The following is a 57,157-nucleotide window of genomic DNA, read 5'->3' on the forward strand; positions in this document are numbered from 1 at the left end:
CCTGGCTGACCGGTGGCAGTTACCTGATCACCCGGCGCATCCGGATGCGCATCGAGAACTGGGATCGCACCACCCTGCTCGAGCAGGAGCGCGTGATCGGGCGGCAGAAGGGCAGTGGCGCGCCCAACGGCCTCAACGAAGAGTTCGACGAGCTCGACTTCGACCTCACCGACGACAAGGGCAACCCGCGGATCGACGTCGACGCGCACGTGCGGCTGGTGTCGCCGGAGCATCTTGGTGGCATCGAGATCCTGCGCCGCGGTTACAACTTCACCGACGGTTCGGACGGGTTCGGCCATCTCGACGCAGGCTTGTTCTTCATCGCGTTCGTGCGTAGCCCCGAGAAACAGTTCATCCCGATGCTGGGCGAGATGTCCCGCAAGGACGCGATGAACGAGTACATCACTCACACGGGAACGGCCATCTTCGCGTGCCCGCCCGGTATCCGCGAAGGCGATACGTCCGCCTATTGGGGTTCTACGCTGTTCGCCTGACTCACCGGCAACAGTTGGGGTCGAGCACGGTGCACAGGGCCTGCATGGCAGTAGGCCGCACGCGGTGGAAGACGTTCATGCCACGCCGCTCCGATTCCAGCAGGCCCGCCTTGCGGAGTTGACCAAGGTGATGGCTCACGGTCGACTCGGTGACGCCCAGAACCGCGGCCAGGTCACCGCTGACCTGCTCCCCCGCGTCGAACAGGTGCGACATGATCTTGACGCGCACCGGATCGGCAAGTGCCTTGAGCCGCATGGCGATCTGCAGCGCGTCATCGTCACTGAGCGGCCCGGCCGCAACGGGCGCGCAACACACCGGGGTGGACATGTCGATCACCGGCAACGACTTCGGCATGTGTCCATGGTGCCACCTTATTGACATATATCAAAAAAGGTGGCAAGTTGAGGGCACCTACTAATTCGATATATGTCGAATCAGATTCAGGAGGTCTCACATGTCCCGCGTCCAGCTCGCACTCAACGTCGATGACCTCGACGAGGCGATCACGTTCTACTCCAAGCTGTTCAACACCACCCCCGCCAAGGTCAAGCCGGGCTATGCGAACTTCGTGGTCACCGAGCCACCGCTGAAGCTCGTGCTGCTGGAGAACCCGGGACAGGGCGGCAGCCTCAACCACCTCGGCGTCGAAGTCGCATCGAGCTCGCAGGTGCATGCCGAGATCGCGCGGCTGACGGGCGAAGGGCTGTTCACCGAAGAAGAGCTCGCCACGACGTGCTGCTTCGCCACGCAGGACAAAGTCTGGGTGACCGGTCCGGGCGGCGAGAAGTGGGAGGTCTACACCGTGCTGGCCGATTCCGAGACGTTCGGGCCCGCGCAGGATCAGCTCGACGTTTCGGCCGGCAAGGGGGCGTGCTGCGGCTGAGCCGGCACTTTTTGAACCGCGCCGCACTTGCCTCGTGGATTCGATAGATGTCAATATCGACAGGTGTCGAAGTCACCACAGACCAACACCGACTGCTGCCCGCCGGGCGCGTTGTTGCGTGAACCGCTGTCCGCCGAGGCTGCCACGAGGATCGCGACCAAACTCAAGGCACTGGGCGATCCGGTGCGGCTGCAGTTGTTCAGCCGGATCGCCAGTCACGCCGGCGGCGAGGCGTGCGTATGCGACATCTCCACGGGCGTCGACGTCAGCCAGCCCACCGTTTCTCATCACCTCAAGGTGCTGCGCGACGCCGGGCTGCTGACATCGGAGCGCCGGGCGTCGTGGGTGTATTACGCGGTGGCGCCGGAAGCACTTTCGCAGGTCTCGGCCGTGTTCGAAATCCTCGACGGGGCGCGCACATGACCGACACCGTTGCCGCCGCACCGCACGCACCGGGCAAGCTCTCCACGCTGGACCGGCTGCTGCCCGTGTGGATCGGATTGGCGATGGCCGTGGGACTCGCGCTGGGCCGCCTTGTCCCCGGACTGAACACGGCGCTGGAAAAGGTTCAGATCGACGGCATTTCACTGCCGATCGCACTGGGACTGCTGATCATGATGTACCCGGTGCTGGCCAAGGTGCGTTACGACCGCCTCGACGCCGTGGCGGGCGACCGCAAGCTGCTCATCTCCTCGCTACTGCTGAACTGGGTGCTCGGGCCCGCGCTGATGTTCGCGTTGGCCTGGCTGCTGCTGCCCGACCTCCCCGAATACCGCACGGGACTCATCATCGTCGGGTTGGCCCGCTGCATCGCGATGGTCGTGATCTGGAACGACCTCGCGTGCGGCGATCGCGAAGCCGCCGCGGTGCTGGTGGCGCTGAACTCCCTGTTCCAGGTGGCGATGTTCGCCGTGCTCGGCTGGTTCTACCTGAGCGTGGTACCCGGCTGGCTCGGCCTGGAACAGACCACCATCAATGCCTCACCGGGGCAGATCGCACAGTCGGTGCTCATCTTCCTCGGCATCCCGTTGCTGGCCGGCTACTACTCGCGCCGCGTCGGGGAGAAGACCTTGGGCCGGGACTGGTACGAGAGCAGGTTCCTGCCTGCCGTGGGCCCGTGGGCGCTGTACGGACTCTTGTTCACCATCGTGATTCTCTTTGCGTTACAAGGTGATCAGATCACCAGCCGCCCACTGGACGTCGTCCGCATCGCGGTGCCGCTGCTGGCCTACTTCGCCATCATGTGGGGCGGCGGCTACGCCCTCGGCGCCGCACTCGGGCTGGGCTATCGACGCACCACGACACTGGCATTCACGGCCGCGGGCAACAACTTCGAGCTGGCCATCGCGGTCGCGATCGCGACCTTCGGCGCCACATCGGGCCAAGCCCTGGCCGGTGTGGTCGGACCGCTCATCGAGGTGCCCGTCCTCGTCGCGCTGGTCTACGTATCCCTGGCGCTACGCAGCCGATTTCAGGAGCGAGCATGAAGAAACCGACCGTGCTGTTCCTGTGCACGCACAACGCCGGGCGCTCCCAGATGGCGCTCGGGTTTTTCAATCATCTCGCCCGAGGTCACGCGCTCGGCTGGTCAGGCGGTTCGGAACCGGCTGATCAGATCAACCCCGCCGCGGTCGCCGCGATGGCCGAGGTCGGAATCGACATCACGCGTGAGTATCCCAAGCCGTGGACCGACACCGTGGTGCGCTCGGCCGATGTCGTGGTGACGATGGGCTGCGGCGACACCTGCCCGTATTTTCCCGGAAAGCGTTACGAGAACTGGGAATTGCCCGATCCGGCGGGCCAGCCCGTCGACATCGTCCGCGGCATTCGCGACGACATCGAGCAACGCGTGCGGGGCCTGCTGACGGACCTGGGGGTGACCGTCACCCAGTAGGGAATCCGCAGCCGGCGCGGATCAGTCGCCTGCCTCGGCGACCGGATCCTCGGAATCGGTCTGCGCCTCGTCCGGCTCGTCGGCGGGTTGCTCGTCGGCAGCGTCAGGCTCGGACTCGGGCTCGAGCTCCGCGGGCCAGTATGCGCGCCACTCCTCTTCGGTGATGGTGCCCAGCGGCGTGACGTCGAGTTCCTCGGGGACATCTTCACCGCGACGGCCCGCAGCGACGTCGATCTCGACCTGGCGCACGGTGTCCATGAACTCCAACACCGCTGTGCGCAGTTCGTTCTCGGCATCGGTGTCGGCCGACACCGTCACGGACGTGAGACCCGCGGGGACCAGATCCGGTGGCAGGCCTGCCTGTGCGACCCGGGCGAGCACTTTCTGCGCCAACGCCAGAGCGGGCTGTCCCGTGGGCACATCGTCCATCGACGAGACGAATGCCTTCTTCCGCAGCTTTTCTTCAGCCTTGCGCTCTTCCCACTGGGCCAGCTGCTCGTCCAGCGAAATCGATTCGCCCGCAAGCACAGCGGGCACGCGGTTGCCGAGCTTGCGGACCAGGGAATCGGCCACGTCGTCGATGCTGAACGGATGCTGCGGCGCGTCCTCGGCGATGCGGGCGTGGAACAGCACCTGCAGCAGCACGTCGCCGAGCTCTTCCCGCAGCTCGTCGGCGTTGCCGCCCCGCACGGCGTCGAACAGTTCGTAGGTCTCCTCGAGCAGGTAGCGGCGCAGCGAGTCGTGAGTCTGCTCGCTCTCCCACGGCCCGGCGGTACGCAGCTTGTCCATCATGGTCACCGCGTCGACCAGCCGCTCGCCGGGCTGCGCCTCGGGCGCGGCGATCAACCGCGCGCCTGCGGCCAGCCGGGCCTTCACGGCAGGATGTTCGGGATCCGAGGACAGCAGCACGGGCGCGTCGTCACCGTCGTATGCGGGCCGTGCCGCGGGCAACGACCACGGCACCTTGACCGGCATCTCCTCGGTGTACTGCACATCACCCGTGAGCAGATCGATCGCGTCGACGGGGACCAATGACGGGCGGCGGGGGTCGACCAGTACGACGGTCATCGGGCTACACCCCCTCACGCATTTCGACGAGACCGCTGATCTCGGTTATACCAACGTTGCCGGGCCTCGACACGCCTGGTGAGCACCGGCAACGCTGCATTTCGCTGTCGCCGGGGTCGCCCCATGCGGGATGGCCGCCCTGCCCGGAGGCAAGGCGGCCATCATGTCATATTCGCCGACTCAGGATTCCGGCGGGAACTGGCCGTCCGGGACCACCCAGTGGCCCGGTGTCTGCTCGTAGAACGGGTTGGCCACGCCGTTCACCGTGGCCTGCGTCTTGAGCTGGCCAGGCGGCACGCCGTAGAACGGGTTCTCGACACCGTTGATCACCGGCGAACTGGTCAGCTGCCCGGGCGGAATGTGTGCGCCCGGAACCCGGAAGTAGTTGTCCACCTCGGGGAACTGGACGGTGGGCAGGTTCACATCGGGCGCGTTAACACTGGGCAGGTTAACGCTCGGCACGTTCACGTCGGGAACGTTCACACTAGGCACGTTCACGTCGGGAACGTTCACACTAGGCACGTTCACGTCGGGAACGTTCACACTAGGCACGTTCACGTCGGGCACGTTCACACTCGGCACGGTCACCCCCGGTGCCGGCGGTGGCGGCGGCACGGTCGGATCGGCTTGCGCCAGGCCTGTGCCCAGGCCAAATGCGCCGAGTCCCAGTGCACCCGCCATCGTCGTGGTTACGGCAAACTTCTTGAAGTTCATGTTCACTCCTTCGCCTTGCGTCACCGCGATCGCCCCACAAACAGGTGGCAATCGCGTGATGTTCGGTTTGGGAAATTGCATGACCGCCCTATGGCCGACGATCTTGCCGCCTCTCATCTGGACGACAACGCAACACCATTCGCCCCCCCGCTGCGTATGTCGGATGCCCGCGACGGCGCGTTAACAGCGGTTCGGGAATTCGTGTCGGACGCACGCGTAAAAACCGCGCACTACCAGGCGATCAGGACGAGGAATTGAATTTCGCGGCGATGTCGAAGTCGGCGGGCGACTTGCCGTTGAGCACCAGCACCAGACCCGCAACCATCTGCACCAGCTCGAGATCGCGGATGCGGGGTGATCCGACGCCGTCACCGGCCCGCGGGATGGGCACCTGCACGGTCGAGGTCGTCGCGCGGTAGTGTCCACCCGGATACACGCGTTTGAGCCGCAATTGCGCGGAATCCGGCAGTACCACCGGGGAGAGCTTGATGGTCGACGCCGATACCGCTCCGACGTCGGTGATGCCGTATTCGCGGCACAACAGCCGCAGCCGCGCGACCGCGACCAGGCGCTGCGCCGGCTCGGGCAGCGGACCGTACCGGTCGACGAGCTCGTCCACCACGGCAGCCACGGCGGTCTCGTCGGACGCGGCGGCCAGGCGCCGGTAGCCCTCGAGGCGCAACCGGTCGCTGCCGATGTACTCGGGCGGCAGGTGCGCGTCGACGGGCAGATCGACCCGCACCTCCTTCGGCTCTTCCGGTGCCGCAACGGTTTTCCCGTCCGCGGCGGCACGGTAGGCCTCGACGGCCTCACCGACCAGCCGCACGTACAGGTCGAAGCCAACGCCCGCAACGTGACCGGACTGCTCGACACCCAAAACGTTGCCCGCGCCGCGGATTTCGAGATCCTTCATGGCGACCGCCATGCCCGCGCCGAGCTCGTTGTTCTGCGCGATGGTGGCCAGCCGGTCATAGGCCGTCTCGGTCAGCGGCACCTCGGGCGGATAGAGGAAGTAGGCATACCCGCGCTCCCGGCTGCGGCCCACCCGGCCCCGCAACTGATGCAGCTGCGACAAGCCGAACGTGTCCGCGCGCTCGACGATCAGCGTGTTGGCATTCGAGATGTCCAGTCCCGTCTCGACGATCGTCGTGCACACCAGGATGTCGTACTCCCGGTTCCAGAACCCCTCGACCGTCTTCTCCAGGGTTTCCTCGTTCATCTGCCCGTGCGCGACGACGACGCGTGCTTCGGGGACGAGCTGACGAATCCTGGCTGCGGCCTGGTCGATCGACCGCACACGGTTGTGGATGTAGAACGCCTGGCCGTCCCGCAGCAGCTCACGGCGCAACGCGGCCGCCACCTGCTTCTCGTCGTGCGGACCCACGTAGGTCAGCACGGGATAACGCTCTTCGGGTGGCGTGAGGATCGTCGACATCTCCCGAATGCCGGCCAGGCTCATCTCCAACGTGCGTGGGATCGGCGTTGCGCTCATGGTCAGCACGTCGACGTGCGTGCGCATCGACTTGATGTGCTCCTTGTGCTCGACGCCGAACCGCTGTTCCTCGTCGACGATGATGAGCCCCAGGTCTTTCCACGTCACGCCGGTCTGCAACAGCCGGTGGGTGCCGATCACGATGTCGACCGAGCCGTCCTTCATGCCCTCCATCACGGCGCGCGATTCGGCGGGATCGGTGAACCGCGACAAACCCTTGACCGTCACGGGGAAACCGGCCATCCGGGTGGTGAACGTCTGCAGGTGCTGATCGGCCAGCAGCGTCGTCGGCACCAGCACGGCCACCTGCTTGCCGTCCTGCACGGCCTTGAACGCCGCGCGCACCGCGATCTCGGTCTTGCCATACCCGACGTCGCCGCAGATCACGCGGTCCATCGGAACGGGCTTCTCCATGTCGGCCTTGACCTCGGTGATGGCCGTCAACTGATCGATGGTCTCGGTGAACCCGAACGCATCCTCCATCTCGTTCTGCCACGGCGTGTCCGGGCCGAACGCATGCCCTGGCGCGGACTGACGCTTGGCATAGAGCGCCACGAGTTCGCTGGCGATCTCCCGAACCGCCCGGCGCGCTTTGGTTTTGGTGTTGGCCCAATCGCTGCCGCCGAGCCGCGACAGGGACGGCGCCTCCCCGCCGACATAACGCGACAGCTGGTCGAGCGAATCCATGGGCACATACAGCCGGTCCGACCCACCACCGCGTTTGGCCGACGCGTACTCGAGCACCAGGTACTCGCGGCGGGCACCGCCGACGACGCGCTCGGTCATCTCGACGAACTTGCCGATGCCGTGCTGATCGTGCACGACGAGGTCGCCGGCGGTCAGCGCGAGCGGGTCGACGACGTTACGCCGTTTGGCCGCAAGCTTTTTGCCTTCACTCGCGGTGACCCGGTTGCCGGTCAGATCCGTCTCGGTGATGATCACGAGGTTCGCGCCCGGCAGGATCACGCCGTCGTGCAGCGGTCCCTTGAGCACGCCGACCACACCGGCCTTTGGCGCCTCGCCGGACTCCAAGATCGCTGCGGGAGTGTCGGATTCACCGAGCTGCTCGACCACGCGGTGCGCGGTACCGGTACCCGGCGTGACGATGGCCGCGAACCCGCCGGTGGCGACGTGTGCGCGCAGCATCGCGAAGATCTCTTCGAGGCTCTGCTGGCTGCGCGCCGACGGGGCCGGGCGCAGGTCGAGCTCGGTGGCGTCGCCGTCGGACAACTGGCTGAGCGTCCACCACGGGTGTCCGCCGGCGCGCGCCGCGTCGCGGGCCTCGGCAAACGGGACGAACCCGGATGCACCGAGCGACTCGATGTCGATCGGGACGTCCCCGCCGACCGCAGCCGTCGACCACGACGCCTCCAGGAACTCACGGCCGGTCTTGATCAGATCGGCAGCGCGGGTCCGGACCTTCTCCGGGTCGCACACGAGCACCGGGGCGCCGTCGGGCAGATGGGTCGTCAGCGTCGTCGGCTCGACCGGATGCAGCAGGGGCAGCAGTGCCTCCATACCGTCCACCGGGATGCCCTCGGCGAGCTTGGCGAGCATGTCCGGCACGCTGCCCGGCACGCTGTTGTCGTTGGTCGGGTGCTCGGCGGACAGAGCCGCGGCCCGCTCCTGTACATCGGCCGTCATCAGCAGCTCGCGGCACGGCACGGCCACCACGGACTCGACCGGGATCTCCGGGATCGAGCGCTGGTCGGCGATGGAGAACATGCGCATCTCCGAGACCTCGTCGCCCCAGAACTCGACGCGCACGGGATGCTCGGCGGTCGGCGGGAAGAGGTCGAGGATGCCGCCGCGGACCGCGAACTCGCCGCGTTTGCCGACCATGTCGACACGCGTGTAGGCGAGACCGACGAGCCGGGCGATGACGTCGTCGAACTCGGCCTCGGCGCCCAGCGTCAGCGTCACGGGCTCGATGTCGATCACGTCGGGTGACATCGGTTGCAGCAACGAGCGGGCCGTGGTCACGATGACCCGCAACGGCGGCCCGAGCCGCGCGTCGTCGGGATGGGCCAGCCGGCGCAGCAACAGCAACCGGGCCCCGACCGTCTCCACCCCGGGTGACAGCCGCTCGTGCGGCAGGGTCTCCCAGGACGGGAACAGCGCGACGGCGTCGCCGAGGACACCGCGCAGCTCGGCGGTGAGGTCGTCGGCCTCCCGGCCGGTCGCGGCGACCACCAGCAGCGGGCCGGTCTTGGCCAACGCGGAGGCCACCAGCACGCGGGAACTGGCCGGGCCGACCAGCGCGAGATCGGCGGGCCGATCGGCGGCGCGCGCGATGAGTTCGGTGAAGGTCGGTGCGGTCAGTGCCAGCTCGACCAGCCCCGCAATCGGGGTCTGGACATGGTTGTGCCCCGGTGCGGTCATGATGTGCCCATTCTACGGGGCCGAAAATCGGTGCCTCTGGCCCACCACCGCGGGGTCGATCATTGATTGATGAAGCGTTTCGCGGTGGGGCTCGTCGCGATGACGACGGCGGTGCTCGCGGCACTGTGGCTCGTCACCCGCCCCGCGCCTGCCCCGTCGGCGCCCGTGCCGACCCACCTCACGGCGGACGGCGTCCCCGATTTCGCGGCGTACCCGGTGGCCGCCCCCGAGCGGTACCGGCTCAACGACGAATTCCCGACGCAGGGCTTTCGGACCTCCACCGGCTTCGTCTGCGTGACCCTGCAGCACCGGGCGATGTTCGCGCTCGACTGCCAGGGTCCGTTCGCCGGCGCCCCGGGCGGGGCCAACCACGTGCACCTGTTCAGCTACGGCCCGGGCAACGCGTCGCTGCCGATCCAGTTCAGCCACAACGATCAGGTGGTGTCGGACTTCTACGACGTCGACCAGGACCACCTGCCCGTGCTTCCGGCAGGCGAGGTCTACGGCGAGGGCTACACGGCCTGCGTCCACACCGACGAGATCCTGCTCGCGTGCCGGATCTCGGATCCTGTGAAGGGCAACGGGTTCATCGCAACCGCGACCACCACCACGACGTTCGGGCAGCGATGAAGTTCACGTCAGGATCTGCCGCAACGCCGTAAAGGGACCGTCAAGTCCGGTGACGGCGGGCCCGCCGACGCCCACCGTGAAGACATGACATTGCTGGAGATCCTGCCTTCCCTGCGCGACGCCGCGATACCGCGAATCGATCCGGCGATCTGGCCGCTGACCACGCGGGTCGACGAGCAGGGCCGCATCACGATCGGCCGGCTGGCCTTGACCGAGATCGCCGACGAGTTCCGAACCCCGGCCTATGTGCTCGACGAGGCGGATTTCCGCAGTCGCGCGCGGCACTATCGCAGCGCGCTGCGCGGCACCGAGGTGGTGTACGCCGGTAAAGCGTTACTGACCACGCGGGTGGCCCGGTGGGCCGCAGAGGAGGGGCTCGGGGTCGACGTGTCGTCGGCGGCCGAGCTGGCGACCGCGCTGGCCGGTGGCGTCGCCCCGGACCGCATCGTGCTGCACGGCAACGCCAAGTCCTGCGACGAGTTGCGGGACGCGGTCGACGTCGGGGTCGGTCGCGTCGTGGTCGACTCCCTGATGGAGATCGCCTACCTCGCCGGGTTGGCGCGTCGCCGCCAGCGGGTGCTGATCCGGGTGACACCGGGCATCGACATCGGTGGGCACCGGGCCGTCGCGACCGGGGTGTGCGACCAGAAGTTCGGCTTCGCTCTAACGGGTGAGCATGCCTTCGAGGCCGTGGCGCGCGTATTGGCAAGTCCCCAGCTCGAATTGGTGGGCCTGCACTGCCACATCGGATCGCTGGTCACCGACCCGGAACCCTACGGCGAGGCGATCCGCCGGCTGATCGCCGCGATGGCCGATGTCCGCCGCACCCATGGCGTGACGCTGACCGAGTTGAACATCGGTGGCGGACACGGTGTTCCGTATGTTCCCGGCGACAAGGCGCTGGACCTGTCCGCATTGGCCGAGGTCATCGACGAAGCCCTCGACGCCGCGTGTGCCACCGAACGGTTCCCGCGGCCCCGCGTGGTCGTCGAACCGGGCCGGGCCATCAGTGCGCGGGCCGGAGTCACCCTGTACCGCGTGTGCGCGGTCAAGTCCCAGCCGGGCGGGCGGACGTTCGTCGCGGTGGACGGCGGCATGAGCGACAACCCGCGCGTCGCCCTGTACGGCGCGAAATACACTGTCGCGCTGGCCAACCGGCATCCGCTCGGACCGAGCATGAAGGTGACCGTGGCAGGCAGGCACTGCGAGTCGGGCGACGAGATCATCCGCGACGTCGACCTGCCCGCCGACATCCGGCCCGGCGACCTGCTGGCCGTGGCGTGCACGGGCGCCTACCACCACAGCATGGCCTCGACGTACAACATGGTGGGCCGCCCACCGGTGGTGTCGGTGCGCGACGGGCGGGCCGAGCTCTTGGTGCGGCGCGAGACGACGGCCGATCTGCTGGCGCGCGACCTGGGGTGAGGGCTACTCCTCGTGCAACACCGGATCGGGCTCGAGATGGGTCAGCCCGTTCCACATCAGGTTGACCACGTGAGCGGCCACCACTTCTTTCTTCGGCTCGCGCACGTCGAGCCACCATTGGGCGGTCATCGACACTGAACCGACGAGTGCCTGCGCATACAACGGAGCCAACTCGGGATCCAGTCCGCGCCGGGAGAAGTCTCCTGCCAGGATCGAGGACACCTGGTTGACCGCGTCGTTGAGCAACGTCGAGTACGTGCCCGAGGTAATCGCCGCCGGCGAGTCGCGGATCAGGATGCGGAAACCGTCGGTGCGTTCCTCGACGTAGGTCAGCAGGGCCAAGGCGACCCGCTCGACGCGTACCCGGGACCGGTTGTTGGTCAGTGACGACGTGATGCCGTCCAGCAGCGCCGACATCTCGCGGTCCACCACCACCGCGTAGAGCCCCTCCTTGCCACCGAAGTGCTCGTAGACCACGGGTTTGGAGACGTTGGCGCGCAGTGCGATCTCCTCGATCGAGGTGCCCTCGTAGCCACGTTCGGCGAAGAGCGACTTGGCGATCTCGATGAGCTGCTGCCGCCGCTCACTGCCCGTCATCCTGGCGCGGGGCGCACGCACTTCCTTGTCGGGTGCTGCCACGCGCCCCAGCCTATCGGCTTGCACTAGAGTCTCGGAGTGATCAGTCCGTCGTGGTGTAATCGGCAGCACCTCTGATTTTGGTTCAGATAGTTCAGGTTCGAGTCCTGGCGACGGAGCAAGGCTTGCCGAGGCTTGCGTAGCGACCACGTGCAGGCGCACTCGCGGCAATCTCGGGCAGTGAGGAGATCATGACCGCATCGACCGAAGCCGCAGTCATCGTATTGGCCGCAGGGGCCGGTACGCGCATGCGTTCGGACACCCCCAAGGTGCTGCACACCCTCGCCGGGCGCAGCATGCTCAGCCACGCGGTGCACACCGCGGCCAAGGCCGCCGCCCAGCATCTGGTCGTGGTGCTCGGCCACGACCGCGAGCGCATCACCCCCGCGGTCGGCGAGCTCGCCGACAAGCTGGGACGCACCATCGACATCGCGATCCAGGACGAGCAGCTCGGCACCGGGCATGCCGTCGGCTGCGGCCTGGCCGCGCTGCCCACGGATTTCGCCGGCACCGTCGTGGTGACCTCAGGTGACGTCCCGCTGCTCGACGCCGAGACCCTGGCCGGCCTCATCGCAGGCCACAGCGCCGAAACCGCCGCGGTCACCGTGGTGACCACCACCGTGCCCGACCCCACGGGCTACGGCCGCGTGCTCCGCACGCAGGACAACGAGGTCATCGGCATCGTCGAGCAGGCCGACGCGAGCCCGTCGCAACGCGCGATCCGCGAGATCAACGCGGGCGTGTACGCGTTCGACATCGCCGACCTGCGCTCGGCGCTGAGCCGGCTGCGCTTCGACAACGCGCAGCACGAGCTGTACCTCACCGACGTCATCGCGATCGTCCGGCAGGACGGCCGCACCGTGCGCGCCATGCATGTCGACGACAGCGCGCTGGTCGCCGGCGTCAACGACCGGGTTCAGCTCGCCGACCTTGGCGCCGAACTGAACCGCCGCATCATCGCCGGGCACCAGCGCGCGGGCGTGACGATCATCGACCCGGCCACCACGTGGATCGACATCGACGTGACCATCGGCCGTGACACCGTCGTCCGGCCCGGCACACAGCTGCTCGGCACCACCGAGATCGGTGCGCGTTGCGAGATCGGCCCCGACTCGACCCTGACCGACGTCGAGGTGGGCGACGGCGCATCGGTGGTGCGCACCCACGGTGAGCTCGCGGTGATCGGCGCGGACGCGACCGTCGGGCCGTTCACCTACCTGCGGCCCGGCACGATGCTCGGTGCCGCCGCCAAGCTCGGCGCCTTCGTCGAGACCAAGAACTCGACGATCGGCACCGGCACCAAGGTGCCGCACCTGACGTACGTGGGCGACGCCGACATCGGCGACCACAGCAACATCGGTGCGTCGAGCGTATTCGTCAACTACGACGGCGAGAGCAAACACCGCACCACGGTCGGCAACCATGTGCGTACCGGCTCGGACACCATGTTCATCGCGCCGGTCAACGTCGGCGACGGCGCCTACACCGGGGCCGGAACCGTGCTGCGCGACGACGTCCCTCCGGGTGCGCTGGCGGTGTCCGACAACGCTCAGCGCAACTTCGAGGGTTGGGTCGAACGCAAACGTCCGGGCTCGGCGGCCGCCGAAGCGGCGCGCAAAGCCCGCGAAGCACAGGACGACTAGGCGGCAACCGGTTGTGCGGCGGATTGCGGTCAGCATTGAGCAGTAATCCGCCGCGCTGATGGATACCGGCCGCGAGCGTGCGGTCGTGCCGGAAACCGGCGTGAACGCGCACCGTCGGCAGCGGATTCGACGCTTTGTGTTCGCATTCTGGCAACCCGCCAACGCGCACCCGGAAACGCTACGTACGATTGGCCCGTATCGATCCCCGACCGCGAAGGCAGCCACAGTGGCCACGGACTGGACCGACAATCGAAAAAACCTGATGTTGTTCTCAGGCCGGGCGCACCCCGAACTGGCTGATCAGGTTGCCAAGGAACTAGACGTTCACGTCACCGCGCAGACCGCCCGGGACTTCGCCAACGGCGAGATCTTCGTGCGGTTCGACGAGTCGGTGCGCGGCTGCGACGCGTTCGTGCTGCAGTCGCACCCCGCGCCGCTCAACCAGTGGCTCATGGAACAGCTGATCATGATCGACGCGCTCAAGCGCGGCAGCGCCAAGCGGATCACGGCGATCTTGCCGTTCTATCCCTATGCCCGCCAGGACAAGAAGCACCGCGGCCGCGAGCCCATCTCGGCCCGGCTGGTCGCCGATCTGCTCAAGACCGCGGGCGCCGACCGCATCGTGTCGGTCGATCTGCACACCGACCAGATCCAGGGCTTCTTCGACGGCCCGGTGGACCACATGCGCGGCCAGTCGCTGCTGTGTGGCTACATCGCCGAGAACTACGCCGACCACGACATGGTCGTGGTCTCCCCCGACTCCGGCCGCGTCCGCGTCGCCGAGAAGTGGGCCGACTCGCTGGGTGGCGTGCCGCTGGCGTTCATCCACAAGACCCGCGACCCGCTGGTGCCCAACCAGGTGAAGTCCAACCGCGTCGTCGGCGAGGTCAAGGGCAAGACCTGCATCCTCACCGACGACATGATCGACACCGGCGGCACCATCGCCGGTGCGGTCAAGCTGCTCAAGGAGGACGGCGCCAAGGACGTGATCATCGCCGCGACCCACGGCGTGCTGAGCGATCCCGCCCCGCAGCGTCTCGCCGAGTGCGGCGCGCGCGAGGTGATCGTGACCAACACCCTGCCGATCACCGAGGAAAAGCAGTTCCCGCAGCTGACCGTGCTGTCGATCGCACCGCTGCTGGCCAGCACCATCCGCGCGGTGTTCGAGAACGGTTCGGTGACCGGGCTGTTCGACGGGTCCGCCTAGATGGCTGGATCCGATGGGCGGCCCGCCGCCGTCATCTACCACAACCCTAAGTGCTCGACCTCCCGCAAGACACTGGATCTGTTGCGGGAGAACGGGATCGAGCCGGAGATTGTGCAATACCTGAAGACGCCGCCGACGCGCGCGGAGTTGAAGCAGATGATCGCCGACGCAGGTATCGACGTGCGCACCGCGGTGCGCAAACGCGAATCGCTGTACACCGAACTGGGTTTGGCCGATGCTTCCGGCGACGAACTGCTCGACGCGATGGCTGAGCATCCGATCCTGATCGAGCGCCCGTTCGTCGTGACGTCCAAGGGCACCCGGCTGGCCCGGCCGATCGACGCGGTGCGCGAGATTCTGTGAGCCGGGCGGTTGCGGTCGTAACGACCGTGCTGGCGCTGCTGCTCGCCGGCTGCGGCGCGAAGACGCCTGACTACCAGTCGATCTGGACGACGAGCGCAACCACGACCGCGCCGACCAGCACCGAGGCGCCCGTGCCCATCTCGGTCTTCCTGGAGAGCATCGGCGTGGTGGGTGAACCGGTCGCGCCCGAGAAGATCCCCGACCTGACGGTCACGATGCCCACGCCGCCGGGCTGGCACCCGTACTCGAATCCGAACCTCACCCCGGGAACGCGGATGATCGCCAAGGGCGACACCTACCCGACCGCGATGCTGCTGGCGTTCAGCCTGCACGGCGACTTCGACGTGGCAAAGGCCCTCAAGGAACACGGCTACGCCGATGCGCAGCTGTCGGAGAACTTCAAGCAGCTCAACGCCTCTCTGGACGATTGGCGCGGTTTCCCGTCGGCGATGATCGAGGGCTCCTACGACCTCAACGGACGGCGCATGCAGAGCTACAACCGCCTGGTCATCCCCACGGGCGCGGTGGCTCCCCCGCAGCGTTACCTGGTCCAGCTCACCATCACGACGTACGCCGACCAGGCCGAAGCCCAGGCCAAGGACATCGAGTCGATCATCACGGGCTTCAACATCGCCAAGAAGTGACCGTCGGGCCCGCCTAGGCTGTCCCCCATGAGCGAATGGACTGCCGCGGATCTGCCGTCATTCACCGGGCGCACGGTCGTCGTCACCGGCGCCAACAGTGGACTCGGCCTGATCACCGCGCGCGAGCTCGCCCGCGTGGGCGCCAAGGTCATCGTGGCCGTACGCAACCTCGACAAGGGCACCGCCGCGGCCGCGACCATGACGGGTGGGCCGGTCGAGGTTCGCAAGCTGGACCTGCAGAGCCTGGATTCGGTGCGCGAGTTCGCAGGCGCCGTCGAGACGGTCGACGTGCTGATCAACAACGCGGGCATCATGGCGGTGCCGCTGGCCAGGACCGCCGAGGGCTTCGAGAGCCAGATCGGCACCAATCACCTCGGCCATTTCGCGCTGACCAACCTGCTGCTGCCCAAGATCTCCGATCGCGTGGTCACGGTGTCGTCGCTGATGCACCTGATCGGTTGGATCAGCCTCAAGGATCTGAACTGGAAGTCGCGGCCGTACCTGGCCTGGCCGGCCTACGGGCAGTCCAAGCTGGCCAACCTGCTGTTCACGTCGGAGCTGCAGCGCCGGCTGTCCGCGTCGGGCTCGTCGGTGCGGGCCGTTGCGGCCCACCCCGGCTATTCGGCCACCAACCTGCAGGGCCACACGGGCCGCCCACTGAGCGACAAGGTCTACACGGCGGCCAACAGGATCGCGACGTCCGCCGACTTCGGTGCCCGTCAGACGTTGTATGCCGCGTCGCAGGACGTGCCCGGCGACAGCTTCATCGGCCCGCGATTCGGCATGCGTGGGCCCACCGGCCTGAGCCCCCGCAGCCCGCTGGCTCGCCGGACCGACACCCAGCAGGCCCTGTGGGAGCTTTCCGAGCAGCTCACCGACACCGCCTACCCTCTGTAGATTTTTGTCCCGGGTGCTGCTCTTGCTACCCTGACCAGGCGTCACGGCGAGGGTGGACCTATCGGACCACCGTTATCGACGGGAACTTGGTGTTGCAACCCTGGCCGTGCTGACGAATCCGGACCAGGAAAGAGGAGCACCACCATGGCCAAGACTTCGGCCCCCAACAAGCTGACCGCATCCGTGCGTACCCGCACGGGCAAGGGCGCATCGCGCCAGGCCCGTCGCGCCGGCAAGGTGCCCGCCGTGCTGTACGGCCACGGCACCGACCCGCAGCACCTGGAGCTCAACGCGCACGACTTCGCCGCTGTGCTGCGTAACTCGGGCACCAACGCCGTGCTCACGCTCGACATCGACGGCACGGAACAGCTCGCGCTGACCAAGGCACTGGAGATCCACCCGATCCGCCGCAACATCCAGCACGCCGACCTGCTCGTCGTGAAGCGTGGCGAGAAGGTGACCGTCGAGGTCACCGTCGTCATCGAGGGCGACGCCGTCCCGGGCACGCTGGTGACCCAGGACACCAACACCATCGAGATCGAGGCCGAGGCGCTGTCGATCCCCGAGCAGCTCACCGTGTCGATCGAGGGCGCCGAGGCCGGCACCCAGTTCGCGGCGGGCCAGATCGAGCTGCCCAAGGGCGTCAACCTGATCTCGGATCCCGAGCTGCTGGTCGTCAACGTCGTGGCCGCGCCGACCGCCGAAGAGCTCGACGCCGAGGGCGCGGGCGAGGCCGCCGAGGCTGCCCCCGCGGCCGAGGAGGAGCCGGCCGCCGAAGAGTCCGCCGAGTAGTCGACCGTGGCCGAGCCGTTGCTGGTGGTGGGCCTGGGCAACCCCGGGCCCGCCTACGCCAAGACCCGGCACAACGTCGGGTTCATGGTGGCCGACGTACTGGCCGGACGCATCGGCTCGGCCTTCAAGGTGCACAAGAAATCCGGCGCCGAGGTGGTGACCGGCCAGCTCGCCGGACAGCCGGTGGTGCTGGCCAAACCGCGGTGCTACATGAACGAGTCGGGCCGCCAAGTCGGTCCGCTCGCCAAGTTCTATTCGGTGCCCGCCGCGCGCGTCGTGATCATCCACGACGAACTCGACATCGACTTCGGCCGCATCCGGCTCAAGTTCGGCGGCGGCGTGGCCGGGCACAACGGCCTGAGGTCGGTGGCTTCGGCGTTGGGCGGCAACGATTTTGCGCGTGTCCGCGTCGGGGTCGGCCGGCCGCCCGGTCGCAAGGACGCGGCCGCGTTCGTGCTCGAGGCCTTCAACTCCGTCGAGCGCCCCGAGGTGCCTACCATCTGCGAGCAGGCCGCCGACGCGACCGAACTCTTGATCGCGCAGGGCATCGAGCCCGCGCAGAACACCGTGCACGCCTGGTAGTTCGCCTGCTGGATTTTCCCCGCCGAGCAATCCTTCTTTGCCGAGCAGACATGTAGGTACCCCGGAAAGCGCATTCCTGGGTACCGGAACGTCTGCTCGCGGGTAGTGCGAGCGGGTTCACCGCAAGCGCATACCGCCGTCGACCACCTTCACCGTCTTGTGCGGGTACCGTTTCTCGGCGTGGGCCTTGGCGGCCGAGTTCGGTAACACGTAGAGCGTTTCCTTCTTCTCCTGCAACGGTTTGAGCACCAGGTCCATGAAGCGCTTGCGGTCGTCGAGGTAGGGCTCGATCACGTCTTCGCCCGCCGGGCACACCGCCAGGCAGTAGGCCGCCTTGTAGTTGGCCTTGAACGACAGGCTCTGCCACATCGACGCGTTCTCCGAATCACTGACCCGCGAACGGAAATCCGCGGCGTCGTCGCTGTCGGCGATGGTCTGCGCCCAGTCGGTGAACCCGCCCATGAACTCGCGGTAGTTGTGCACTGAGCAGGCCAAGAAGTCGAACTCGCCGTCCTTGCCGATCGCGCCGACGGGGCAGGCCGCCACACACAGCTTGCATTCCAGGCACGGCGAATAATCCAGTGGCGCACCGTAACTGCTCACGGGCGCGCCGACCAGGATGGTGGCAAGCAGGATGAAGTTGCCGAACCTGGGGTGGATCACGTTGCGGTGGATGCCCATGACGCCCAGTCCCGCGGCCACCGCGACCGGCTTGTGCGCCACCACCCAGATCCGGCCGGGGAATCTGTCCATCTCCATGGGGAACGTCGCCGACGGATTCAGCGCGCGCTGCCCGGCATCCTCGAGCGCACGCGTGATGCGGTGCGCGGCTTCGTTGATGATCTCGCCGGTGCGGTGGAACTCCTGGTTCGCCACGCTGCGGGCGGTCGAGCGCACGTTGTCGCGGTTCATCTTCACCACGAGCGAGATATAGCTGCGCACGCCGGGCAGTGCCGCCTCGGCATGCTCGCGTTCCGACGCGAGCGCGGGATCGTCGACGGACGCGAACGCCACGTCGTCGGCACCGGCGTCCCGACACAGCTGCCGCAGCCAGTCCGCGTCGATCATGCGCGGCACGTCGGCGGCGGCGCGGGCCCGCACCGCACGCACGGTCGGATGCTCGGCGAGGCGGGCGGGGATTCTGTTCGTCATCCATCTGAGTATAGATACCTATACTCAGCGCGCAAATGCTTGTCCGCCAGGCGTAAAGAAACCGTTCAGATGCTGAATTGCCGGCACCGGCAGGGGTACACCCGAAGGTATGAACACGAACGTGCTGCACCACTGCGGGGAGCGGCTCCTCGACGGCGCCCGGACCTGGGGTGCGGTCGAGGCCCGGCCCGGGCGGTTCGGCATCACCCACTACCGCCTGGTGGTCTACCCGCCCGGTCTGAGCCGCTCAGAACACCGCTGGCTCCGGCTGTGGCGGGGCTGGCCGATGTGGGGCGGGCTGCTGTGGCTCGCGTGCGTGATCACGCTGACCGCGAGCATGCAGCGGTGGCCGGCGATCGGCCTCGCCACCGCGGTGTTCGCCGGGACGGGTGTGGTCACCGCGGTCCGGGCCGGCGACGCCCGGGCTCGCGTACACGTGCTGTGCGCGACGACCATGGCCGGCTACGACGATCCCGGCAATCTCACGAGCCGCGACCGGCTGGTGAGCCTGGCCGGGGTCATGATCGTCGCCGACGACCGCCTCGCCGCGGGAGAGCTGAGCGCCGTCGATCACGAGCTGATCTGGTGGCACATCTATGACCAGGTCGCCGCCGAGAGCGCGGCTGCGCGCCGGGCCGCGTAGATGGCGAACCTGCTCGAGGTGCTGGTGCTGATGGCTGCGCCGGTGACCGCACTGCTGTTCATGCGCCGCATCGTGGTCCGGCAGAACCGGGCCGCCGAGGCGCGCGAGTCGACGCCCAGTCAGTAGCGACTGGCCGCCGCGTTACTGGGTGACCAGGGAGACCGAGTTGGCGCGGCGCAGCTTGCCCGACGGCGTCTTGGGGATGGTGCCGGGGCCGAGTACGACGACGTTGCGCGGCCGCACGTCGACCTCGGTGACGACCTCGTGGGCGACCTGGTGCTCGATCCGGCGCACCTCGGCCGGATCCTGCCAGGCGTTGGATTCGACGGCCACCGCGAAGGTCTCGCGCGAGTGGCCGGCGTCGAGCCGCACCGCCACCGCGCAGCCGGGGCGCACGCCCTCGACGCGGCCCGCCGCACGCTCGATGTCGGTCGGGTAGATGTTGCGGCCCGCCATGATGATGACGTCCTTGACACGGCCGCACACCACGACGTTGCCCTCTTCGGTGATGTAGCCCAGGTCGCCGGTGTCATACCAGCCGTTCTCGTCCTGCGCGGGCAGGAAGCCACCCATCGTGATGTAGCCGGGCGTGAGCGATTCACCGCGCAGCTCGATCACGCCGACGCCGCGGGCCGGCATCACCTCGCCGTTCTCGTCGACGACGCGGGCCTCAAGATCCTGCAGCAGCGGCCCCAGCGAGGCCAGCCGCTTGGTGTTGCCCTTGGTCGCGGGCACCGCGCGACGCAGCGCGGCGAGCAGATCGGCGTCGACCTCGTCGACCACCAGGCCCGCGTTGCACGGCGAGAACGACACCGCGAGGCAGGTCTCGGCCATGCCGTAGGCCGGCAGGATCGCCGACGCCTTGAGCCCGAACGGCTTACCGGCGTCGATGAGATCCTCGACGTCGGCCGGCTCGACCGGCTCGGCACCCGACAGCGCGAACCGCAGGGTGGACAGGTCGAACTCGCCCGGCTTGGCCTGACGGCGCAGGCGCTTGGCGAACAACGCGTAGGCGAAGTTGGGCGCCGCGGTCATGGTGCCCTTGTACTTGTCGATCAGCCGCGCCCACAGCAGGGTGTCGCGCAGGAAGTCCATCGGCGTGACCTTGACGAGTTCGGCGCCGAAGTACATCGGGATGGTCAGGAAGCCGACCATGCCCATGTCGTGGAAGCACGGCAGCCAGCTCACCATGACGTCCTTGTCGACGTCGTACTCCGCGCCGACGAACATGGCCTCGGCGTTGGAGTGGATGTTGCGGTGCGTGATCTGCACGGCTTTGGGCGATCCGGTGGAGCCGCTCGTCAGCTGCATCAGCGCCAGGTCGTCTTCACCGGTCTCGACCGGGTCGATCGGGTCGGCGGCCAGCAGGTCGGCCACCTTCAATACCTTGATGCCCTTTTCTTCGAGCACCGGGGACGCCACCAGGAACGGCTCCGAGACGACGACAGCGGTGGCCTCGATCATGCCGATCACATTCATGGTGTCCTCGGCCCACACCGCGAGATCGGTGCGCGGCGTCGGCTGGTGCAGCATGGTCAGGCTCGCACCGCGCATCCAGACGGCCTGCGCCGTCGGCGCGATCTCCACCGGGAAGCCGGCCAGCACGCCGATGGCATCGCCAGGGCCGATCCCGGCCGCTGCCAGACCGCCGGCGATGCAGCGCGCCCGCTCGTGAACCTCGAGCCAGGTGTGCCGGACGGGCTCGTGCGGCTCGCCGGTCACCATGCCCCGAGAGCTCTCGTGGGCGTTGCGGTACATCTTCTCGGTGAATCTGCTCACGACGACCTCCTCGGCTTCCGGAGCCGTAGCGCCGGCGACATCGGGCCCGGTGTCAAAGCCCGGTTATCCATGCTCCGCCCCTTGAGCGGCACTTTTGGGTAGGCGCGCACACACAATTGGGGAGCGGTTGTGTCTCGAAACGGTGATGGCACGACCAGTTCGCGTGCAGTTGCCACACGGTTACGCGACCGCCCGCCGAGTACGGCGGGCGTAGCTACGTGACCGAGAGCATTCACCGTCGATCATCTTAAGAGACCCTTAAGTAGCTGCCAAACTGTCGCGACAATTGAGTCCTGAGTCACACCGACGGGGACGGCGTCGGCACGACGCGGGCACCGCTCACCGGGCCGCTGGCGACCCGCACCGTGCGGCACACACCGGCGCCTGACAGCTGTGCACCGACATCCACCGCGACCGTCGAGGATGGGCACAGGAACGCGCACGTCGGCCCGGAACCCGACACCATGCCGGCCAGCGCACCGGCCTCGACCCCGGCCCGCAGCGTGCGCCGCAGCTCCGGGTAGAGGCTCAGTGCGGCGGGCTGCAGATCGTTGCCCAGCAGGGCCGCCAGATCCGCCGCGTCGCCCGAGGCGAGTGCGGCCAGCACGGGCTCCGGCTCCTCGGCCCGCGGCGGTTCGGTGCGCGAGCTGTCGGCGCGCAGCCGGTCCAACTCCCCGAACACCTTCGGCGTGGACAAGCCCTTGCGCGCGAACGCGAGCACCCAGTGGAAGGTGTTGCGCGCCAGCACGGTGGCCAGCTCCTCGCCGCGGCCGGTGCCCAGCGCGGTGCCGCCGTGCAGCGCGAACGGCACGTCGCTGCCCAACTGCGCGGCCAGCGCGTGCAGATCCCGCCGCGGCAGCCCGAGCTCCCACAGCGTGTTCATCGCCACCAGGACCGCGGCCGCGTCGGCGCTGCCGCCCGCCATCCCGCCGGCCACCGGGATCGACTTCTCGATCGTGATCGCCACGTCCGGCGCGCGGCCGACATGCTCGGACAACAACTCCGCGGCCTGCCAGGCGAGGTTGCGCCGATCGGTCGGCAGTGCTTCCACACCCTCGCCGGTCATGGTCACCGACAGCAGGTCCGAGTTGCGGACGGTCACCTCGTCGAGCAGCGAGACCGCGTGGAACACCGTGGTGAGGTCGTGATAGCCGTCGTCACGCAGATCCCCGACCGCGAGGTACAGGTTGACCTTTCCGGGCGCACGCACGGTCACCGAACCGGTGGGAACCCATTCGGATGCGGTGCTGCCGTCGGATGCGGACACGGCCAAGACACTAGCGCCGTCCGCGCCGCACCGTAGGTGAACCCGGGCGGTGAACCTAAGCTGTTGAGGTGTCAGTGCCCGGCGAACTCATCGCGGGATACACCGTGGAGGCCGCCGTGGGCCGCGGCGGCTGGGCCGTGGTGTACCGGGCGCACGACGCCGACGGGCGCGCGGTGGCGCTCAAGATCCTCAACGAATCCCACCGCAAGCCCGATCAGCTGGCCCGGCTGCAGCGGGAGTTCGACTTCGCCCGCAGGCTCGCGCCCCACCCCAACATCGTCACGGTCTACGACGCGGGCCCGGCCTGGTTGGCCATGGAACTCGTCGACGGCGGCACGATCAGCGGCCTGGCCACGGTCAAGGAACGACTGTTGGCGCTGACCCAGATCGCCGCCGCGCTGGACCATGCGCACCGCGGCGGCATCGTGCACTGCGACGTCAAACCGGCCAACATTCTTGTGGACAAACCGTTCTCAAGGGCCGTGCTGATCGATTTCGGTGTGGCGCACTCCGTTTCGGAAGATGTCGCGCTCCGTCTGGCGCACGATGGCGGCCGCCTGACCCTCGACCCCGCCAGGCGGATAACGCAGCAGTCCCATGAATCGCACGCTCAGGTTCAGGCGTCACTGCCCTACTCGGCGCCCGAATTACTCAGCGGCAGAGCGCCGTCGGCGGCCACCGACGAATACTCGCTGGCGTGCACCACAATTGAGATGCTGACCGGCTCACCTCCGTTCTCAGCAAATACCGCCACGGGCATGGTGGACCACCAGCTGCATTCACCCCCGCCCAAGATCTCCCGGCAGCTCCCCTGGGTTCCCCACGCCGTCGACTCCATCCTGGCCAAGGCCATGGCGAAAAGGCCGGACAGTCGCTATGACTCGTGCACCGAGTTCATCAAGCTCATCACCAGGGCGCTGCGGTAACACGCTCATTAACACACGTTTTACGCCGACGAGTTCCGCTGAAACACTGCGTAGCTAACGTCGGCGCAATGTCTTCCACGTCATCTTCAGCGTCCTCGGCGACCGAGTACGACACCTCGGGACTCGCGCACGAAGACGAGGGATATCACAAGGGCCTCAAGCCCAGACAGCTCCAGATGATCGCGATCGGCGGGGCGATCGGCACCGGCTTGTTCATGGGTGCGGGCGGACGCCTGCACACCGCCGGGCCAGGTTTGTTCATCGTCTACGCGGTCTGTGGCCTGTTCGTGTTCTTCATCCTGCGCGCACTGGGCGAGCTTGTGCTGCACCGGCCTTCGTCGGGATCGTTCGTCTCCTACGCCCGCGAGTTCCTCGGCGAGAAGGCCGCTTACGTCGCGGGGTGGATGTACTTCTTCAACTGGGCGTGCACGTCGATCGTCGACGTCACGGCGATCGCGCTGTACATGCACTACTGGGGTGCGTTCAAGGCCATCCCGCAGTGGACCATCGCCCTGATCGCGCTGGTGATCGTGCTGACCGTGAACATGATCTCGGTGAAAGTCTTTGGCGAGATGGAGTTTTGGGCTGCGCTGATCAAGGTCGTCGCGCTCGTGACGTTCCTCGTGGTCGGCATCGTCTTCCTGGCCGGGCGCTTCACGGTCGAAGGCCAGTCGACCGGGTTCTCGGTCATCGCCGACAACGGCGGCCTGCTGCCGACCGGCCTGCTGCAACTCGTGATCGTCACGTCGGGCGTGATCTTCGCGTATGCCGCAGTGGAATTGGTCGGCACGGCCGCCGGTGAGACGGAGAACCCCGCGAAGGTCATGCCGCGCGCCATCAACTCGGTGGTGGTGCGCATCGCGGTGTTCTACGTGGGCTCGCTGATCCTGCTGGCCCTGCTGCTGCCGTACACGTCCTACCAGCAGGGCACGAGCCCGTTCGTCACGTTCTTCTCCAAGATCGGCGTGCCCGCGGCGGGCGACATCATGAACTTCGTGGTGCTCACCGCGGCGTTGTCGAGCCTCAACGCCGGGCTGTACTCGACCGGGCGCATCCTGCGCTCGATGGCGATGAACGGCAGCGCACCGCAGTTCACCGCGAAGATGACCAAGCGCGGCGTGCCGTTCGCCGGGATCGCGTTGACCGGTGTGTTCACGGTGCTCGGCGTTTTCCTCAACATGGTGGTGCCGTCCGAGGCGTTCAACATCGCGCTCGACCTCTCGGCACTCGGCATCATCGCGTCGTGGGCCACCATCGTCATCTGCCAGATCCAGCTGTACCGCTGGTCGAAGCGGGGGCTGCTGGCCCGGCCGGCGTTCCAGCTGTTCGGCACGCCGTACACGAGCTACGCCACCCTGGTCTTCCTGGCCGCCGTCACGGGCCTGATGTGCTACGAGAACTACTGGAACCTGGTGGCGCTCGTGGTCATCGTGCCCACGCTGATCATCGGCTGGTACCTGGTGCGCGGGCGGGTCATGCAGCTGGCCGCCGAACGCATCGGCTTCACCGGGAACTACCCCGTGGTGGCCGAGACGCCACTCATGGACGAGCTCCTGGAGGAGAACCGCAGGGACGACAAGTAGGCGACAACGAAAAAGGGTCGCTCACCGCGAAGGTGAGCGACCCTTTTTCGGCGAAATCGGCCTAGGTGACGCGGAGGCGCTCCAGCTTCTCCTGGGCGGCAGCCTCACCGGCGGCTTCCTTCGACCGCTGCAAAAGCCGGACGAAATCGGCGATGGCGAGCGTCTCGCCGCGCCGCGACGGGTCGATGCTGGCCGCCAGGAGGCGCTCAGCAGACTCGTTGCCAGATCCGGCCCAGTCCGCGAACGCGTTGCGGGACGTCTTGCGACGTTGCGCGAACGCGATGTCGATGAGGTTGAACACCTCGTCGCGGAACGCGGCATCGGTGGGCCACGCCGGCGTCTCGTACCGGTCGAGCCGGACCAGCCCCGAGTACACCCGGGGAATGGGCCAGAACACCGTCGGGGACACCATGCCGTGGCGGCGGACGTTGCCGTAGAACCGCGCCTTGGCGCTGGGCACGCCGTACTCCTTGCCACCCGGCTCCGCGGCGAGCCGCTCGGCCACCTCGGCCTGCACCATCACCATGACGGTGCGGATGGTCGGGAATTCGGCCAGCAAGTGCAGCAGTGCGGGCACTGCCACGTTGTACGGCAGGTTCGCGACGAGTGCCGTCGGCTGAACCTCCAGATCGCTGGGCATCAGGTCCAGAATGTCGCGGTTGAGGACCGTGAGCCGGTTGATCTCGCTATGTGAATGGTCGGCAATCGTGGAGGGTAACTGCCGCGCCAGCACTGGATCGATCTCCACCGCAGTGACGTGTGCGCCGCGGTCGAGCAGCGCCAGGGTCAGCGAACCGAGCCCTGGACCGACCTCGAGCACGTGGTCATGTCGGTGGACACCGGACGCCGACACGATGCGGCGAACAGTGTTGGCATCGTGGACAAAGTTCTGTCCGAACGATTTGCGCGGCCGGAAGTCAATCTCCTTGGCCAAACGTCGTATCTCGGTCCGCCCGAGCAGTCGAATAGTCAGCGCGCCCCAATCCTCCCGCTACACACCGGCCAGGCTCCCCAGCCTTGCCGGGCTTGCGTCACCGTAGCAATCGCAATTTGCTCTTCTCTAGTCGCCAGATCGGCTCTCGGAGCATACCGCAAACCGCCCTGACGTTCCCAGGTGTTTTGATCAAATTGGACGCCGCCGTAAAAACCGTTGCCGGTGTTGATGGCCCAGTTACCTCCGGCTTCGCACTGTGCGAGAGAGTCCCACTGGGCGCCGTTAGTTACCGGGGGAACTTCTGTACCGGGCTTCGCACCCACTCTCAGCACACCATCGCGGGCAGGGGTAATTACGACATTGGCTACTGGCAACCTGCCAGTTTCCACTCCGTTCACCTTGGCCACGGCAAAGGTCACGTCCTGAGTGCCCGGCGCGCCCGGATCCTCGACGACCGAGCGGCTCATGTTCATCGTGGGGTCTTCGATGCGCTGGTTGCCCGGCACCAGCGGAACGCGTTCCGTGACCTTTTCGATACGCATGCGGGTCACCTGAATGGTCATTCCGTCGACCACGGGGGCCGACGCGGCAGGCACCACGGTGTCGTTCTGCTGCAGCGGCGCGCCCGCGGCCTCGAGCAGACCGGCCACGTTCGGAGCCGCCAGGTGCACGGTGGAGGTGGCACCGCCGTCGTCCAGGTGCACGGTCTTGGCGCTCACCACCGGCAGGGCCATCCCGCCCAGCGGAACGCGGCTGCCGCGGGAGGCCGCGGCGGGCGCCTTGTCGGTCATCTGCAGCTGAGCCAGCGCCTCGTCGACAGTCGATGCCGTGGTCCACACCTGCTTGGTGTCCTGACCGTCCAGCGACACCTGCAGCGGGCGGCTGCGGCGCAGCACGATGTTGTCGGACTCGTGCACGGACGCGTCGGCCGCGGGGAAGAGGTCGTCACGGTCGTCGACGTCGTAACCGTTCTCCTCGACGATGTCGATGACCTTGGACTTCATGGTGGTGACCGTCATGTCCGCGCCGTCGACCGTGAGCGTCACGGTCTTGTGGGAGGAAACGGCCACGCCGCCTGCCGCGGTCAGCGACACCAAGAGCGCGCCGACAACGCCGCGGAGCATGGGCGATCGGGATTCATGAAGTTTGTTCAGAACGTTCACTGTGTCTCGTCTTCTCCGGTTCCGACGGCAGAGTTCACCCACGCACGTCACACGGTTGATCACAAGACGGTAACGAAATGGTCTAGAACCGGCAACTCACCGAGACGTCTCGGCGAGTCCGTAGACCCGCACCGCGGTCGCGGCGGTCTCAGTGGCCACATCCTGCGCAGGCCGGCCCAGCAACTCTGCCAGTGCCCGAACAGTGTATGGCAGACAATAGGGCTCATTCGGCGCGCCGCGGTACGGATGCGGCGTGAGAAACGGGGCGTCGGTCTCCACCAGCAGCTGCCCCTCCGGGATGAGGCGGGCGGCTTCCCGCAGGTCATGGGCGTTTCGGAAGCTCACAGTCCCCGAAAGGCTGAGCACCCAGCCGGCCTCGACGCAGGTCTTGGCCATCTCCGGACCCGACGAAAAACAGTGGAAGATCACAGTCGGCGGCGCCCCTTCGGCGCGCAGCACGTCCAGCACGTCGTCGTCGGCGTCGCGGTTGTGGATCATCAACGGCTTACCCGTGCGCTTGGCCAGGTCGATGTGCCAGGCGAAGGCCTCGCGCTGCTGCTCGGGTGTCGCGCAGCCGTCGAGTTTCCCGGGCCAGTACAGGTCCATGCCGGTCTCTCCGACCGCGACGACGCGCGGATGCACCGCGAGGCGTTCCAGCTCGGCGCGGGCCTCGTCGGTGAGTGCGTTGGCCCGGGTCGGATGCAACGCGACCGCGGCGTACACGCGATCGTCGGCCTCGGTGGCCGTGACGGCCCATTGCGCGGCCGCCAGATCGTCGGCGATGGTCACGACCTGCCCGACTCCCACGGCCGCGGCGCGGTCCACGATCGCCTGCACATCGGCGGCGGTTTGCGCGCCGCAAGCGTCGAGGTGGGTGTGTGCGTCGACCAGCGGCGCCAACGGCTCTGGCGCGGGCGGCTTCTCCCGGCGCTTGGAACTCACGCCCACACCTTAGAGTGATTGCCTGATGTCCGAATCACCATCCCCTGGCGCCGCTCGCCCGTTCTACGTGACCACGGCGATCGACTACCCCAACGGGGCACCACACATCGGTCACGCCTACGAGAAGACGGCGACCGATGCCGTCGCGCGGTTCAAACGCCTCGACGGCTTCGACGTGCGGTTCCTCACCGGCACCGACGTGCACGGCCAGAAGATGGCCGAGACCGCCGCGGCCGAAGGTATCGCCGTGGCCGACTTGGCGCGCCGCAACTCCGACGTGTTCGAGAGCATGCAGCGCAAGCTCGACGTGTCGTTCGACCGCTTCATCCGCACCTCCGACGCCGACCATTACGAGGCGTGCAAGGAGATCTGGCGGCGCATGCTCGACGCGGGAGACATCTACCTCGGCACCTACGCGGGCTGGTACTCGGTGCGCGACGAGCGCTTCTTCGCAGAGGACGAGACCGAGGTGCGCGACGGCGGCGCGCGGTTCGCCATCGAGACCGGCACACCCGTCACGTGGACCGAAGAACAGACCTACTTCTTCAAGCTGTCGGCCTACGCCGACCGGCTGCTCGCCCACTACCGGGCCCACCCCGAGTTCATCGGGCCCGACGTGCGGCGCAACGAGGTGGTCAGTTTCGTCTCCGGTGGTCTCAAGGATCTGTCGATCTCGCGGACCACGTTCGACTGGGGCGTGCCCGTGCCCGACCATCCCGACCACGTCATGTACGTGTGGGTCGACGCGCTCACCAACTACCTGACCGGGGTCGGCTTCCCGGACACGTCCGCCGAGGCGTTCGGCAAGTACTGGCCCGCCGATCTGCACATGATCGGCAAGGACATCATCCGGTTCCACACCGTGTACTGGCCGGCGTTCCTGATGTCTGCCGGAATCGACTTGCCGCGCAAGGTTTTCGCCCACGGCTTCATCAACGTCAAGGGCGAGAAGATGAGCAAGTCGGTGGGCAACGTCGTCGATCCGATCGCGCTCGTCGACACCTTCGGCGTCGACCAGGTGCGGTACTTCCTGCTGCGCGAGATCCCGTTCGGCCAAGACGGCAGCTACAGCGAAGAGGCCATCATCGGCCGCATCAACGCCGACCTGGCCAACGAGTTCGGCAACCTGGCGCAGCGTTCGTTGTCGATGGTCGCCAAGAATCTCGACGGCGTCGTCCCGACCCCGGGTGAGTTCAGCGACGACGACAACGCGCTACTCGAGGCGGCCGACGGCCTGTTGGAACGCGTGCGCGGCTACTTCGACGAGTTGGCGATGCACGTTGCGCTGGAAGCGATCTGGTCGGTGCTCGGCGCGGCCAACCGGTACTTCTCGGCGCAGGAACCATGGGTGCTGCGCAAGACCGACCCGGAGCGGTTCGCGACAGTGCTCTACACGACGCTGGAGACGGTGCGGATCGCGGCACTGCTCACGCAGCCGGTGATGCCGGAGTCCACGGCCCGGCTACTCGACCTGTTGGGCCAACCCGCCGACGAACGCACATTCGCCTCCGTGGGCGCCCGAATCAAACCCGGTGTCGCGCTGCCTGCGCCGACCGGGGTGTTCCCCCGCTACGAGGTGAAGTGAATTGAGTGGCCTGCACACCAAACTGCATGACATCTATGAGGAGCTGGTACGGCGCAACGCCGGTGAGACCGAGTTCCACCAAGCCGTTTACGAGGTGCTGACCAGCCTCGGGCCCGTGGTGACCAAGCACCCCGAGTACGCCGACAACGCGGTGATCCGCCGGCTGTGCGAGCCCGAACGTCAGATCATCTTCCGCGTGCCGTGGCTCGACGATTCCGGTGCGGTGCAGATCAACCGGGGCTTCCGCGTCGAATTCAACTCCGCCCTCGGGCCTTTCAAGGGCGGGCTGCGCTTCCACCCGTCGGTGTACCTCGGCATCGTGAAGTTCCTCGGCTTCGAGCAGATCTTCAAGAACTCGTTGACCGGCCTGCCGATCGGCGGCGGCAAGGGCGGTTCGGACTTCGACCCGAAGGGCCGCTCCGACAACGAGATCATGCGGTTCTGCCAGTCCTTCATGACCGAGCTGTACCGCCACATCGGCGAATACACCGATGTGCCTGCCGGCGACATCGGCGTGGGCACGCGTGAAATCGGTTTCCTGTTCGGCCAATACAAGCGGATCACCAACCGCTACGAATCCGGCGTGCTCACCGGCAAGGGGCTCACGTGGGGCGGTTCGCAGGTCCGCACCGAAGCCACCGGCTACGGCACGGTGTTCTTCGTCGACGAGATCCTGCGGGCCAACTCCGACTCTTTCGAGGGCAAGCGTGTCGTGGTGTCCGGCTCGGGCAACGTGGCGATCTACGCGATCGAGAAGGTCCACGCGCTCGGCGGCATCGTCGTGGCGTGTTCGGACTCCAGCGGATACGTGGTCGACGAGAAGGGTGTGGACCTCGACATCCTCAAGGACATCAAGGAGATCAACCGCGGGCGGATCAGCGACTACGTCGAAGCCCGCGCGGGCGCAGCGCAGTTCGTCGAGGGACGCAGCGTGTGGGAGGTGCCGTGCGACATCGCGCTGCCCTGTGCGACGCAGAACGAGGTGTCCGGTGACGACGCCACGTCGCTGATCAAGGCGGGCTGCCGCATCGTCGCCGAAGGCGCCAACATGCCGTGCACACCGGAGGCGGTCAAGCTGTTCGGAGAGGCCGGGGTGATCTTCGCGCCGGGCAAGGCCGCCAACGCGGGCGGCGTCGCCACGAGTGCGCTGGAGATGCAGCAGAACGCGTCGCGTGACTCGTGGACGTTCGAGGAGACCGAGGTCAGGCTGGCCGAGATCATGGGCCGCATCCACGATCGCTGCCTGGCCACCGCCGACGAGTACGGCCAGCCGGGCAACTACGTGGCCGGCGCCAACATCGCCGGGTTCACCCGGGTTGCCGACGCGATGGTGGCGCTGGGCCTGGTGTAGTGATCTAGGCCACATCGGCGGCGCGGGCTGTCACATATCCGGCGTGGGCGGTGTCTTGAGGGCACAAGCACCTCGAGAACAGGAGACACCAATGACCCGCACTCATATCGTCGTCATCGGCGGCGGATACGCCGGAGTGTTGGCCGCAAACCACCTGCAGGCCGGTCGCGATGTGGCGATCACGCTGGTGAACCCGAGGCCCAAGTTCGTCGAGCGGATCCGGCTGCACCAGCTGGCGGTGGGTGCCGACGATGCCACCGAGCCGTACGACACGCTGCTCGGCGACGGCGTGCGGTTGCTCGTGGACGGCGCAGAGCACATCGACGCGCAGGCCCGCCGGGTGCAGCTGACATCGGGTGGATCGCTGGACTACGACTACTTGATCTATGCGGTCGGCAGCACGGGCGGCACCCCGGCCGGTGTCGCGGGCGCGGCTGAATTCGCCTATCCGATCGCCGAATTCGAGGAAGCCGACCGGCTGCGCCAGCGCCTGCAGGACGTCCCGCTGTCCGCGCCGGTGGTCGTGGTCGGTGGCGGGCTCACCGGCATCGAGGCGGCAGGCGAGCTCGCCGAGGCAGGCCGCAACGTCACGCTGATCACCGACGTGGTCGGCGCATCGGTCGGCCCGCAGGCGCGGCGCTCGATCGTCAAGGCCCTGACCAAGCTCGACGTCAAGATCATCGACGGCCCCGAGATCCTGGTCGACGCCGTGACCGCAGATTCGGTCATCCTGGCCGACGGCAACCGGCTGCCGAGCGCCGCGACGGTGTGGACCGCCGGTTTCGGTGTGCCCGGCCTGGCCGCGGCCAGCGGGCTGACCACCGACGAGCTGGGCCGGTTGCGCACCGACGAAACCCTCACCAGCGTCGACGATCCGCGCATCGTCGCGGCCGGAGACGCGGCGTCACCGTCAGGCATCCCGCTGCGCATGAGCTGCCAGGCCGCGGGCCCACTCGGCATCCAGGCCGCCGACACCGTGCTGGCCCGCATCGCGGGTGACGAGCCCAAGAACATCAACCAGGCGTTCGCCGGGCAGTGCATCAGCATCGGCCGCAACGCTGGCACCGTGCAGCTGTGCCACTCCGACGACAGCCCGCGCCGGGTCTTCATCGGCGGACGTACCGGGGCGTTGCTCAAGGAGCAGGTGTGCCGCGCGACCCTGACGTTCATGCGCAAGGAGGGCCGCAAGCCCGGCTCGTACTTCTGGTTCAAGGGTGACAACCGGGCGCGTCAGCTCGAAGCGGCGCGGCAGGAGACACTGGTGTCATGAGCAGTGCGGGCAACTCCGGCGAGCACGCCGAACGGTTCACGCTGCTGCGGCCGCTGCTGTTCACCATTGCCTACGAAATACTGGGCACGGCAACAGAATCCGACGATGTGCTGCAGGAAAGTTACCTGCGCTGGGCCGAGGTCGACCTGGCGACGGTGACCGACACCAAGGCCTACCTGGCCAAGTTGGTCACCCGCCAGGCCCTCAACGCGCTACGGGCCGAGACCCGGCGGCGTGAGGACTACATCGGCCCGTGGCTGCCCGAACCGCTGCTGCTCGACGAGCGCGACGGCGCGGCCGACGTGGTGCTGGCCGAGTCGGTCTCGATGGCGATGCTGGTGGTGCTGGAGACGCTGAGCCCCGACGAGCGCGCGGTGTTCGTGCTGCGTGAGGTGTTCGGCTTCAGCCACGACGAAATCGCCTCGGCCATCGGCAAATCCAGTGCATCGGTGCGGCAGATGGCGCACCGCGCCCGCAACCATGTGCAGTCGCGGCGCAAGCGCTACGACCCCGTCGACCCGCAGGTGTCGACCGAGATCACGCAGCGGTTCTTCACGGCCGCGACGACCGGCGACATGACCGCGCTGCTGGAGGTGCTCGCGCCGGATGTGGTGTGGACGGCCGACAGTGACGGCAAGCGCAGCGCCGCACGCAGGCCGGTGGTCGGGGCCCAGTCGGTGGCCAAGCTGGTGATCGGCCTGATGCGGTTCGTCGGGCAAGGTGGCCGCTTCGAGCCGACGACGTACAACAACGCGCCCGCGTTCAAGCTCTACCTCGACGACAGCTTCGAGGGCGTGGTGACCGTCGAGGTCGTGGACGGCAAGATCACCCACTTCTACGCGATGCGCAACCCGGACAAGTTGACCGGCGTCGACATTCCCCGGGTGATCAGCCGCTAGTTCCTTCGCGAGCAGACAGACAAGAGCACCAATCCGGGCTGAAATCCGCGATTTTGCGTCTGCTCGCGGGAGGAAGCAAGCTTGGTGGCATGCGAATCGAGCGGCTGGGCGACCTGGGCGATCCCCCGGGTGTGCTGCGCGGTGTCGCGGCCGCAGCCGCACGGGCCGGGCTCCCGCCGCCTGCCGCGGTGATCGGCGACTGGTTCGGTTCCGGCGCGGTCATCGCGCCGTCGGTCGGCGTGCAGCCGGTCGCGCCCGAGGCGGCGTTCCCGTGGGCCCCGCGCAGCGTCGGCTCCGATGTGGTCGGCGGCGGCTGGTTCGGCTACCTGTCCTACCCCGATGCGGGTGCCGACGGCCGCGGGCCCCGCATCCCCGTGGCTGCCGGCGGCTGGTCGGACTGCGTGCTGCGCCAGGATTCCGACGGCCGGTGGTGGTACGAAAGCCTCACCGACACAACGCTTCCCGAATGGCTTTCGCCGCTTCAACCGACCACGCCCGAGCCGTACACGCTCGACTGGGTGGCACCCGACCGGGAGCACCACCGCCGCGGCGTGCTGGCCTGCCTCGACGCGATCGCCGCGGGCGAGGTGTACCAGGCCTGCGTGTGCACGCAGTTCACGGGCCACATCCAGGGTGCGCCCATCGACTTCTTCACCGAGACCGCGGCGCGCACCGCGCCGGCCCGGGCGGCGTTCCTTGCCGGCAGCTGGGGCGCGGTCGCGTCGTTGTCCCCCGAGCTGTTCCTGCGCCGGTCGGGTACCGCGGCGACGTCGAGCCCGATCAAGGGCACGCTGCCGCGCGACGCCGACCCGGCGGGCCTGCTGACGTCGGTCAAGGATGTCGCCGAGAACATCATGATCGTCGACCTGGTCCGCAATGACCTGGGCCGCGTCGCGATGACCGGGACCGTCACGGTGCCCGAACTGCTCGCGGTGCGGCCCGCGCCCGGCGTCTGGCATTTGGTGTCGACGGTCGCCGCACAGCTGCCGGTCGACCTGCCGACCGACGCGCTGCTCGACGCGACGTTCCCGCCCGCATCGGTGACCGGGACACCCAAGTGCCGGGCCAGGCAGCTGCTGCGCCAGTGGGAGCAGTCCCGACGCGGAATCTATTGCGGCACGGTCGGTTTGGCCTCGCCGATCGCGGGCTTGGAACTCAACGTGGCGATCCGCACGGTCGAGTTCGGCCCCGACGGCTCCGCGGTGCTCGGCGTGGGCGGCGGCATCACCGCGGATTCCGATCCGGACCGCGAGTGGGACGAGTGCCTGCACAAGGCCGCAAGCATCGTCGAATCATCCCCGCGCGCGCAGCACGGCGTCGTAGAGCTCGCGCCGTGACGGCGCGCCGGGGTGCTCGGCGATCACCTGCGCGCACGCGTCCTTGACCCGCGCTCCGGCGTCGACCAGCTCCTCGACCTCGGCGACCAGCGTCGGCAGATCGGCCGTCGGCGTCGCACCTGCCAGCACCACGGTGATCTCCCCGAGCACGCCGTCGGCGGCCCACCCGGCAAGCTCCGCGAGCGTGCCGCGGCGGATCTCTTCGTGGATCTTGGTGAGCTCGCGGCACACCACGACACGCCGCTGCGGCCCCAGCACGGCCACCGCGTCGCGCAGCGTCTCGGCGAGCCGGCGCGGGGACTCGAAGAACACGCACGTGCGGGTCTCGTCGGCCAGCGTCTGCAGCCAGGTGTGGCGGGCGCCCGGCTTACGCGGTGCGAAACCTTCGAAGCAAAACCGGTCCGACGCCAGACCCGACACCGCGAGCGCGGTCGTCACCGCCGACGGCCCCGGCAGACAGCTCACCGGAAGGCCTGCCTCGACGCAGGCGGTCACCAGGCGGTAGCCCGGGTCGTTGATCAACGGCATTCCGGCGTCGCTGACCACCAGCACGGTCGCGCCTGCCTTGATCTCGTCGACCAGGCCGGGCACCCGGCTCGCCTCGTTCTGGTCGAAGAAGCTCAGCACGCGACCCGATGGCGTGACCTCGAGCGACTGCGCCAGCCCGCGAACCCGCCGGGTGTCCTCGGCGGCGATGATGTCGGCGGTCCGCAGGGCGGTCACCAGCCGCGTGGACGCGTCGGTCGGCTGGCCCAGGGGTGTCGCGCCGATCAGCAGTTTGCCGGGTGTCACGCCCGACAGCCTACGATCGCTTGCGTGACCGCCACCGCCACCGCTACGCCGACGGCTGGTCGCTCGGTCCCCGTCATCAGTCCCGCACCGCTGATCCCGGTTCCCGATTTCGGGCCGGTGGACCGGCTGCAGGGCTGGGCCATGACCGCCGTCATCACCGCGCTCGCCGCAATCAGCCGGTTCCTCAACCTGGGCTCGCCGACCGACGCGGGCACCCCGATCTTCGACGAGAAGCACTACGCGCCGCAGGCCTGGCAGGCGCTCAACAACCACGGCGTCGAGGACAACCCGGGCTACGGGCTCGTGGTGCACCCCCCGGTCGGCAAGCAGTTGATCGCGATCGGTGAGGCGATCTTCGGCTACAACGGCCTGGGCTGGCGGTTCGCGGGCGCGGTGTGCGGCGTGATCATCGTGTTGCTGACCGTGCGGATCGTGCGGCGGATCAGCCGCTCGACGCTGGTCGGCGGCATCGCGGGGCTGCTGCTGATCGCCGACGGCGTGAGCTTCGTTTCGGCGCGCACCGCGCTGTTGGACGTCTTTCTCGTGGTGTTCGTGGTGGCGGCGTTCGGGGCGCTCATGGTCGACCGCGACCAGGTCCGCGAGCGCATGCACATCGCGTTCGTCGAAGGCCGCATCGCCGAAACCCCGTGGGGGCCGCGCCTCGGCGTGCGGTGGTGGCGGTTCGGCGCGGGCGTGCTGCTGGGGCTGGCGTGCGCGACCAAGTGGTCCGGGCTGTACTTCGTGCTGTTCTTCGGTGTCATGACGCTCGCGTTCGACGTCGTCGCGCGCAGGCAGTACCGCGTCCCCCGGCCGTGGGCGGGCGTGCTGCGCCGCGACCTGGGGCCTGCCGCGTACGTGTTCGGGCTGATCCCGTTCGCGGTGTACCTCGCGTCGTACGCGCCGTGGTTCGCCTCGGAGACCGGCGTGAACCGCCACGAGGTGGGCCAGTCGATCGGCCAGGACAGCATCCTGCCGCTGCCCGACGCGATCCGCTCACTGTGGCATTACACGTATGCCGCCTACCGGTTCCACTCCGGGCTCACCAACGCCGACGGCAACCACCACCCGTGGGAATCCAAACCGTGGACGTGGCCGATGTCGCTGCGACCCGTGCTCTACGCGATCGACAACCAGGACGTCGCGGGCTGCGGCGCGCAGTCGTGTGTGAAAGCCGTGATGCTGGTCGGCACGCCGACCATGTGGTTCATCGCCGTGCCGGTGCTCGGCTGGGCGCTGTGGCGGGCCGTCGTGGGCCGCGACTGGCGCTACGCGGCCGTGCTGGTCGGCTACTGCGCCGGCTTCCTGCCATGGTTCGCCGACATCGACCGGCAGATGTACTTCTTCTACGCGACGGTGATGGCGCCGTTCCTGGTCATGGCGATCGCGCTGATCCTCGGCGACATCCTGCATCAACCCCGGCAGAACCCCGAGCGACGAACGCTCGGGCTGCTGGTCGTGTGCTTCTATGTGGCGTTGGTGATCACCAACTTCGCGTGGCTGTACCCGATCCTCACGGGTCTGCCGATCTCGCAGACGACGTGGAACCTACAGATCTGGTTGCCGTCCTGGCGGTAGCTTCTGCTGGCGTGCGTTGAAATTGCGCACAGGGTCGCGATCGCGCGTTATCCACAGCCCTACGCGCAATCTCAACGCGCGAAAAGCTAGACCGGATCCCGCGCCGCCGGGCACGACATGCAGCGGGGCCCGCCACGGCCGGTGCCGAGCTCCGACGCCTCGATGGGCAACACCTCGATACCCGAATCACCCAGGCGGGCATTGGTTTCGGCGTTGCGTTCGTATGCCACCACCACGCCCGGCGCCACCGCCAGGGTGTTGTTGCCGTCGTCCCACTGCTCACGCTCGGCCGTCACGGGGTCGAGTCCGGTGTCGATCACCCGGAGCTTGTCGATGCCCATGGCTTCGGCCGCGGCCCGCACGAACGGCTTCTCGTCGTCGATCCGGACTCCGCCGGGCACGCGGTGAATCGTGAAGGCCGACAACGTGTCCACGATGTTGGGGTACATCACGACCGCGTCGACGTCGACCATGGTGCACACGGTGTCCAGGTGCATCTGCGCCCGCTCCTGCGCGATCGGCACGGCCAGCACGGTGTGCGCGAGGTCGTCGTCGAACAGGCTGCGCGCCAGCGCTTCCGCACCGGCCGGGGTGGTGCGCTCCCCCACGCCGACCGCCACCACGCCGGGCGCGAGCAACAGCACGTCGCCACCCTCGACAGGTGCCGACCGCGATTCGTAGGCCCGCCGCACGCCGAGGAACCGCGGGTGGTGGGCGTAGATCACATCGGTCAGCGACGTCTCGCGCACCCGCGCGGGCAGCGCCAGCGACGTGATGGCCACCCGCGGCCCGATCCAGAACGACGAATCGCGGGTGAACAGCAGATTCGGCAGCGGGTCGATCACGAAGTCGCCGCCGTGGTGCATGAGGCGCACCAACGACAACTCGGCGCCGCTGAACGGCAACTCGTTGAACGTCATGCCCGCCATCAGGACATGCGCCAGCGCAGCCGGCTCGAGCGTGCGCAGATACGCCGAAAGCTCGTGCGCCAGCGGCACACCCAGGCGTCGTGAGTCGACGGCTGCGGAGATGCCGTGCATACGTGCCGCACCGCTGTGCGCCAGCGCCTCGGTGAGCAGATCACCCAGCAGCAGCACCTCGACGCCGCGCGAGACGAGCAGCGCCGCGAAGGCGTCGTGCTCCTGCTGGGCCTTGGCGACCCACGGCAGGCCGTCGAACAACAGCGCGTCGTTGTTCTGGGGTGTCAGCCGCTGCAACTCGGGGCCGGGGCGGTGCAGGATGACCGACCGCAGCCTGCCGACCTCGGAATCGGACCCCAACACCACATCAGTCACACGTCAAACGTTAACCCTCAAGTAGGGTTTAGGTGTCATGGATTTGCACGAACTGACTCCCGGCGAACTGTCGACCCGCAGCGGTGTCGCGGTGTCAGCGCTGCACTTCTACGAGCGCGAAGGCCTCATCGTCAGCAGGCGCACGTCGGGCAACCAGCGCCGCTACGCGCGCGAGACGCTGCGCCGCGTCGCCTTCATCCGGATGTCGCAGCGGCTCGGCATCCCGCTGGCCCGCATCCGCGAGGCACTCGCGACGCTGCCCACCGACCGGGTTCCGACGAGCAAGGACTGGGCCAAGCTCTCGGCGGGCTGGCGCCAGGATCTCGACGACCGCATCCTGCACCTACAACGGTTGCGCGACAACCTGACCGGGTGCATCGGCTGCGGGTGCCTGAGCCTGAAAACCTGCCAGCTGACCAACCCCGGTGACATCCTCGCCGATCAGGGGCCGGGCGCCAGTCGCCTCTAACGCCATCGAACGTCTGTGCGATAGACTCGCGCGCATGGAGCTGGCTCTGCAGGGCTCGCTGTTCGACCACGCCGAACGCCGGCGGCTCGGCAACGGTGCCTGGGTCGAGATGCGTTCCGGATGGCTGGACGACGCCGACTCGCTGTTCGAGGAGTTGATGGACGCCATCCCCTGGCGCGCCGAACAGCGCGAGATGTACGACCGCGTGGTCGACGTGCCGCGGCTCGTGAGCTTCCACCACCTAGTCAACGAACCGGTGCCGCACCCGCGGCTCAAGCAGATCCGCCGCAGGCTCAACGACACCTACGGCGGTGAGCTCGGCGAGCAGTTCACCACCGCCGGGCTGTGCCTGTACCGCGACGGCAACGACAGTGTGGCCTGGCACGGCGACACGATCGGCCGCAGCCGTACACAAGACACCATGGTCGCGATCGTCGGCCTCGGCGCGACAAGGGTTTTCGCGCTACGCCCGCGCGGCGGCGGGCACGCTATCCGGCTGCAGCACCGCCATGGCGACCTATTGGTGATGGGCGGATCCTGCCAGCGCACGTGGGAGCATTCGATCCCGAAGACCAGCCGCTTGATCGGGCCGCGGATCAGCATCCAGTTCCGGCCGCACGACGTGCGTTAGCCGCGCACTGCCGCCACTGCCGCGGTCAGCAGGTCGCGGGCCCGTTGCGTGTCGACGGGCGCGAGCGGCTTGTTGGGCACCACCAGCGGATTGGCCGTGACGATCACCATGAACGGCCCGAAACTGGCCACGTAGTTGTAGAGCTCACCGGTGCGGGCGCGGCCCTGAACCGCTGCCTGCACGACACGGTGAGTGCCCACGGTGCGGGCCCCGTCGATCTGCGGCGCCTCGACCACGTCGACCTGCCCCCGCGAGCCCGGCCCGGCGAACTTGACCTGCTTGCACGCATCACCCGGATCGTTCATCGGGATCGGTTCCGAGGTCTCGACGGCCAGCACGATGAACCGGTTGCCCGCACCCTCGGCGGCGGTCGCGGCCATGTTGCCCTTCAAACCCGCCGGCAGGGACTGGCCTTCGGCGAACTTCGCGCAGTCGGCGGGTTCGAATTTCATGCCGGGCGGCATTTTCTGCGGGGCCAGCATCTTGGGGTCGATCCCGGTGGGGGCGACCTCGCTGACCTTGAACTCGGGCCCGAAACTCGACTTCAACTTGGTGACGTTGGCGATGTTCGCGTTCGCGAACTCCGTGGCGTCCGATTGGCTGCAGCCCACCAGTGCGGTGACGCAGGCGCCCGTCGACAGCACGGCGAGTGCCAGTTTCCGGTTCAGCATCGCGGTAAATGTACCTGCCGGGGCCCGCTCAGCCGCGCAACGCCGACACGGTTTTGACCAACAGATCGGCCGCGACGTCGGCGCCGAGCGCCGGGTTGGGCGATCCAGGGTCGGTGACGACGGTGACGTAGCAGTGATAGTCGCCCAGGTCGGCCGTGAATGTGTCGGCGTGCGTATGGGTTTCGGTGCCGCCTTCGACGACCGTGGTGAGCTCTGCGGCCATGCCGGTGGTGATCGCCGCGTCGATCGCGGGCGCGTCGAGGGCCGTCACCTCGCCCGAGGTGCGGCCGCCGTTGATCGACCACTGCCCGCACTGCCCGGCCAGCGCGGAATCGGGTGGTGCGGTCACGCGCGCGACGGCCGCGTACACGATGCCGCCGGGGCCCGACGCCGACCACCCCCGCGACGTCGCCGGGTCCACGCCGGGAGCCGCCAACTCCGCGCACTGTTCAGGCTCGGCGACCCATTCGGATCTCAATCCCCACAGCGATATCGGTGTGGCGCGTTGGTCGAGAACGCCGGACTCGTACCCCGCGGGCAGGTCATGGCGCACGCGGTCGATCCTGGCCGGGTTGATGGTTGCTGCGGCGGGTGTGGTCGTCGACTGCGTGGTGGGGGCCTGCGCGGGCTGCGACCCACATGCCACCGCGCACACCGCAACGCACGCACCCACCGCGATTCCGCGCACGCCGCGTTGATACCACAGCCGATGTTTGCTGTCGAGTGATTTTGCGCGCCGCGCGGCAGTGGAATTTACCGGTGCTACCGCGGGTTCTGGGTACTGGGCGCCGACGCGGCGGCCACAGGTATGCGGAGGGCACGCAATCGTGTACGGATTGGCAGTTGGACTGGGCTGGACTGCACTGACCGGAGGTGCGCTCTCGGCACTCACGCTGGGGATGCCCGCGGCGTCGTCCGCTGCGCCCAACGGTGTCGGCTCGGCCCTGGACACCGTCATCGAACTACAGCGCATGGGCTACCACGTGGTGCTGGACCGCCAGGGCCCGGCTCCGCTGGACCGGTGCACGGTGGATTCGGTGCGCCCCGTACCGGTCGACAGCCAGACGGTGCTCCTCACCGCGCGATGCTGACTACGCCGAGTCTGCCGGTGCGCTCTCGGTGTCGCCGGCCTCTGGTTTGTCGTTTTGTTCCGTCAGGCCGTCCACGAGCCGCTTGAGCGGCCGATCGCCGGGCTTGGGCAACTTGGGAAGTTTGGGCAATTTGGGCACACCCATCGAGATCGGGTTGCGCACCTTGGGCCGCAAGGGCTTTGGCTTGACTGCGGGCTTGTCCTCGACCGGGGGCTCGTCGAGCGTCTTGGCCTCGGGCTCGTCCTGCGTCTCGGCGAGTGTCGAGGTGACGGGCGGGTCGGCCGTCGACGCCGCCGGGTTGCCCAACGGGATGAAGCCGGCGGGCAGGCCTTCCAGATCCTCGTCCTCACCGCCGACCCCGAACGGTCCCGACGGCTGCGTACCGAGCGGCCGGCCGAGATCGCTTGCCTCCAAACCGTCGTCGATACCCACGGGGATCGACGCGGCGAAATTCGTCGCGACCGACACCGGGTTGATCACGGGGATGAGGTACGCAGGCGTCGGCGCACCCGGATCGATGTCGCGGCGGTACGCGGTTTCGATGAGCACGCGCGTCGGCTCGTCGACCACGAGCAGCACGGCCCTGGGCACCCCGGCCGATTCGAGCGGCATGAGCAGCGGCACGATGTCGGTCTCGATGACGTAGTAGTCGGTGTCACCGGTCGAACCCACCGGGGTCAGCGTCGGGTTGTCCAGATTCGGATAGGTGCCGTGCAGCAGCGCGATACCCGCGACGGCGTTGGCATCGGCAAGGACGTTGGCCGGATAGATCGGGAAGTCCGACCATCCGTCGTGCACGAAGGTGATGCTCTTGGTCTCGAATTGGCCGTTCTCGCTGTCGGTTCGGGTCGCACCGTCGAACGTCACGCCGAGGATCGGGATGGCCCAGCCGCCGAACCGCGCCAGGATGCCGCCGTTGCCCTTGTTGACGTCGGAGATGAGCACGAACGTGATGTCGCGGCTGTAGTCGCCCTCGGCGATGAGTTTGTCCTTCTCGGCCGACGCGATCCTGGTGCTGGCCGAGTAGCCGACGATGACGAGTTCGCCGTCGGTGGTGTCCATCTCGTGTTCCAGATCGTCGACGCCCTCGGCCGTGGACTGGTCGAACGTCAGGGTGCCGTTGTTGGGCCAGAACTCTTCGGGCGTGTGGATCCCGCGGCGCACGCCCGTGAAGCTCGCGTCGTAGTAGTTGTCGATCTGGCTGTCGACGTACTCGGTACTCGGATCCGGATTGGTGTTGCCACCCATCACCAGTGCGGTGACCACGGCGGACAGTTGCACGATCGACGACATCGAGCCGGCCACCCCGAGCACGACCACGCCGACGAGTGCGAGCAACATCGCTGACGGCGAACGCCCTCCACGGCTCATAGCACCCTCCCTCCCGTGCACACCAGCTCCCCGGCAAACGATGCGCCGCCCCGGTGATGCTCCAGGCAACCACCGGGGCAGGCGTTACCGCAGGATTTTGCACTGCTTCGCACATACCGGTGGCAAATCCGCGCGCACCGTTTCGGCGATCGTTCACTTTGCAATGATCAGTTGTTGCCGATGCAAGAAATCCGGTTCTGGCAAACACCGCAGCGCCGTTCCAATCCGATTCCAATCACAGACCGCTACGGTGCGTGCCGATTTCGCCTTGGCCGGAGAGTTTGCCGACCACAGGCCGAGACGAACAACCGATGGGAGACCCGATGAACAAGCCACTGCGGGCGTTCGGCATCGCGATTGCCGCCGTCACACTCTCACTGACGCTGGCGGGCTGCGGATCCGATTCGAAGACCAAGGAATCCACCACCACGTCGTCCAGCGAGACGAGCGAGACGACGACCACCAAGAAGAAGAACACCTCGACCGAGACCTCGCCCCCACAGGCGTCGGGGCCCAACTACACGATCGTGGACTACATCCGCGACAACGGCATCGTCGAAACCCCGGTGCACCGCGGCGATCCCGGCACGCCGACGCTGAACCTGCCCATCCCGCAGGGCTGGGAGGACGCCGAGGACAGGAAGCCGGAATGGGCCTGGGGCGCAATCGTTTCCACTGACCCTGCATTCGAAGCGGACCCGCCGTCGGTCATCGCGCTGATGTCGAAACTCACGGGCAACGTCGACCCGGCGAAGATCCTGGAATACGCGCCGAACGAGATCAAGAACCTGCCCGGCTACGAGAGCCAGGGTGAAGGCAGCGCCAGCACGCTCGGCGGCTTCGACGCCTACCAGATCGGTGCGGTCTACGTCCGCGACGGCGCGCGGCGCGTCATCGCCCAGAAGACCGTGGTGATCCCCGGCCAGGACGGCCTGTACGTGCTGCAGCTCAACGCCGACGGCCTGGAGGATCAGCTGGGCCCGTTGATGGATGCGACGTCCGTGATCGACGAGCAGACCACCATCACGCCATGACCGGACTGACAGAAGGGGCGGCGGAGTGCGTCGCCCCTGCGTCGGGTTCCGCGACCGCCAGCGCACCCCGTAGCCGGGCCCGCGTCGGGCCGTCGAGCTGACCGAGCACCGCATCGCGCACCAGAGCACAGCTGAACCGGCACATCCCGGGCCCGTCCACGCGGATCAGGCCCGCCGTGAGCGCCGGTTCCAACGCCGCGCCGCCGCCCACGCCTGCCGCAGCCAGCCGCGCGGTGTCGAATTGCACGCCCGTCAGCGCAGCGCCCAAAACCGCGGTGCGCGTCGCCTTCGGCAATGCCGCCATGCGGCGTCGCAGTACGCCCGACACCGGGTCGGGGACCAGGCCAGCGGGCACGCATCGGGTGGTGGCGTCGAGCCGGCCCGCATCGCTCAACTGCCGAGTCAATTCCCTGATGTAGAACGGGTTTCCATCCGTGCGGGCCCGTATCGCGGCGACCAGATCGGGCGACGGGAGACAGCCGGCCACCGATTCGATCAGCGCCGCCGCACCGTCACGGTCGAGGCCACGCAGCGCGACCGTGGTGACGTCGCAGCGGCTCAGCAACCGGTCAAAGGTTCTGGCCCGCACGGGACGTCCCGCACCGCCGTCCTGCCAGGTGGCCAGCACCAGCAGAGGCCTGCGGTGGATCGTCACCGTGAGGAACTCCAGCACGTCGTGCGTGAACCGGTCGGCCTCGTGCAGATCGTCGAGCACCACGATGGCGGGCCAGCGGGTGGCAGACTCCGCGACCGCGGTCGCGGTCGCGGCCGCCAGTTCACGTCCGGATCCCTCATCGCCGGGTTCGGTCGCACCGACCAGGCCCCGCAGCACCTGCGTCCACGCCCACGACTGCGGCGTCCTGGTGCCACTGGGGTGCCCGGCCCACACCGCAGCCATGCCCAAGTCCTCTGCCATGTCGGCGATCTCGGCGGCCAGGGCCGTCTTGCCCGCGCCGTGATCGCCTGTCACGACGACAACCCCGCCGCGTCCTTCACTCGCCATCCGCAGCGCACGGTGCCCGACCAGCAGTTCGCGGGATCGGCCGAGCAGGCGACTGGGCCGGGGCGTGGCGTCCACCGAACGATGCCACCGCAACTCGGTCGACTCACCGCGGATCTCGTCGGCCAGCCGCTCCAACTCGAGACTCGGCCGCACCCCGAGCTCACGTTCCAGCAGGGTGCGGACGCGCCCGTAGGCGTGTAGCGCATCGGCCCGGCGCCCGGACCGGTACATCGCCAACATCATTTGGGCCCAGAGCTTTTCCCGCAGGGGGTGCGCGGCCACTTCGGTCTCCAGCGCCGCGATCAACTCCCAACTGCGGCCCATCCCCAACTGGGCGTCGAAACGGGTTTCCAGGGCGTCGGCACGCAGGGCCTCCAAACGGTGCATCTCGTAGTGCACGAACGGCTGGTCCCGGAAATCGGCCAGCGGCACGCCGCGCCACAACCGCAGTGACCGTTCCACCGTGCGCGCCGCGGCCACGTGGTCGCCGGCGTCCAGCAGGCGCCGGCTGTCCGCCACGAGGGTCTCGAATTCCCGGATGTCCAACCGGTCCGTGCCCAGGTTCAACCGGTAGCCGCTGCGGTCGGTCACGACGCGCTGCCCGCCCAGCAGGCGGCGCAGGTTGGCGATGTAGGCGCGCAGCGACGCGATCGGCTTGGCCGGCGGGGCATCTGCCCACACCATCTCGACCAGGGTGTCGGTCGCGACCGTTCGCCCCGCGGCGAGCAGCAACGCGGCCAGCACACCACGTTGCCGGAGGCCACCGAGGGTGACCTCGGTGTCGTCATGGATCACCGTCATCGGACCGAGTAGCTGGTAGTGCATCGGACTCCGATCGGTCAGGACGACACCTGCCGGCCCCGTCCATGAGAATTCCAACCAGAATCCAACATCTTCCGGCTACTTTGCGCAGCGCAATGCCGCAGGTAGCTCAGTTCAGGATCGCGAGAACGCCGAGGCCGCGGCCACCTGCTCCGCCGACGGCCGCACACCGGTGTAGCGCTCGAACTGTTCGGCGGCTTGCAGGGCGATCACCTCGGCGCCCGTGATCACCGGGTGGCCGGCGGCCCTGGCCGCCACGATCAGCGGGGTTTCGGCAGGCATCGCCACGACGTCGAACACCGTGTCGGCCGCGTCGACGGTGTCCGGTTCGAACGACGTGCTGTCGGCCTCCGGCCCGCCTGCCATGCCGATCGGGGTGACGTTGACGATCACCGCCGCGGTGCGGTCACCCACCTCGGGCGCATAGTCGTAACCGAGCCGCTCGGCGAGCGCGGCACCCGTCGCGTGATTGCGCGCGACGATGGTGCCGCTGCGAAAACCGTTGTCCCGGAAGGCGGCAGCCACAGCGGCCGCCATGCCTCCACTGCCGCGGATCAGCAGCGAGGCGGTGGGTTCCAAGCCGTTCTGCTCGATCAGGCTCTGCACCGCGCTGTAATCGGTGTTGGACGCCGTCAGGTGCCCGTCGTCGTTGACGATCGTGTTGACCGCGTCGATCGCCCGGGCCGACGGCTCGATGACGTCCACGAGTGCCATGACGTCTTGCTTGAACGGCATCGACACCGAGCAGCCGCGGATCCCCAGCGCCCGCACACCGCCGATGGCGGCCGCGATATCCGTTGTGGTGAAAGCCTTGTAGATGAAATCGAGGCCGAGCTCGTCGTACAGATAGTTGTGGAACCGCGTGCCGATGTTGCTCGGCCTGGCCGCCAGCGAGATGCAGAGCTTGGTGTCCTTGTTCAGTGGTGGCCTGCCCATCAACTCACCGCCCTGATGACCTGCCGCGTGGTATCGCGGATCTGCGTGATGATCTCGTCGGACAAGCCGAGATCCTCGACCGGCGGCACCGGCACCGTGGTCGTCACGACGTTGAGATCGTCACGTTCCCAATGTGCGCCGAAGTGGTCGAGAATCTTGCGCATCGCATAGTTGTCGCTCAGGACGCGGGCCGTGAAGAACTCGATACCGGCGTAGTGCGCCGACACCACCAGCGCGCTCATCAGGAAACTGCCGATGCCGCGCCCCTGGTAGTCGTCGCCGACCGTGAAGGCCACCTCGGCCGTCGTCGAGTTGTGGCCCTCACGCACGTAGCGCGCGTCGGCCACCACGGGCCCGACGTCGCCCTCGGTCATCACCCAGACGAAGTGGTCGTCGTAATCGACCTCGAACAGGTACTCCAACAGTGCCTTGGTCGGTTTACGCACGGACTGGAAACGGCGGTACAGCGTTTCGCTGGAGAATTCGACAGGACCGTTGAGCGTGCGCTCGACGTCACCGGGCAGCACGGGCCGCAGATAGAACCAGTCGTCGTTGCGGACCTGGATCGGGATGGGCGTGATGAACGCCGCGAGCCGTTGGCGCGCGATCCGCACCAACCGGTCGAACATGCCCGGCAGGTGCAGGATGAGCTCGAACGCGTCGCGGTCACCGATCCAGCCCCGCATGGGCTCGGTCGCGGTCACGGTCTTGGTGCGCGCGGTGTCGCGCAGCAGCGCGATCTCGCCGATGATCAATCCGGGTTCGATGTCGATCACGATCGGCTCACCGTCGGGAACCTCGTGATGAACCTGCGCGCGGCCGGACGCGACGAGAAAGAACGACACCGCAGGCTCGCCTTGGCGGATCAGAACTTCGCCGGGCGCGACCGACAGCGGGCGCATCAGGGCCGCCAACGGTTTCAGGGCTGACGGCCGGTATCCGGTGAAGAACTCCAGGGCAGCCAGGTCTTCGGCCCGGACCTCGGTCAGTTCGGCCACGCTCCCCAGGCTACGACGAGTCACCTCGTCGAGTGGAGGCTTGGCGAATCCTCAGGCCTCCCCAGTGACCGTCTTCTCGATACGTGCACCGAGGTCGGCATCGATGTTTCGCCAGTACAGCAGCGCCCGGTCGAGGACTTCCCCCGTGACATCGCGCAGCGCACCGGAGACCTGCGCCACGGCGGCGGCGCGCTGAGCGTCGTCCCACACTTCGCGCACGAGCGTTCCGGGCTGGACGAAGTCGTCGTCCTCGGAGTGCAACGAGTACGCCGAGCGGAGCAACTCCCCGTCGGCCTCCCAGCCGTTGTCGGCCGGCCCGGTCTCGTCGGACCACGGCCTGCCTGTGCTGTTGGGCGCGTACACCGCGGCCGCACCGGAGTGGTGATAGGCCATCTGCCCGTCGAACATGTAGGTGTTGACCGGCACGCCGTCGCGGGGCTGATTGACCGGAAGCTGGTGGAAATTGGTGCCGATCCGGTTGCGCTGGGCATCGGCGTAGGCGAACGCGCGGCCCAACAGCATCTTGTCCGGGGACAGCCCAGTGCCAGGCACGGTGTTGCCCGGCGAGAACGCGGCCTGCTCGATCTGGGCGAAGAAGTTCTCCGGGTTGCGGTTGAGCATGTAGGTGCCGACGGGGATCAGCGGGTAGTCGGCGTGCGGCCACACCTTCGTCAGGTCGAACGGATTGAACCGGTAATCGGCGGCCTCCGCGTACGGCATCACCTGCACCGAGAGCCGCCAGCTCGGGTGCTCGCCGCGCGCGATGGCGTCGAACAGGTCTCGGCGGTGGTAGTCCGCATCCTCGCCCGCTACGGCCGCCGCCTCCTCATTGGTGAAGAACTCCAGGCCTTGATGGGTGTGGAAGTGGTACTTCACCCAGAATTTTTCGCCGGCCGCATTGACCCACATGTAGGTGTGCGATCCGTACCCGTTCATGTGTCGCCACGTCCGCGGCAGCCCGCGCCGGCCCATCACATACGTAACCTGGTGTGCCGATTCGGGATTCAGGGTCCAGAAGTCCCATTGCATCTGGGCCGAGCGCAGCCCGGAATCGGGCAGCCGCTTCTGGCTGCGGATGAAGTGCGGGAACTTGATGGGATCACGCAGGAAGAAGACCGGCGTGTTGTTGCCGACGATGTCGTAGTTGCCTTCGGACGTGTAGAACTTCATCGCGTAGCCACGCACGTCGCGCCAGGTGTCCGGGCTGCCCTGCTCGCCCGCGACGGTCGAGAACCGCACCAGCAGGTCCGTGGTGGTGCCCTTCTGGAACAGTGCCGCCTTGGTGAACTGCGAAACGTCCTCGGTGACGGTGAGTACGCCAAAAGCACCGGAGCCCTTGGCATGTGGGCTGCGTTCGGGCACCCGTTCGCGGTTGAAGTGGGCCATCTGTTCCAGGAAGTGCACGTCGTGCAAGACGATCGGGCCGTCTGCGCCGACGGTCAGCGAATTGCGGTCGCTTGCGGCGCGCGCACCGGTGCCGGTGGTCGAACCGGGTGTCGAGCTGGTCATGCGGATCTCCAATCGGTTGGGCTGTTTCTGACCTGGCAGTCGGGGCAGATGCCCCAGAACGTCACTTCTGCCTCGTCGATGAGGTAGCCGACGCCGTCACCTGCCGGAGCGGAGTGCAGGCACGGCGCCGCGCCTGCGACGCATCCGATGTCGGCGATCGCACCGCACGACCGGCACACCGCGTGGTGATGGTTGTCGCCGGTTTGAAGTTCGAACCTCGCGGGTGAACCGGCCACCTCGACGCAACGCAGCAGGCCGACCTGTGTCAGCACATGCACCGCGTCGTACACCGCCTGGGTGGACAGTGCGCCGAGCCGGCCGCGGGCACCGGCGGCGATCTCCGCGACATCGGCGTGTGGGTGGTCGCGAACCTCGGCCAGCACGGCGAGCCGGGGCCGGGTCACTCGCAAACCCGCCGCCCGCATCTCGTCATGCCAACGCTTCACACCGTCGACCGCCTTTCCGGTCACCCCTCCATAGTCTTGCATAATGCAAGACTTGAGTTAGGCAATACCTGTGAAAAGTGACTGCCGCTGGCCTGTCCCGGTGAGGACGCTGCGCGGCCGCAACCACTACGGCAGCGGCGATTTGCCCCTGGCCCGCAATCGACCACTCAGCAATGGCAACAAGTACCGCTTGCAAGGAAGACTCGCGGGACAACGCCGAGCAGGGTGCATCCGGCCGCTCGCGTGGGATACTGCAGTGATGGCCCGCGGACAACTTGAGGTGACGAAGACGCCGGTCGACGAATTGGTCGCCTTTGAAACGGCGACCCGCGACCTCGTCGGAGTGGCGCTGCGCAGCGTCGAGCAACTCGAAGTGTCACTGCCGCAGTTCCGGCTGCTGTTGGCACTTCAGGAAATGGGCCGATCGACCTCGACGGACTGCGCGAAGGCGCTCGGGGTGGTCGGCTCGTCGGTGACACGCCTGGCCGATCGGCTGCATGCCTCCGGACATCTGGTGCGTGGTTCGGATCCGTCGAACCGCAGCATCGTCACACTTGAGCTCACGCCGCAGGGGCGCAAGCTCGTCAAACAGGTCAGCACGCGCCGGCGTCGTGAACTGAGCCGCGTACTCGACCGCATCGACCCGGCCGACCGCGCCGCATGCGCCGCCGTGCTGCGCACGCTGCATGAGCGCTTCGGCGACGGCTACGCCGAGGATCTCTACAACCCGATGCCGCTGTAGTCGCCCCACCCGAAATAGTCGCAGCGCGAAGGCTTTTGCGACCGCAGCGTGGCGTTTGGTGGGCGACGGCGGCCTTTCGGCCCGACAGCGGAAGTAACGGTTGTTACACTCGCAGCTGTGTCAAGCACGTTGCGCTGGCTGCTGCTGTGGGTGCGGCTGCCCGCCGAGCCATCGCGGCACCGGGTCGCAGTGTGGCGCGAGCTGCGCCGCACCGGCGCGGTGCCGCTCGGCCAGGGGTCGTGGGCGGTGCCCGACGCCACGGCGTTCACCGAGGGCATCGACCGCGCGGTCGCGATGGCCGAACGCGGCGACGGTGAGGTCGTGGTGCTGTCTGCCACAGGCCGTTCCGAACGCGACGAATCACGGCTCATCCAACTGTTCACCGATGAGCGCGAACAGGAGTGGACGGAGTTCATCGGGGACTGCGCCAAGTTCGACGCCGAGATCGACAAGGAGATCGGCCAGGCCAAGTTCACGGTGGCCGAACTCGAGGAAGAGGAACAGAGCCTGGAGCGGCTGCGCCGCTGGCACCGCACCATCAAGACGCGTGACCTGTTCGGTGCGCCGTCCGCGACCGAGGCCGAGCGACAACTCAAACACTGCCAGGAACGGCTCGCCGACTACACCGAGCGCGTGTTCGCCGCGCTGCACCAGACATGACGCGCCGCCAGTACTGGCCGCTGTACGCCGCCGGCTTCGTCACGGCCTTCGGAGCGCACTCCATCGCGGCCAACCTCGGCACCTACGGCCGCGAACAGCAGGCGAGCCTGTTGACCATCGGGCTGCTGCTGGCGGTCTACGACGGTGCCGAAGTGATCCTCAAACCCGTGTTCGGCGCGCTCGTCGACCGCATCGGCCCGCGCCCAGTGCTGATCGGCGGCCTGATCGGATTCGCCGCAGCCTCAGCCGCTTTCGTCGCCGCGGGCGATCCTGGCCTGCTCGGCGTCGCGCGGTTCGGGCAGGGCGCGGCCGCCGCGGCGTTCTCCCCCGCGGCCTCGACCCTTGTCGCGCGGCTCACGCCCGCGGGTGGCCACGGCCGTCGGTTCGGCAGCTACGGCGCCTGGAAAGGCCTGGGCTACACGCTCGGTCCGCTGCTGGGCGGTGCGCTCGTCGTACTCGGCGGGTTCACGCTGTTGTTCACCACACTGTGCGGACTGGCGGTCGTCATCGCGATCTGGTCGATGTGCGTCGTGCCCAAGGTGCCCGCGTTGCCCAGACGCCGCTCGACCGTCGTCGACCTGGCGCGGCGCCTCAAGCGCCGCGAGTTCGTGGTTCCGACGCTCGTGCTCGCGGCCTCGACCGCCGCGCTGTCCGTCGGTGTCGGGTTCCTGCCCATCCTCGCGTCCGAAGCCGGCACCAACGCATTCGTCAGTGGTGCCATCGTATCGGCGTTGGCGGCGTGCGCCGCGCTGGCCCAGCCGTGGGCCGGGCGTGCCCTCGATGCCCGACGGTTGACCTATCGGGCCGGCGCCACCATCGGACTTTCGTTGTGTGCCGCCGGATTTGCCGTCGCCGCAGCGGTCGCCGGTCCCGCGGGACTGCTCGTAGGCGCGATCGCGATCGGGGCGGGCGCCGGCATGGTGACCCCGCTGGGGTTCGCGGCTTTGGCGGGCGCGACACCCGCCGAACGGCTCGGCGAGACGATGGGCTCGGCCGAGGTCGGTCGCGAGCTCGGGGACGCCGGCGGCCCGCTAGTGGTCGGCGTGATCGCCGCCGCGGCCACCCTCGGCACGGGCCTCGTCGGCGCGGCGATCGCGCTGGGTGTGGCGGCCGCAGCCGTACCGGCGGGGTTCCGCCGCCGGGTTTAGGCTTTTGCTGTGGCTGAGCCGTTTTCGAGTGTGGAGTCGACAGGTGACGCGATCGCCCACGCGCTGCGCGAGGAGATCCTTGCGGGCCGGCTGGCCGCCGGAGAACGCCTGATCGAGGAAGCTATCGCGAAAAGATATGGGGTATCCCGTATTCCGGTTCGGGAGGCGTTGACGCGGCTGCAGTCCGAGGGATTCGTGACCATCGTGCGCTACCGGGGCGCGACGGTGTCGACGACACTGGTGCAGGACAGCCGCGAGCTCCTGCACATCCGCCGGGGGCTCGAAGTTCTCGCCGCGCAGTTGGCTGCCGAGAATCGTGGCGGTGCGGTCGCCGACGAGCTCGCGGCCATCGCCCACGCGGTCACCGACGACCGGCACGGCACGCCTTTTCACGAGCTCGTGGCGACCGCCTCGGGAAATCGGCAACTGGCCGAACTGTTGTCCAGCGTGAGCCGTCGGGTGCAGTGGAGCCTCGGACACAACCCCGAAGCGGCCACGGATGATCATCGCGTGCTTGCGCTGGCGATCGTCAACGGTTCGGTGGTCCAGGCAGGCTACCTCATGGACGAGCATCTTCGGCGCGACGAGCACTACTTCAACAAGAAGTTCGACGCCAACGAGCCATGATTGTTTAACAATCTGGACCGATTTTTCGCGGATGTAACGTAAACAGCCTGTTCAGAAACGTTCATGAAATAGATTTCGTATACAAATTGCTCCAGTGCGATTGGGGTCAGGGACGACTCGCGATCGGCTCGCCGACGGTTCGCCTGTCGGTGTCAAACCATGAACACCGGAGCCTGCCATGTCCCCCGAACACTCGACCGCTTCACCGGACGTCCATCCCCCGCATCCGACGACCGAACCCGCCTCGTCCCCCGGCCTGACCGCGGCACTCGACCGCATCGGGTTCGGCCGGGTACAGGCCGCGCTGATCCTGCTCTTGATGGCAGGCCTGTTCTTCGACTCACTCGAACAGAACTCCACGGGTGCCATGGGCCCGCTGCTCAAGGAGTCCTTCGGCATCGGCAACGCCGAACTCACCATGATCAACACCGCCACAGTGGTCGGCGGCTTGGTCGGCCGGCTGATCGGCGGCTACATCGCCGACCGCTGGGGCCGGCGTGCCGCGCTGAGCCTCAACCTGCTCGTCTACACCCTTGGCGGCCTGATCAGCGCTGCCGCAGTCAATTACGAGATGCTGTTGGCCAGCCGGTTCATCGTCGGCATCGGCCTGGGAGGTGAATTCACCGTCGGGCTGGCCATTCTCGCCGAAATCGTCGCCACCCGTCATCGCGGCTCATTGCTCGCGACCCTCAACATCTCCTCCGGCGGTGTCGGCAACATCGCGTCGTTCGGATTCTTCTGGCTCGTCCTGGGGCCGCTCAACGGTGCGCTCGGCGGCAACGACACCGCATGGCGCTGGACCTACGTGATCCTGGCCGTACCCGCGGTGCTCGTGGTCTTCTTCCGCCGCTACCTGCCCGAGTCGCCCAGGTTCCTGCTGTCGAAAGGCCGCGTCGACGCCGCCAACGAGAGCCTGACCCGCTTGGCCAACGGCACCATCTACGGGCTCAGAACACCCGGTCCCACAAAGCAATTCGTCACCGCGGCGGATATCCCCGTGATGACCAGGAGCAGCTACCTCGAGGTGTTCAAGGGCCGCAACCTGCACCGCACCGCCGCGATCGGGGCCGCCTCGTGGATGTCGTTCGGCGCGCAGGTCACGCTGCTGTTCCTGATGCCGATCCTGCTCGTGTCCCGCGGCTACTCCCTGGCCGACTCGCTGGCCTTCACGATGATCATGAACATCGGCTCACTGTTCGGGGCGTGCGCCGCGTCGTACCTCGCGGGCAAGGCGCCCCGGCGGCTGACGGTCAGTGTCGCCGCGGTGCTCGGCTGCGTGTCGGCCATCTGCTTCGCGTCGTTCGCCGACACGACCGCGCTGATCCTGACCCTCGGCATGATCTTCCAGTTCTTCACGATGATGCTCAACACCATGCTGTCGGTCTGGTCACCGGAGTTGTTCCCGACGTCGGTGCGCGCCATGGGCGCCTCGGTGGTCAACGGAATCGGTAATGTCGCAGGAGCAGTCATGCCGTTCGCCGCGCTGTTCTTCTTCGACCGCTTCGGTGTCCCGGGCGTGTTCGCGATGATCGCGGTCATGTACGCCCTGCTGGTGGTCGCCGCACGATTCGGCCCCGAGACGTTTGGCAAATCACTGGAAGCCGTCACCGAAGAGCCCGTTCTCGCCACCGCCTGACCCGAGAGGATCCCCAACCATGTTGCAACTCAACATATCCGCCACCGCACACGCCCTGAATTACCTCCCGCAGTACTACGCGGATCAGCTCGGCCTGTTCGCCGACCGCGGGCTAACGGTCAACGCCGAGGCGAAGGATCCGTGGACCGGTGTGCTCGACGATCTCGACACCGGCGCCGCCGACATCGCGCTCGGCGGCCTCTGGGTGCCCGCGATGTACTGGGACACCCCGCGCGAGCTCACGGTGTTCGCCCAGGTCAACCACCAGTTCCCCAAGGCGCTGGTAACCCGCCCTGCCGCACCGCAATTCGAGTGGGCCGACCTGATCGGCCGCACCGTGCTGGCGCCCGGCATCGGCGGCAGCGCCCCGTATGCGTTCACGGCCGGGCTGATTCGGGAAGCCGACGTCGACCCCGCATCGATCACGTTCCTGCGTGACCTGTCGACGCCGATGTTCGTGGAGCTTTTCGAGGCCGGGCTCGGCGACGCCATCGTCACCGACCTCGTCACCGCGGAAGCCATGCAGGCCAGGCGAACCGGCGTCATCGTCAACGAGTACACCCAGACCGGCGGGCTCGGGCCCAACAGCGTCTATTACTGCCGCACCGACCGGTTCGACGAACTGGCAGACCGCCTCGTCAGGTTCACGTCCGCGCTGCAGGAGTCGATGCAGCTGCTCAAGTCGGTCGCGTTGACCGATCTCCAGCCGCTGCTCACCGCGCACTGGCCGGCCGTAGCGGCACCGGTCCTGTCGGCGGCGTGCATGCGGATGCTGCGCTCCCACACGTGGGACACCGTACGCATCGACTCCGCGGCCACCCGGCGATGGATGCGTATCCTGCATCAGGAACGCATGATTCGCGCCGTTCCTCCCGTCGACGAACTGATCGACACCACCGTCGTCGACCAGATCGATCCCGCCGCGGCCGCGGTGCCCCACCGATGACACTGGTGCTGACCCATTCGGAGATCACCGGCCTGATCGACCGCGGTGAGGTGCGCAAGGCGGTCGAGAAGGCGCACGCCGACCTGGCCGCGGGCCGGTTTCAGAACCCGGCACCACGTGCGCTCACGCTGCCCGACGGCGGCGCGGCAATCCCCATGATCGCCACGGGCGATGGCGCCGTGACCGTCAAACTGCTGTGCGACCTTCCCGCAAACCGGGCGCGGGGTCTGCCCACGCAGCGCTCGACGATCGCCATGACGTCAGCCATCACAGGTGAGTGTCTTGCGATCCTCGACGGCCGAGCCGTCACCGCCGTGCGCACCGCGGCGGCCAGTGCCGTCGCGACCGATCACCTCGCCAGAGGGTCTGCATCGGTGCTCGGACTCGTCGGCGCGGGAAACCTGGCGATCGAGCACGCGCGCGCCATCGCGCAAGTGCGCGACATCTCACGGATCGTGGTCTGGTCCCGCCGCGCCGCGACCGTCGACGCGTTCCGCGTTGCGGTCGAGGATCTTTCGATACCGGTCGAGTCTGTGCCTGACGCCGCCGCGGTGGTCGGGGCGGCCGACATCGTGTGCACCCTCACGCCGGCGCGCGAACCCGTCGTCCGCGGCTCCTGGCTGCGCGCAGGACAACACGTCAACGCAGTCGGCGCCCCGCCGCGCCCCGATCATCGTGAGGTCGACTCGCACGGAATGGCACGCGCCCGCATAGTCGTCGACAGCTTCCCCACCGTGATGGCCAAATCCGGTGGCGTACTGCTGGCTATCGCCGAGGGTGCCATCACCGAAGACGACGCCCGCACCGAACTCGGCCAGGTGATCCTCGGATCAGCCGACGGCCGGACGGGCGACGACGACGTCACACTGTTCGAATCCGTCGGCGTCGGGCTACAGGATCTGGCCACGGCCGCACTGGTTCTCGCGCGCGCCACCGAACACGGAGTCGGAACGGTCATCGACTTCGGGGCCTGAGGTCCATAAACCAGAAAACCCCAGCCGAGCTGGGGTTTGTGGTGGAGCTAAGGGGAATCGAACCCCTGACCTACTCGATGCGAACGAGTCGCGCTACCAACTGCGCCATAGCCCCTGATACCGAGAGCACAGGCTACCAGCCCGGGGCCCTCGAACAGAAACCGGCCGGCCTACTGGCCGGAAGCCCGAGGCAGATCGTATTCGCGGGCGAACGGCGCGTAGTCGAGGTGCTCGAAGATGGGATCCTCGTCGTCGATCTCCAGCACCACCGAGCCGGGCCTGCGCAGCCGGGACGGCACCACGTCGAGCTTGTGATCGTCAGTGCTCTCCACGCCCAGCCGCGACCGCATCATGCGTTGCGCACGGCGCCTGCGCAGTTGTTCCTCGATGCGCGTCTGGCGACGCAGGTAGGCCAGGTACAGCACGGTCAGGGTCGCGGCCGTGCCGCACACCCACCACGCCGCCGGGTTGAGCAGGAACGCCGCCGCGGCCGAGCCCACGAGGATGATCGCGAAAACCGCGAGCACACGCTTGCGGAACTTGTACTTGCGAGCGCTGACGGCAGCGGCGGTCTTGGACTCGAAGCGACGCTGCCGCGATGCGCTCAGCGACGTGACGGGTGCTTCGGCCTGATCGTCGTCGGACTCGTCGGCCGACTCGGGCTCAAGGCCCGAGGAATCGTCGACGTATTCGTATTCGTCGGCAGTGCCGTCGGGCTCGTCTTCCGCGACCTCGTCCTGCACGTCTTCGGCTTCGGGTTGTGGCTCGTCGACCGGCGCGGGTTCGGAAACCTCGACCTCGGGTTCTTCGAGATTCAGTGCCAGCTGGTCGGTTTCGGGTTCGGCGTCGGCCACCGCCGTACCGACGGGCAGCGCACCGGAATCCTCTTCGACGATGTCGACGTCGAGGTAGTCGGGCTCGGGCGTCTCGGCCACCGCGGCGGCCACCACGACGGACCGCTCGGGTTCCTCGACCAGGTGGTCGAACTTCTCGTCGAGTTCGTCTTCGGCGGGCTGCCAGTGCGGATCGCTGTTGTGTCCCGCCGCGGGTCCACGGCGCAGTCGCTGCGCGCGGCCGCCGTTGAGCACGCGCGTCGCGAGTGCCACGTCGCTGGTGCGCCGGACCGCGTCGCGCTTGCTGATCAACATCGGCACCAGCACGAACAGCCAGAGCACGACGAGGGAGATCCACAGCAGTGATTGG

The 57,157-nt window shown here is 67.7% G+C and carries 55 protein-coding genes, 2 tRNA genes and 1 pseudogene (2 of these 58 only partly in view); 35 read left to right on the forward strand and 23 right to left on the reverse strand.

From position 1 onward, the window contains the following. Positions 1-494, forward strand: the 3' portion of a protein-coding gene (gene efeB, locus G6N67_RS03570) for an iron uptake transporter deferrochelatase/peroxidase subunit (protein ID WP_036438076.1). Its footprint begins 820 nt before the window's first position; 494 of the gene's 1,314 nt are visible here — the last part of the coding sequence; its start codon lies beyond the left edge, outside the window; its stop codon occupies positions 492-494. A 1-nt stretch (position 495) separates the two neighbouring features. Here the strand turns inward: efeB and G6N67_RS03575 are convergent, their stop codons facing one another. Beyond that, positions 496-849, reverse strand: a complete 354-nt coding sequence (locus G6N67_RS03575; protein WP_036438077.1) for an Rv2640c family ArsR-like transcriptional regulator — start codon at positions 847-849, stop codon at positions 496-498. Between the two features lie 100 nt (positions 850-949). Between G6N67_RS03575 and G6N67_RS03580 the strand changes: the two genes are divergently transcribed. The 3 genes and pseudogenes from G6N67_RS03580 to arsB all read left to right on the forward strand — a co-directional run bounded on the left by G6N67_RS03580 (position 950) and on the right by arsB (position 3,272). Beyond that, on the forward strand, positions 950-1,378 hold the full coding sequence (locus tag G6N67_RS03580; protein WP_036438078.1) for an ArsI/CadI family heavy metal resistance metalloenzyme: 429 nt from the start codon (positions 950-952) through the stop codon (positions 1,376-1,378). A gap of 63 nt (positions 1,379-1,441) precedes the next feature. Continuing rightward, positions 1,442-1,801, forward strand: coding sequence for an ArsR/SmtB family transcription factor (locus G6N67_RS03585; protein ID WP_036438080.1), 360 nt, complete (start codon positions 1,442-1,444; stop codon positions 1,799-1,801). Then, positions 1,798-3,272: pseudogene (arsB, locus tag G6N67_RS03590) on the forward strand (ACR3 family arsenite efflux transporter). The gene G6N67_RS03585 and the pseudogene arsB overlap by 4 nt, the downstream one beginning before the upstream one ends. 21 nt (positions 3,273-3,293) lie before the next feature. Here the strand turns inward: arsB and G6N67_RS03600 are convergent. The 3 genes from G6N67_RS03600 to mfd all read right to left on the reverse strand — a co-directional run bounded on the left by G6N67_RS03600 (position 3,294) and on the right by mfd (position 8,928). Then, the gene (locus G6N67_RS03600) at positions 3,294-4,340 is read right to left on the reverse strand and encodes a nucleoside triphosphate pyrophosphohydrolase (RefSeq protein WP_036438086.1); all 1,047 of its coding nucleotides are present in this window, start codon (positions 4,338-4,340) and stop codon (positions 3,294-3,296) included. A 180-nt stretch (positions 4,341-4,520) separates the two neighbouring features. Then, positions 4,521-5,054 carry a hypothetical protein gene (locus G6N67_RS03605; protein WP_036438786.1) on the reverse strand — a complete coding sequence of 178 codons (534 nt, stop codon included), beginning with the start codon at positions 5,052-5,054 and terminating at the stop codon, positions 4,521-4,523. Between the two features lie 241 nt (positions 5,055-5,295). Then, entirely contained in the window at positions 5,296-8,928 is a 3,633-nt protein-coding gene (gene mfd, locus G6N67_RS03610; RefSeq protein WP_036438089.1) for a transcription-repair coupling factor, read from the reverse strand. Between the two features lie 69 nt (positions 8,929-8,997). Between mfd and G6N67_RS03615 the strand changes: the two genes are divergently transcribed. After that, a complete protein-coding gene (locus tag G6N67_RS03615) occupies positions 8,998-9,558 on the forward strand; it encodes a hypothetical protein (protein ID WP_051579069.1) in 561 nt (186 codons plus the stop codon). A gap of 84 nt (positions 9,559-9,642) precedes the next feature. Then, positions 9,643-10,983: a diaminopimelate decarboxylase gene (gene lysA, locus G6N67_RS03620; RefSeq protein WP_036438091.1), complete on the forward strand. Its 1,341-nt coding sequence runs from the start codon at positions 9,643-9,645 to the stop codon at positions 10,981-10,983. A 3-nt stretch (positions 10,984-10,986) separates the two neighbouring features. On the opposite strand, the gene G6N67_RS03625 is transcribed toward lysA, so the two are convergent. Further along, positions 10,987-11,580 (reverse strand): TetR/AcrR family transcriptional regulator, encoded by a 594-nt coding sequence (locus tag G6N67_RS03625; RefSeq protein WP_036438791.1) that lies wholly within the window; start codon positions 11,578-11,580, stop codon positions 10,987-10,989. 86 nt (positions 11,581-11,666) lie between these two features. On the opposite strand from G6N67_RS03625, the gene G6N67_RS03630 reads away from it, so the two are divergent. The 8 genes from G6N67_RS03630 (at position 11,667) to pth (ending at position 17,747) form a co-directional block, all read left to right on the forward strand. Then, positions 11,667-11,738, forward strand: a tRNA-Gln gene (locus tag G6N67_RS03630). A 72-nt stretch (positions 11,739-11,810) separates the two neighbouring features. Then, a complete protein-coding gene (gene glmU, locus G6N67_RS03635; RefSeq protein WP_036438093.1) occupies positions 11,811-13,262 on the forward strand; it encodes a bifunctional UDP-N-acetylglucosamine diphosphorylase/glucosamine-1-phosphate N-acetyltransferase GlmU in 1,452 nt (483 codons plus the stop codon). A gap of 226 nt (positions 13,263-13,488) precedes the next feature. Next, positions 13,489-14,469: a ribose-phosphate diphosphokinase gene (locus G6N67_RS03640; protein ID WP_036438095.1), complete on the forward strand. Its 981-nt coding sequence runs from the start codon at positions 13,489-13,491 to the stop codon at positions 14,467-14,469. Then, on the forward strand, positions 14,470-14,832 hold the full coding sequence (gene arsC, locus G6N67_RS03645) for an arsenate reductase (glutaredoxin) (protein ID WP_036438098.1): 363 nt from the start codon (positions 14,470-14,472) through the stop codon (positions 14,830-14,832). It abuts the gene before it with no gap. After that, a complete protein-coding gene (locus G6N67_RS03650) occupies positions 14,829-15,476 on the forward strand; it encodes an LpqN/LpqT family lipoprotein (protein ID WP_036438100.1) in 648 nt (215 codons plus the stop codon). The genes arsC and G6N67_RS03650 overlap by 4 nt, the downstream gene beginning before the upstream one ends. 27 nt (positions 15,477-15,503) lie before the next feature. Continuing rightward, positions 15,504-16,373, forward strand: coding sequence for an oxidoreductase (locus tag G6N67_RS03655; RefSeq protein WP_036438102.1), 870 nt, complete (start codon positions 15,504-15,506; stop codon positions 16,371-16,373). 144 nt (positions 16,374-16,517) lie between these two features. Then, entirely contained in the window at positions 16,518-17,165 is a 648-nt protein-coding gene (locus G6N67_RS03660; protein ID WP_036438104.1) for a 50S ribosomal protein L25/general stress protein Ctc, read from the forward strand. Positions 17,166-17,171: 6 nt separating this feature from the next. Beyond that, entirely contained in the window at positions 17,172-17,747 is a 576-nt protein-coding gene (gene pth / locus G6N67_RS03665; RefSeq protein WP_036438107.1) for an aminoacyl-tRNA hydrolase, read from the forward strand. A gap of 117 nt (positions 17,748-17,864) precedes the next feature. On the opposite strand, the gene G6N67_RS03670 is transcribed toward pth, so the two are convergent. After that, a complete protein-coding gene (locus tag G6N67_RS03670; RefSeq protein WP_036438110.1) occupies positions 17,865-18,899 on the reverse strand; it encodes an epoxyqueuosine reductase in 1,035 nt (344 codons plus the stop codon). Positions 18,900-19,008: 109 nt separating this feature from the next. On the opposite strand from G6N67_RS03670, the gene G6N67_RS03675 reads away from it, so the two are divergent. Together G6N67_RS03675 and G6N67_RS39465 are read left to right on the forward strand one after the other, a co-directional pair. Next, positions 19,009-19,542, forward strand: a complete 534-nt coding sequence (locus G6N67_RS03675; protein WP_036438113.1) for a DUF6611 family protein — start codon at positions 19,009-19,011, stop codon at positions 19,540-19,542. Next, positions 19,543-19,668, forward strand: coding sequence for a hypothetical protein (locus G6N67_RS39465; RefSeq protein ID WP_268951251.1), 126 nt, complete (start codon positions 19,543-19,545; stop codon positions 19,666-19,668). A gap of 15 nt (positions 19,669-19,683) precedes the next feature. Here G6N67_RS39465 and G6N67_RS03680 read toward each other — a convergent pair whose 3' ends face one another. Continuing rightward, on the reverse strand, positions 19,684-21,321 hold the full coding sequence (locus G6N67_RS03680; protein WP_036438116.1) for a fatty acyl-AMP ligase: 1,638 nt from the start codon (positions 21,319-21,321) through the stop codon (positions 19,684-19,686). Positions 21,322-21,619: 298 nt separating this feature from the next. Beyond that, entirely contained in the window at positions 21,620-22,588 is a 969-nt protein-coding gene (locus tag G6N67_RS03685) for a 4-(cytidine 5'-diphospho)-2-C-methyl-D-erythritol kinase (protein ID WP_036438119.1), read from the reverse strand. A gap of 68 nt (positions 22,589-22,656) precedes the next feature. On the opposite strand from G6N67_RS03685, the gene G6N67_RS03690 reads away from it, so the two are divergent. Beyond that, the gene (locus G6N67_RS03690) at positions 22,657-23,514 is read left to right on the forward strand and encodes a serine/threonine-protein kinase (RefSeq protein ID WP_036438121.1); all 858 of its coding nucleotides are present in this window, start codon (positions 22,657-22,659) and stop codon (positions 23,512-23,514) included. A 68-nt stretch (positions 23,515-23,582) separates the two neighbouring features. Next, entirely contained in the window at positions 23,583-25,097 is a 1,515-nt protein-coding gene (locus G6N67_RS03695) for an amino acid permease (protein ID WP_036438125.1), read from the forward strand. A gap of 61 nt (positions 25,098-25,158) precedes the next feature. Here the strand turns inward: G6N67_RS03695 and rsmA are convergent, their stop codons facing one another. From rsmA to G6N67_RS03710, 3 genes are all read right to left on the reverse strand, one after another. Beyond that, positions 25,159-26,070: a 16S rRNA (adenine(1518)-N(6)/adenine(1519)-N(6))-dimethyltransferase RsmA gene (rsmA, locus tag G6N67_RS03700; RefSeq protein WP_036438128.1), complete on the reverse strand. Its 912-nt coding sequence runs from the start codon at positions 26,068-26,070 to the stop codon at positions 25,159-25,161. Next, positions 26,067-27,194 (reverse strand): resuscitation-promoting factor, encoded by a 1,128-nt coding sequence (locus G6N67_RS03705; protein WP_036438131.1) that lies wholly within the window; start codon positions 27,192-27,194, stop codon positions 26,067-26,069. Before G6N67_RS03705 ends, rsmA begins: the two co-directional genes overlap by 4 nt. A 96-nt stretch (positions 27,195-27,290) precedes the next feature. Then, the gene (locus G6N67_RS03710; RefSeq protein ID WP_036438793.1) at positions 27,291-28,136 is read right to left on the reverse strand and encodes a TatD family hydrolase; all 846 of its coding nucleotides are present in this window, start codon (positions 28,134-28,136) and stop codon (positions 27,291-27,293) included. A gap of 25 nt (positions 28,137-28,161) precedes the next feature. Between G6N67_RS03710 and metG the strand changes: the two genes are divergently transcribed. The 5 genes from metG to G6N67_RS03735 all read left to right on the forward strand — a co-directional run bounded on the left by metG (position 28,162) and on the right by G6N67_RS03735 (position 34,578). Beyond that, positions 28,162-29,721, forward strand: coding sequence for a methionine--tRNA ligase (metG, locus tag G6N67_RS03715; protein WP_036438134.1), 1,560 nt, complete (start codon positions 28,162-28,164; stop codon positions 29,719-29,721). A 1-nt stretch (position 29,722) separates the two neighbouring features. After that, positions 29,723-31,072: an NADP-specific glutamate dehydrogenase gene (gene gdhA / locus G6N67_RS03720; RefSeq protein WP_036438137.1), complete on the forward strand. Its 1,350-nt coding sequence runs from the start codon at positions 29,723-29,725 to the stop codon at positions 31,070-31,072. Positions 31,073-31,163: 91 nt separating this feature from the next. After that, on the forward strand, positions 31,164-32,342 hold the full coding sequence (locus tag G6N67_RS03725) for an NAD(P)/FAD-dependent oxidoreductase (RefSeq protein WP_036438140.1): 1,179 nt from the start codon (positions 31,164-31,166) through the stop codon (positions 32,340-32,342). Continuing rightward, positions 32,339-33,241, forward strand: coding sequence for an RNA polymerase sigma-70 factor (locus G6N67_RS03730; RefSeq protein ID WP_036438143.1), 903 nt, complete (start codon positions 32,339-32,341; stop codon positions 33,239-33,241). Before G6N67_RS03725 ends, G6N67_RS03730 begins: the two co-directional genes overlap by 4 nt. 89 nt (positions 33,242-33,330) lie before the next feature. After that, positions 33,331-34,578 (forward strand): aminodeoxychorismate synthase component I, encoded by a 1,248-nt coding sequence (locus G6N67_RS03735; RefSeq protein WP_036438146.1) that lies wholly within the window; start codon positions 33,331-33,333, stop codon positions 34,576-34,578. Here G6N67_RS03735 and rsmI read toward each other — a convergent pair. Beyond that, positions 34,534-35,370: a 16S rRNA (cytidine(1402)-2'-O)-methyltransferase gene (gene rsmI, locus G6N67_RS03740; RefSeq protein WP_036438150.1), complete on the reverse strand. Its 837-nt coding sequence runs from the start codon at positions 35,368-35,370 to the stop codon at positions 34,534-34,536. The two genes, G6N67_RS03735 and rsmI, sit on opposite strands and share 45 nt — an antisense overlap. A 24-nt stretch (positions 35,371-35,394) precedes the next feature. Between rsmI and G6N67_RS03745 the strand changes: the two genes are divergently transcribed. Continuing rightward, complete coding sequence (locus G6N67_RS03745) at positions 35,395-36,945, forward strand: dolichyl-phosphate-mannose--protein mannosyltransferase (RefSeq protein ID WP_036438152.1); 1,551 nt, start codon at positions 35,395-35,397, stop codon at positions 36,943-36,945. 86 nt (positions 36,946-37,031) lie between these two features. Here the strand turns inward: G6N67_RS03745 and arcA are convergent, their stop codons facing one another. Further along, a complete protein-coding gene (arcA, locus tag G6N67_RS03750; protein WP_036438155.1) occupies positions 37,032-38,240 on the reverse strand; it encodes an arginine deiminase in 1,209 nt (402 codons plus the stop codon). Between the two features lie 37 nt (positions 38,241-38,277). Between arcA and soxR the strand changes: the two genes are divergently transcribed. Further along, positions 38,278-38,709: a redox-sensitive transcriptional activator SoxR gene (soxR, locus tag G6N67_RS03755; protein WP_036438157.1), complete on the forward strand. Its 432-nt coding sequence runs from the start codon at positions 38,278-38,280 to the stop codon at positions 38,707-38,709. A 34-nt stretch (positions 38,710-38,743) separates the two neighbouring features. Next, positions 38,744-39,340 carry an alpha-ketoglutarate-dependent dioxygenase AlkB gene (locus G6N67_RS03760; RefSeq protein WP_036438158.1) on the forward strand — a complete coding sequence of 199 codons (597 nt, stop codon included), beginning with the start codon at positions 38,744-38,746 and terminating at the stop codon, positions 39,338-39,340. Here the strand turns inward: G6N67_RS03760 and G6N67_RS03765 are convergent. Together G6N67_RS03765 and G6N67_RS03770 are read right to left on the reverse strand one after the other, a co-directional pair. Continuing rightward, positions 39,337-40,011 carry a DUF5642 family protein gene (locus G6N67_RS03765; RefSeq protein ID WP_036438160.1) on the reverse strand — a complete coding sequence of 225 codons (675 nt, stop codon included), beginning with the start codon at positions 40,009-40,011 and terminating at the stop codon, positions 39,337-39,339. The genes G6N67_RS03760 and G6N67_RS03765 overlap by 4 nt on opposite strands. Before the next feature lie 28 nt (positions 40,012-40,039). Continuing rightward, entirely contained in the window at positions 40,040-40,699 is a 660-nt protein-coding gene (locus G6N67_RS03770; protein ID WP_036438161.1) for a DUF5642 family protein, read from the reverse strand. Positions 40,700-40,847: 148 nt separating this feature from the next. On the opposite strand from G6N67_RS03770, the gene G6N67_RS03775 reads away from it, so the two are divergent. Next, the gene (locus G6N67_RS03775; RefSeq protein WP_229481037.1) at positions 40,848-41,102 is read left to right on the forward strand and encodes a hypothetical protein; all 255 of its coding nucleotides are present in this window, start codon (positions 40,848-40,850) and stop codon (positions 41,100-41,102) included. Here G6N67_RS03775 and G6N67_RS03780 read toward each other — a convergent pair whose 3' ends face one another. After that, the gene (locus tag G6N67_RS03780; protein ID WP_051579072.1) at positions 41,103-42,473 is read right to left on the reverse strand and encodes a PE-PPE domain-containing protein; all 1,371 of its coding nucleotides are present in this window, start codon (positions 42,471-42,473) and stop codon (positions 41,103-41,105) included. Between the two features lie 323 nt (positions 42,474-42,796). On the opposite strand from G6N67_RS03780, the gene G6N67_RS03785 reads away from it, so the two are divergent. Next, a complete protein-coding gene (locus tag G6N67_RS03785; RefSeq protein ID WP_036438162.1) occupies positions 42,797-43,507 on the forward strand; it encodes an envelope biogenesis lipoprotein LpqN in 711 nt (236 codons plus the stop codon). Here G6N67_RS03785 and G6N67_RS03790 read toward each other — a convergent pair. The 5 genes from G6N67_RS03790 to G6N67_RS03810 all read right to left on the reverse strand — a co-directional run bounded on the left by G6N67_RS03790 (position 43,497) and on the right by G6N67_RS03810 (position 49,200). Then, positions 43,497-45,335 (reverse strand): ATP-binding protein, encoded by a 1,839-nt coding sequence (locus G6N67_RS03790; RefSeq protein WP_036438163.1) that lies wholly within the window; start codon positions 45,333-45,335, stop codon positions 43,497-43,499. The two genes, G6N67_RS03785 and G6N67_RS03790, sit on opposite strands and share 11 nt — an antisense overlap. A gap of 111 nt (positions 45,336-45,446) precedes the next feature. Beyond that, entirely contained in the window at positions 45,447-46,268 is an 822-nt protein-coding gene (locus tag G6N67_RS03795; protein WP_036438164.1) for a shikimate 5-dehydrogenase, read from the reverse strand. Beyond that, on the reverse strand, positions 46,268-47,266 hold the full coding sequence (locus G6N67_RS03800) for an acetyltransferase Pat (RefSeq protein ID WP_036438166.1): 999 nt from the start codon (positions 47,264-47,266) through the stop codon (positions 46,268-46,270). The genes G6N67_RS03795 and G6N67_RS03800 overlap by 1 nt, the downstream gene beginning before the upstream one ends. 51 nt (positions 47,267-47,317) lie before the next feature. Next, complete coding sequence (locus G6N67_RS03805; RefSeq protein ID WP_036438167.1) at positions 47,318-48,775, reverse strand: catalase; 1,458 nt, start codon at positions 48,773-48,775, stop codon at positions 47,318-47,320. Then, on the reverse strand, positions 48,772-49,200 hold the full coding sequence (locus G6N67_RS03810) for a Fur family transcriptional regulator (protein WP_036438802.1): 429 nt from the start codon (positions 49,198-49,200) through the stop codon (positions 48,772-48,774). The genes G6N67_RS03805 and G6N67_RS03810 overlap by 4 nt, the downstream gene beginning before the upstream one ends. Positions 49,201-49,480: 280 nt before the next feature. Here G6N67_RS03810 and G6N67_RS03815 point away from each other — a divergent pair, with 280 nt between their 5' ends. The 7 genes from G6N67_RS03815 (at position 49,481) to G6N67_RS03845 (ending at position 55,954) form a co-directional block, all read left to right on the forward strand. Further along, a complete protein-coding gene (locus tag G6N67_RS03815) occupies positions 49,481-49,963 on the forward strand; it encodes a MarR family winged helix-turn-helix transcriptional regulator (protein ID WP_051579073.1) in 483 nt (160 codons plus the stop codon). A 117-nt stretch (positions 49,964-50,080) separates the two neighbouring features. Next, the gene (locus G6N67_RS03820; RefSeq protein ID WP_036438169.1) at positions 50,081-50,623 is read left to right on the forward strand and encodes a Chromate resistance protein ChrB; all 543 of its coding nucleotides are present in this window, start codon (positions 50,081-50,083) and stop codon (positions 50,621-50,623) included. Beyond that, positions 50,620-51,771 (forward strand): MFS transporter, encoded by a 1,152-nt coding sequence (locus G6N67_RS03825; protein ID WP_036438170.1) that lies wholly within the window; start codon positions 50,620-50,622, stop codon positions 51,769-51,771. Before G6N67_RS03820 ends, G6N67_RS03825 begins: the two co-directional genes overlap by 4 nt. Before the next feature lie 9 nt (positions 51,772-51,780). After that, complete coding sequence (locus tag G6N67_RS03830; RefSeq protein WP_063835167.1) at positions 51,781-52,398, forward strand: GntR family transcriptional regulator; 618 nt, start codon at positions 51,781-51,783, stop codon at positions 52,396-52,398. A 178-nt stretch (positions 52,399-52,576) separates the two neighbouring features. Next, positions 52,577-54,034: an MFS transporter gene (locus G6N67_RS03835; protein ID WP_230021797.1), complete on the forward strand. Its 1,458-nt coding sequence runs from the start codon at positions 52,577-52,579 to the stop codon at positions 54,032-54,034. Between the two features lie 19 nt (positions 54,035-54,053). Further along, a complete protein-coding gene (locus tag G6N67_RS03840) occupies positions 54,054-54,980 on the forward strand; it encodes an ABC transporter substrate-binding protein (RefSeq protein WP_051579075.1) in 927 nt (308 codons plus the stop codon). After that, positions 54,977-55,954, forward strand: coding sequence for an ornithine cyclodeaminase family protein (locus G6N67_RS03845; protein WP_036438172.1), 978 nt, complete (start codon positions 54,977-54,979; stop codon positions 55,952-55,954). Before G6N67_RS03840 ends, G6N67_RS03845 begins: the two co-directional genes overlap by 4 nt. 39 nt (positions 55,955-55,993) lie before the next feature. Here the strand turns inward: G6N67_RS03845 and G6N67_RS03850 are convergent. Both G6N67_RS03850 and sepX read right to left on the reverse strand, forming a co-directional pair. Further along, positions 55,994-56,069 (reverse strand) — tRNA-Ala (locus G6N67_RS03850). A gap of 55 nt (positions 56,070-56,124) precedes the next feature. Then, positions 56,125-57,157, reverse strand: partial view of a divisome protein SepX/GlpR gene (gene sepX / locus G6N67_RS03855; protein ID WP_036438174.1) — the 3' portion only. 14 nt of this gene lie beyond the right edge of the window; the window shows 1,033 of its 1,047 coding nt (coding positions 15-1,047); the start codon falls outside the window, past its right edge — the gene reads right to left on this strand; it ends in the stop codon at positions 56,125-56,127.

Source organism: Mycolicibacterium mageritense (assembly GCF_010727475.1).
Taxonomy (GTDB): Bacteria; Actinomycetota; Actinomycetes; order Mycobacteriales; family Mycobacteriaceae; genus Mycobacterium; species Mycobacterium mageritense.

Coding starts and splice junctions, on each gene's coding strand:
- G6N67_RS03575 (WP_036438077.1), bottom strand. CDS start 849: ATGCCGAAGTCGTTGCCGGTGATCGACATGTCCACCCCGGTGTGTTGC.
- G6N67_RS03580 (WP_036438078.1), top strand. CDS start 950: ATGTCCCGCGTCCAGCTCGCACTCAACGTCGATGACCTCGACGAGGCG.
- G6N67_RS03600 (WP_036438086.1), bottom strand. CDS start 4,340: ATGACCGTCGTACTGGTCGACCCCCGCCGCCCGTCATTGGTCCCCGTC.
- G6N67_RS03605 (WP_036438786.1), bottom strand. CDS start 5,054: ATGAACTTCAAGAAGTTTGCCGTAACCACGACGATGGCGGGTGCACTG.
- mfd (WP_036438089.1), bottom strand. CDS start 8,928: ATGACCGCACCGGGGCACAACCATGTCCAGACCCCGATTGCGGGGCTG.
- G6N67_RS03615 (WP_051579069.1), top strand. CDS start 8,998: ATGAAGCGTTTCGCGGTGGGGCTCGTCGCGATGACGACGGCGGTGCTC.
- lysA (WP_036438091.1), top strand. CDS start 9,643: ATGACATTGCTGGAGATCCTGCCTTCCCTGCGCGACGCCGCGATACCG.
- G6N67_RS03625 (WP_036438791.1), bottom strand. CDS start 11,580: ATGACGGGCAGTGAGCGGCGGCAGCAGCTCATCGAGATCGCCAAGTCG.
- glmU (WP_036438093.1), top strand. CDS start 11,811: ATGACCGCATCGACCGAAGCCGCAGTCATCGTATTGGCCGCAGGGGCC.
- arsC (WP_036438098.1), top strand. CDS start 14,470: ATGGCTGGATCCGATGGGCGGCCCGCCGCCGTCATCTACCACAACCCT.
- G6N67_RS03655 (WP_036438102.1), top strand. CDS start 15,504: ATGAGCGAATGGACTGCCGCGGATCTGCCGTCATTCACCGGGCGCACG.
- G6N67_RS03660 (WP_036438104.1), top strand. CDS start 16,518: ATGGCCAAGACTTCGGCCCCCAACAAGCTGACCGCATCCGTGCGTACC.
- G6N67_RS03670 (WP_036438110.1), bottom strand. CDS start 18,899: ATGACGAACAGAATCCCCGCCCGCCTCGCCGAGCATCCGACCGTGCGT.
- G6N67_RS03675 (WP_036438113.1), top strand. CDS start 19,009: ATGAACACGAACGTGCTGCACCACTGCGGGGAGCGGCTCCTCGACGGC.
- G6N67_RS39465 (WP_268951251.1), top strand. CDS start 19,543: ATGGCGAACCTGCTCGAGGTGCTGGTGCTGATGGCTGCGCCGGTGACC.
- G6N67_RS03695 (WP_036438125.1), top strand. CDS start 23,583: ATGTCTTCCACGTCATCTTCAGCGTCCTCGGCGACCGAGTACGACACC.
- metG (WP_036438134.1), top strand. CDS start 28,162: ATGTCCGAATCACCATCCCCTGGCGCCGCTCGCCCGTTCTACGTGACC.
- G6N67_RS03725 (WP_036438140.1), top strand. CDS start 31,164: ATGACCCGCACTCATATCGTCGTCATCGGCGGCGGATACGCCGGAGTG.
- G6N67_RS03730 (WP_036438143.1), top strand. CDS start 32,339: ATGAGCAGTGCGGGCAACTCCGGCGAGCACGCCGAACGGTTCACGCTG.
- G6N67_RS03735 (WP_036438146.1), top strand. CDS start 33,331: ATGCGAATCGAGCGGCTGGGCGACCTGGGCGATCCCCCGGGTGTGCTG.
- soxR (WP_036438157.1), top strand. CDS start 38,278: ATGGATTTGCACGAACTGACTCCCGGCGAACTGTCGACCCGCAGCGGT.
- G6N67_RS03760 (WP_036438158.1), top strand. CDS start 38,744: ATGGAGCTGGCTCTGCAGGGCTCGCTGTTCGACCACGCCGAACGCCGG.
- G6N67_RS03765 (WP_036438160.1), bottom strand. CDS start 40,011: ATGCTGAACCGGAAACTGGCACTCGCCGTGCTGTCGACGGGCGCCTGC.
- G6N67_RS03780 (WP_051579072.1), bottom strand. CDS start 42,473: ATGAGCCGTGGAGGGCGTTCGCCGTCAGCGATGTTGCTCGCACTCGTC.
- G6N67_RS03785 (WP_036438162.1), top strand. CDS start 42,797: ATGAACAAGCCACTGCGGGCGTTCGGCATCGCGATTGCCGCCGTCACA.
- G6N67_RS03790 (WP_036438163.1), bottom strand. CDS start 45,335: ATGCACTACCAGCTACTCGGTCCGATGACGGTGATCCATGACGACACC.
- G6N67_RS03795 (WP_036438164.1), bottom strand. CDS start 46,268: ATGGGCAGGCCACCACTGAACAAGGACACCAAGCTCTGCATCTCGCTG.
- G6N67_RS03805 (WP_036438167.1), bottom strand. CDS start 48,775: ATGACCAGCTCGACACCCGGTTCGACCACCGGCACCGGTGCGCGCGCC.
- G6N67_RS03810 (WP_036438802.1), bottom strand. CDS start 49,200: ATGCGGGCGGCGGGTTTGCGAGTGACCCGGCCCCGGCTCGCCGTGCTG.
- G6N67_RS03815 (WP_051579073.1), top strand. CDS start 49,481: ATGGCCCGCGGACAACTTGAGGTGACGAAGACGCCGGTCGACGAATTG.
- G6N67_RS03825 (WP_036438170.1), top strand. CDS start 50,620: ATGACGCGCCGCCAGTACTGGCCGCTGTACGCCGCCGGCTTCGTCACG.
- G6N67_RS03835 (WP_230021797.1), top strand. CDS start 52,577: ATGTCCCCCGAACACTCGACCGCTTCACCGGACGTCCATCCCCCGCAT.
- G6N67_RS03840 (WP_051579075.1), top strand. CDS start 54,054: ATGTTGCAACTCAACATATCCGCCACCGCACACGCCCTGAATTACCTC.
- G6N67_RS03845 (WP_036438172.1), top strand. CDS start 54,977: ATGACACTGGTGCTGACCCATTCGGAGATCACCGGCCTGATCGACCGC.